This window comes from Mycobacterium decipiens (genome assembly GCF_963853665.1).
GTDB classification, from domain to species: domain Bacteria; phylum Actinomycetota; class Actinomycetes; order Mycobacteriales; family Mycobacteriaceae; genus Mycobacterium; species Mycobacterium decipiens.
On the sequence record NZ_OY970459.1, the window covers coordinates 3105399 to 3163069 of the forward strand.

Sequence of the window (57671 nt, forward strand, 5' to 3'; positions counted from 1 at the left end):
CGCAAGAAAACGGGGCCGCTGTGGCAATTACGCCTGCCCCGCAGCAGCTCAGCGGCATAGACATCAATACAACCGCGTGCAACCACAACGAGCGTCGCGAATGTCCTACGACCCCTGCCGCACGCAATATACGCGGTATAGCCGATGGGATTTGCCGCTCCAACTCGCACAGTTGAGCCCAGCGCTTGAGCCACGATCCTGGCCCAAGCCGGCGTGCGGGTCATGGGTGCTAGGCGGCACACGTAGCCGGGTCAAGGCCAAGATTCATCGCACGCGGTGGCCGAACGGGCCACAGACATCCTCAAGTTGTCCCGCCACGACGTTGTGGCTGCAGCTCCAGTGTCTGACCCGACTCCCCATACATCAGGAGAACGATGCCCTACATGACTGCCGAATCCGAAATGCTGATCTCGGCGGCAGGCAATATGGCGAGCCCGCAGCCAACCCGCGCCGTGCAAGAAAATGAGAATGGACAGGATTCGTCACGTGTCGCCAAACACACCTCCCGATCCAACCCCCGGTTTCAACCCCGGTTTCAATTAGGCCGGCACGTTCCGAAAGCCGTCGCCCAGGAAGGATTTCTGGTCCAGCCATTCACCCAACATTGCCACGTCATTCACACCGAGGGAGATCATGCTGTCATCGGGGTATCTCCGGGGAATAGTTACTTCTCCCGGGACCGCATACGGGATCTCGCAGTCTGGGGGCTCACGAATTTTGACCGAGTGGACTTCGTCTACACCGATGTCCACGTGGCCGAGAGCCACGAGGCGCTAGGCGATTCCCCGATCGAGGCCCGGCGCAAAGCGGTCAAAAACATCCGCGGCGTCCGCGCCAAAATCGTCGCCGCGGTGAGCGAGCTCGACCCAACCGGGACTCGGCTGCATGCCCGTCCGATGTCTGAATTCCAGTCCAACGACGCATACCGGCAGCTGCATGCGGACCTGCTCGCGCGCCTGAACCACGACGAGGACTTCCGCGCTGTCTGCCGGTACTTGGTGCGGCGCTTCCTGTCCACGAAACTGGCTGCGGGTCAGGAGCCCAAGGCCGCTCAGGAGCAGGTGTGCCTGGACTACATCTGCACCGAGGCCCCGTTATTCCTTGACACACCTGCGGTTCTCGGAGTGCCGTCGTCGTTGAATTGCTACCACCAATCGCTGCCCATGGCCGAGATGCTCTATGCCCGAGGGTCGGGACTGCGAGCATCGCGCAACCAAGGCCACGCCATTGTCACGCCGGATGGGAGCCCCACCGAATGACCGCGACCGCTCCGCTCGATGTCCCATTCGCTGCACGCGGGGATCGGATTCCCGACGAAGTCGCGAGATTGCGAACCTGTGAGCCCATCCGCAAGGTGCGGACCGTTGCCGGTGACGAAGCCTGGCTCGTCTCCTCGTATGCACTGTGCACGCAGGTGCTTCAGGATCGGCGCTTCTCGATGAAGGAAACCGCAGCCCCCGGTGCTCCCCGCCTGAACGCGCTCACCATTCCACCCGAAGTGGTCAACAACATGGGAAACATTGCCGACGCGGGTTTGCGCAAGGCGGTGATGAAGGCCATCACCCCGAAGGCCCCCGGGGTGGAGCAGTTTCTACGCGATACAGCGAACTCCTTGCTGGACAACCTGATTGCCGAGGGCCCGCCAGCCGATCTGCGAAATGACTTCGCCGATCCCCTGGCCTCCGCGCTGCACTCCAAGGTTCTAGGCATCCCGCAAGAAGACGGCCCGAAGCTGTTCCGCAGCCTGAGTATCGCTTTCATGAGTTCGGCCGATCCGATCCCCGCCGCGACGATCAACTGGGATCGAGACATCGCATACATGGCCGGAATTCTGGACAACCCGAACGTCACGACTGGACTCATGGGCGAACTCGGCCGGCTCCGGAAAGATCCCCAATACTCACACGTCTCCGACGAGCTGTTCGCCACAATCGGCGTGACTTTCTTCGGTGCGGGTGTCATCTCTACCGGCAGCTTCCTCACCATGGCGTTGATATCGCTGATACAGCATCCGCGACTGCGGAACTTGTTGCACGAAAAGCCGGAACTAATCCCGGCCGGTGTGGAGGAGCTGCTGCGGATCAACCTCTCCTTCGCTGACGGGTTACCACGCCTGGCCACCGCCGACATCGAGGTCGGCGACGTGCTGGTCCGCAAGGGGGAGCTGGTGCTGGTGCTACTCGAGGGCGCCAACTTCGATCCATCGCACTTCCCGAACCCGGAGACGATCGACCTCGACCGGCCCAATCCCACCTCTCACCTTGCGTTCGGCCGCGGCCAACATTTCTGTCCGGGATCCGCCCTTGGCCGCCGCCATGCACAGATCGGCGTCGAGACAGTGCTGCAAAATATTCCGGGCTTCGACCTGGCCGTGCCGATCGACCAATTGGTCTGGCGCACCCGGTTCCAACGACGCATCCCCGAACGCCTGCCGGTGCTCTGGTAGTCCTTCGTTCCCGACGGTGAAGCTACTGTCGTCCGGCTTGACCAAAAAGCGATGCATGTCACGGCACACGTGCGATCCGCTGTCGCCGCCTTCGTGCCCGCCGGACCCGCCCTTGACGCGGAAACATCTCGCTTATGTGCCACTGGTTGTGTTGAGTGCGGCGGCTGGGTTGGATGCCAGCGGCGTGTCCATGCTCAACAGCGCTTTGCCGTCGATGGGCAGGGAGTTCGGCACGTCGACGCAGACTCTGTCGTGGGCGATCACCGGGTACGCGCTCGCGTTCGCTGGTCTCGTGTTGTGCGGTGGTGCGATGACCGATCGGCTTCGTCGCCGGCAGGTGCTGGTCTGGGGTTTGGCCCTGGTCGGTCTGGGTGGTGTGCTCGCGATCGTGGCGCCCACATTTTGGATCGTCGTAGCGGGGCGGGTGTTGCAGGGCGTGGGCGCGGCGATAACCATGCCCGCGACCACGGCACTGCTGACGTCGGTCTATCACAGCGACCCGCTGCGCTCACGCGCGTTGGGCGTGTTCTCCTCGGCACAGGCATGCTGCTTCGCGGCCGGTCTTGTGCTCGGTGGAGTTATCACCAGCACCCTCGGTTGGCGCTGGGTGTTTGCCCTGCACGTCGCGGTGGCGGCAGTCACGGCCGCAGCGGCCGTCCGGTGGCTGCCCACCGGCATGCCGCGACACAATCACCCCCTAGACCTGGTCGGGGCGGGCGCTCTGATGACAGCGATCACCCTAGTAATCCTGGCGGCCGATGTGGCATCCAGACACGATGGCCTCCTGCTGGCCGCCGCCACGCTCACAGCCGCTGCGGCCATGAGCTCGCTGTGGTGGTGGCGTAGCCGAATACACAACAATGAGGCGCTTTTGCTGAATCGGGCGCTGATGCGCATGCATTCGGTGCGCCGCGCGGCTTTGGTGGCCATCATCTTCTTCTTTTGTGGTACCGGCTCATTGTTTTTGCTCCCGCTGTACCTACAACAGGTGCACGGCCTATCACCCGCCGCATCGGGTCTAGCGATTCTTCCGGTCAGCCTGGCCGTGACCACCGCGGCGCTGCTGTCCGGTCGGTTACTAAAAACCCGCGGGCCGCGCATGTTGCTGATGTTGGGACTTCCGCTGACATCTGCGGGTGTATTCCTGTGGTGCACCGTCGGGGCAAATAGCCCCTACGCGGGCGCCATCCTCGCCGGCTTAGTCGTCACCGGAATCGGGCAGGGCCTGGCATTTCCGGCCGTCACCGCGGTCAGTCTGCAGGACGTGCCGGCGCACGCCCACGGCACGGCGTCTGCCATCACGATCACAGCGCTACAGGCCGGCGGTGCAATCGGGCCCACGGTCCTGGCAGGGGTCGCCCAAGGCATTGCACCGGCCGGCGACGGCGGCTTGACCTTGGCCGGCTACCACCTGGGCTTCGCCGTCGCAGCGAGCACGTTGCTTTGCCTTGCAATTCCAGCGGTCGTTGGCCTTCGGATTGGCTCATCGGCGTAGCCGGCATGGCCCGCCGCGAACGCTACCCAACCCGGCAACCACGTCGCGTTTTGGAACGGGGTCGAGAGCGACCGCGAACGGAACCGCCAGGGTCCCTACCGATCTCTTCTCGATGCTCTAACCCTGGGTGTGTAAGACACCACCCCAGGTTGCCGGCAGCAGCGGAACCCACGGGCCATCACCAAACATGCCGCTCAACACTGTAATCAACCCTCGCGGCTGTGTAGCGATCTGTTTGGGGGCTGAATCGGCAAATCCCATAGCGCCAGCGTCCGGCTGCGGCGCCAGATCGTGATGTTCGCCAACGAAGACCAAACCTGCGACGTCGTCGGTGGGTTCGGGCCCCGCCCCCGCAGCATTATCCCGTCGCTGATCGTCACGATGATCCCAATCAGCAACTGAAGCAACAGAGGCCACCCCACTGACAGGCATCACCGACAGCAACGGACCAGTGGCAATCAAGGCGCCCCCGAGGAGCATCGGTGCATATACAGAACCGATCTCGGTGAATGCAAGCACGAACTCGGTGATAAATGACGCAACGAGTGAAATTGACGGCGCGAGAAGCATGAACGGAGCCGTCGCCGTCGTGAACGTGAAGTAGAAAATGCCACCAATAAGGTTGGCTATCCAGCTGATGCTGCCAACAACAGCTCCGAGCGTCCAAGAAATAAAGTCGACAACGAAGCCGCTGATCGCACCAACATAATCGACAACAAAGCCAAAAACGTCGCCAATTATACTCAACGTCTGGTCAATAAACTGGACAACCTGAGTGAGCCCGTCAAACGCAAATCCGGTGATTGGCTCGGTAATCGCAACGAGTGAATCCGCTGGAAGGACTGGAGGGCCATCGAGATCGATCAGCTCAAGTTGCACCGGGTTATACAGCCTATCGACATTGTCCAAAGGCAACCCGCCATCGTCGATCGGATCCGGCTCTATCTCATCGAGTTCATTACCGAACGGATCGTCATCGGTACCGAAATCAGTCTCGTCAAGATAGTCGTTTAACTCATCTTCGTTGCCGGGCAGATCTTCGTCGGCAACCAAGTCGTCGTCCTCGAGTTCGATGTCGCCGAGGTCGTCGCCGTTGGAATCGGGGAGTTGAACTTCGTCTCTTTGCGGTTCCGGCTTGGGGTCATCGCCACGGAAGGGGTCATCGTCGACTTCCGACTCGCTGCTACTGGAGATGTCCTCGCCATCGTCGCCGTGCAGATCCTCATCGGCAAACAAGTCATCTTCGTCGCCGCCATCGGAATCGGGGGGTCGAATTTCGTCTCTTTGCGGTTCCGGCTTGGTGTCATCGCCACGAAAGGGGTCATCGTCGACTTCCGACTCGCTGCTACTGGAGATGTCCTCGCCATCGTCGCCGTGCAGATCCTCATCGGCAAACAAGTCATCTTCGTCGCCGCCATCGGAATCGGGGGGTCGAATTTCGTCTCTTTGCGGTTCCGGCTTGGTGTCATCGCCACGAAAGGGGTCATCGTCGACTTCCGACTCGCTGCTGCTGGAGCTGTCCTCGCCATCGTCGCCGTGCAGATCCTCATCGGCAAACAAGTCATCGTTAGCGGCATCCGGTTCGAATTCGCCATCAGCCTCGTAGCCAGGATCTTCGTCATCGAATTCCGGGTACATCTGTTCGTAAGCTGGCCGGGGATTTTCTTTGGGTTCGGGTGCGGGCTCGTCGTCAGCTTCGTCGCCCGACGGGCCATCGTCGAGGGATTCCAGGTCGGTGTTGTCGGGCTCGTAGACCGGGTCCTGGTCTTCGACTGCTGGCTTGATCGACTCGTCGCTGTCATAGGTCGACTCGAGACTGCCATCGGGCACCTTGGCCGAGTCGTCGATCTCCTCGATGATCGGCTCGGAATAGTCATCGAGTTTGTTATCGATGCCGGGCTGCCGATCTAGATATCTAACCAACTGTAGCGGCGCATTGTTATCGCCATCCGCGTCGGCACCGTTGTTGATTCCCTGGACGGAATCAATACCGAAGTCGTCGATGTCGTCCGGTTCTTCAATTATCGGCTGGACAGTGTTGTCGACTTCCAGATCGGACAGATCGGTGGCATCGTCGATTTCATTAATGATGGGAGTTTGAACTAACCGTTTCTCTTCCTGATTGTCCTCGTTGGCGCCCGTGTAGAGCACCAGTGGCCCAGCCTGTTCGCCGGACCCCTGAAGGATCGGAGGCGCAAAATCGTTGCGCATGGGGTTTGATAGTGCCAACGCGGCTTGCGCCTGGTAGAGCTCCATCGTGGTCGCGGCCTGCAGCCACATCCGCCAATAGTCGGCTTCATTAAGCGTGATTGGGATCGTATTAATCCCAAAGAAGTTCATCGCTTGCAGCACCTGTTGGGTCGTCCGGTTAGCGATCACCTCCCCCAGCGGGGGCATCGTCGCCACAGCGGTCACATATGCTCCCGCGACCTCCCCATGCACGGCAGCTTGCCGCTCGGCTTCCTCGCCCTGCTCGATCAACCACTTCAAATACCGTGCATGCGCGTCGCGATAGGCGATCGAACCGCCACCCTGCCATGGCACCACGGCCATCTCGTTGGTGAGTTGTTGTGCCGCCGTGCCAAACTCACTGGCTTGCTGCTGCCACATCGCAGCTGCTTGCACCAGCGGGCCGGAGCCCGGACCGGAGTTCAGCATCGCCGAATGCCACTCTGGCGGCAAGCCCATGAAATAGGGCGGCGTCAGCATCGTCGAGTACGCAGGCGTTAGCATCCTGTTGTGCTGAGGCGCCAGCATTCTCGAGTAAGTGGGCCAGCGCGTCATCCCGGGCGCGTGCGGTCGATGCCAATGTGTGAGTTGAGGTGATCGCCAGGTAGTCAGGGGTTGCAGCCGTGCCCGGCGTGTCAGCGCCGAGAAACCCCCAAACAAGCCCTTTCCGAAGATCGTCATTTCGCGCCAGCTGAGGGCATCTGCGAAACCTCCGCCAGGACCTTACGGGCTGTAGAGCCAAGCAACACCGGCTCGGCCAGCGGTACCTTCGCCGCTGGTGCGGTCGCTACGGCAGCGTGCACGGCCGCTGGCAAAGTGGTGCTGCCCACCACCGCTAGGCTGGCGGCCGCGCAACTTCCAACAAGCGCAAACAACGTCACTTCAGTGAACTCCCGGGGATTGTCTAGAAAGCGATTTCAGCCATGGCCCATTTCGCTACTCAAACGAAAGCCGTGGCTTAAGAATATGTTCATCTGCCGTTAACCGGCTGTTAAACATGTGGTCGACAGACGATGGTAGTTGGCGAGCAAACGCTCGGCAACTTGCGCGGACCGGAATTTGTGTAACTTGCGCCACACTGCCGATGTCAGCCCCTCGGCTGGCGCCATCCGCGGTCCGCCATTTGGCCGTATCGGACGTCAGGGTTCCGCCCCGGCCCGGTGCCGCACCCGGTATGGCCGGTCGCTGACGCTAAACCGCCTGCAAGATCAGCGGCGGCCCCGGATCGGGCGACAACGGGATGTTCTCGCGTTGCATCAGCCAGCCCGCGATGTTGTGGAACAGCGGGGCTGCCGAGTGTCCGGGCGTACCGTCCGAGTTCCGCTCGGGGTTGTCTAACATGATGCCGATGACGTAGCGGGGATCGTCGGCGGTGGCCATTCCCGCGAATGTGATCCAGTACACGTCGTCGAAGTAGCAGCCGCAGCCGGGGTTGATCTGCTGTGCGGTTCCCGTCTTGCCGGCGATCTGGTAGCCGGGCACCCCGGCCGCCGACCCGGTGCCCTGCTGGTAACCCATCGGATCGCGTTGCACCACCGCACGCAGCATCTGGCGCACGGTTTGAGCGGTCTGTGGCGACACCACCCGGATGCCGTCGGGGCGCGGTTCTTCGGTCCGGGTGCCGTCAGGTGCGATAGTGGCCTTGATGATCCGCGGGGGTATCCGAAGTCCGTCGTTGGCGATGGCCTGGTACATGCCGGTCATCTGCAGCAGAGTCATCGAAAGACCTTGGCCGATAGGCAGATTCGAGAAGGTGCTGCCTGACCACTGGTCGATCGGCGGTACCAGTCCGGCGCTCTCACCGGGTAGGCCCACGCCGGTGCGCTGTCCCAACCCGAACTTGCGAACCATGTCGTAGAAGCGTTCCGGGCCAACGCGCTGCGACAACATCAACGTGCCCACGTTAGAAGACTTTCCGAACACACCGGTGGTGGTGTAGGGCATCACGCCGTGCGCCCAGGCGTCATGCACCGTGACACCGCCCATCTGGATCGAGCCGGGTACCTGGAGCACCTCGTCGGGGTTGCTCAGCCCGTACTCGATAACCGAGGACGCGGTGATGATCTTGTTCACCGAGCCCGGCTCGAACGGCGACGACACCACCAGGTTGCCCAACTGCTTGTTGCCCTGACGCCCGATATCTTGCGACGGGTCAAAGGTGTTGTCATTGGCCATGGCAAGGACCTCGCCGGTCTTGGCGTCGAGCACGACGGCCGATACGTTGTGGGCTCCCGACAGGTTCTTGGCCTGTTGCACCTGCTGCTGCACATAGAACTGGATGTCGTTGTCGAGGGTGAGCTGGACGGTGGAACCGTGCACCGCCTTGTGCCGATTGCGGTAGCTGCCGGGGATGATGACGCCGTCTGACCCACGGTCGTAGGTGACTGACCCGTCGGTCCCGGCGAGCGCGGCGTCCAGCGAGTCCTCCAGACCCAGCAGCCCGTGACCGTCCCAGTCGATGCCGCCGACGATGTTGGCGGCCAGCGACCCGCCCGGGTACTGGCGTAGATCCTGTCGCTCCGCACCTACCTCGGGATACTTCTCGCAGATCGCGCTGGCGATAGCGGGGTCGACGGCGCGCGCCAAATAGACGAAAGACTCGTCGCTTTGCAGCTTCTTCAGGACGGTCGCGGCGTCTGGCTTGTTGTTCAGCTTGCCCGCAACCTCTTTGGCGATATCGCGAAGGCGTTGTTGCGGGTCGGGTGCTGCCGAGGTCTTCTTCTTGGCCTCCTCCAATTGCTGGCGAATCCGCTTCGGCTGGAACGTCAACGCGCGTGCCTCGATGGTGAACGCAAGCCGGTCGTTGTTGCGGTCGACGATGCTGCCGCGAAGCGCTGGTTCGACGTCGGTGACCTTGAGTTGGCCGGCCGCCTGCGCGCGTAGGCCCGCAGCGTTGGACACCTGAAGAAAGAACAACTGTGTGGCCGCGACGACCATCAACACCAAGATGACCGCGTTTCCGGCCCGATGCCGGAAGACGAACGACGCACCACGCGTCCCGACGTCCACAACCTGCCGGGTGCGCCGCTCGCGAGTCGAGCGCCCCGCGGGTGCGGCCTCTGCCCGCACCGCGGTGCGGGATTTCGGGTGGGATTTCTTGGCTTCCTTGGCTTTCCGGAGGCCCTTGGGCTCCTTGACTTCCTTGGCTTGCCGGGCATTCTGTGGTTTGCGGGGCGGCTTTGGTTGGCGGACTCCCGCGGCTTCCGCCGACGGGCGCGGACCGCGCGCCGGTCGCGTCGACTGCGACCGGGTCCGCCTGGGGTCGCCGCGACTCATCTCGGGGCCCCCGGCGCCGTTGGGATTGGAGTCGTAACGGGGCCGAACTGTTCACCGCCGGTCGGCAATGGTGCGAGGGCCGGCGGAACCGCCGCCGGTTGCGGCACGTTTGCGAGTCCGGGCACCGTTGCGGCGGCCGGCGGTGGTCCCGGGAGCACTACCGAGGGTGCTGTCCCCACCTGGAAGGGCACCGGATTTTGGGCTGGTACCGGGCCGGGCAGTGTGCCAAGTGGAACCGGCAGCTGGCCTGGCGCCACCGGCGCCTGTCCCGCTACACCGGGAGCTGGCACTGGGCCGGGCGCCTGCGGCCCGACCTGGGTGGGCAGGTGTGTGCCGCCGCCTAGCGTCGCTGTACCGTCCGGAGTACGCACCAGCACCTCCGGGCCAGACCTGGCGGGCGGAGGGGGATCGCCGGGGCCCGGTGTCACCCGGACCGGGACTTCGAGGGGAATCACTGGGGGTTTCGGCGGCGGCGGCGGATCTTCGGGCAGCTTGGTATTCAGCGGCGGCGGCGGAACCCCGTCAGCCGGCTTGGGGGTGCCAACGACCACCCAGTTGCCGTCCGGGCCCTGAACCAGATGGGCGGTATCCCTCGTCGGGATCATTCCCTGCTTGCGGGCCGCCTCTGCCAACGCCGGCGCCGACTCGGCCTCGCGCACATCGCGTTCCAACGCTTCCTTTTGCTGCTGCAGCATCCGGGTCCGCTCCCGGGCGTGACTCAGCTGGTACGACCGCTCGGCAGCGTCAGTGGACAACCACAATGTAAGGCCCAGTCCGACGCCGAGCGAACTGATAACCAGCACGACAAACGGAACCTTGTTTGCCAATGTGCGTGGCCGCAGATCGATTGATGCCAGCCGGGCGGCCAAACGCTCCGTCAGCTTAGGCCGGACAACCTTGGGCGCCTTGGCTTTCCGGGCCTTAGCCCGCGCCTTGGCCTGGCTGGTGTTCTTGGGCCGCGCCGGCCGGTCGACCGGGCGGGGCATCGGGCCGGTTTGTGGTGCAGATCTGGGCGCTCGCGCCTCCCTGTTGGGTGCCGAAGTCTTGCCGGCGCGGATCCGGGTGCGACGCGATGGCGCCGAGTCCGCCGCCGCGCGCCGGGTCGCTCGGGCAGAGCCGTCGGGTCCGCTGCGACGATCGCTGCTGCGGCTGTTCGGCGCCTCGCGCTTCGCCCTCATGAATCGCCCTTCCCGGTTGCCTGTTGCCGCGGTTCCACTTCGTGCTCGACACGTTGCAGGGCTCGCAATCGCACTGGGGCGCTGCGGGAGTTGCGTTCGATCTCGGCCGCACCTGCTCGTTCGGCGCCGTGAGTCAGCGACCGGAATCGCGGCCCATGGCCCGGAAGTTCGACCGGGAGACCTGCCGGTGTGCGGGACGCGACCGCATCGGCGAACACCCGTTTGACGATTCGGTCCTCCAGCGACTGGTAGGCCAGCACCGCGATGCGCCCGCCGACCGTGAGTGCGTCCAGCGCGGCGGGAACCGCCTCACGCAGCGAGTCCAGCTCGTCGTTGACCGCGATGCGCAGCGCCTGGAACGTGCGCTTGGCCGGATGCCCGCCGGTACGCCGGGCCGGAGCCGGAATCGCCTGATACAGCACGGCGACCAGTTCGGCAGTCGTGGTGAACGGGGTTTCGACGCGCCGGCGGACGATGTGAGCGGCGATGCGGCGGGCGAACCGCTCCTCTCCGTATCGACGCAGGATGTCGGCCAGTGCGGCCTCGTCGTAGGTGTTGACAATGTCGGCTGCGGTCAACGACGCCTCCGGGTCCATCCGCATGTCCAAGGGCGCGTCCTTGGCGTATGCGAAGCCCCGCTCGGCACGGTCCAGCTGCATGGACGACACGCCGAGATCGAACAGCATTCCGTCGACTGATTCCACTGCGGCATAACCGGATTCGGCCAGCGCTGCGGCGAGGCCGTCATAGCGCATGTGCACCAACGTGAGTCGGTCAGCGAATCGCGCCAGCCGAGACCGCGCGATGTCCAGGGCGGTTGGGTCGCGGTCGAGCCCGATCAGCCGCAAACCCGGCAACCCCTCCAAAAACCGCTCCGCATGCCCGCCCGCGCCGATGGTCGCATCGACAAGGACCGCTTTGGATCCGTCCAAGTGGTAGCGCGTCAGCGCCGGGGTGAGTAGCTCGACGCAGCGTTGCGCCAAGACGGGGACATGACCGAAAACGCTTGGTCCCGAACCTGGATCGGCCACCGTGACACCTCCCCAGGTCTGGCAATCGGTGTTTCGGGACCCGCCTACCTCAAGCGCCGCCCCTGCACCGAGGTCCCTGTCCGAAGGCACGAACCTGGCGTTGGGGAAGTACGCCAGGGTCGGTTCGGGCAGAGACCACGGTGCACGGGTTCGCACCTCAGAAGATGTCGCCGAGTGCTTCATCGCTGGCGGCGGAGAAGTTCTCTTCATGGATTTGTTGGTAGTTCTGCCAGGCCTGCGCATCCCAGATCTCGAGATAGTCGACCGCTCCGATCACCACACAGTCCTTGGAAAGGCTCGCGTAGCGGCGGTGGTCTGCCGACAGCGTGATCCGGCCTTGACCGTCAGGATGCTGTTCGTCGGTCCCGGCGGCGAGGTTACGCAGGAACGCTCTCGCCTCGGGATTGCTTCGTGGTGCCTTGCTCGCCCGGCGCGCTAACTGCTCGAACTCCGCCCGCGGGTAGACGGCGAGGCTGTGATCTTGGCTCTTGGTGACCATCAACCCCCCTGCCAACGCGTCGCGAAACTTGGCCGGCAGCGTCAGCCGCCCCTTGTCGTCGAGTTTGGGCGTGTAGGTGCCCAGAAACACCGGGCACCTCCCACTCGGTCTCGCCACTCACCCAAACACTTCAGCCACCATACCCCACGATCCCCCACTTCGCCCCATTTCTTGAGCGTCGGAGTGCCGTATTGCCACCCATTCGCCACTCCGACTCGCTTGACGACCGCCCGCAGCCGCTCCCGCGACCTAGTGGCGACATCCGGAAACCGCATTTCAGGGACCCCAAAGCGGGTGTACGGGGCCTAGGTGGGGCCAAGTGGGGCACAACTGGGGCTCAAAGCGGACTCGGTGTGGCTTACCGCCGGTGACGACGAGGCCAGAGCTTCCCGAGCCTGCGCCCATTCCGCCGACCTGCGCCCATGGCGAGGATGTGTCGCGCAAGTGCGCCCGCACCGCAGAATCGGTTCCGATACGGTGCACGCGAAACAAAAAGCGGGACCGCCGGTGGCTGCCCCGCTGCGTCTGGTGGCGTTTCGCTTACTCGTCGAAGCGGCGCCGGAACCGATCTTCCATGCGGCTAGTGAATGAGCCCCCGGCTCCCTTGGTACGACGCTGGCGCGACGCTCCGGGTGCCGACCCGCCACGATCTACCCTGCCGGACAATCGCGGACCGGTGATGGCGTACACCACACCACCGAACATCACCACAAAGCCCAAAACGCTGAGTATCGGGAAGCTCCCGATCATCGTCGCTTTGAATGCCACGCCGGAAACCAGCATCCCCAAACCGATGACGAACAACGCCGCGCCCTGCAGACGCCGCCGAGCGGTGGGCGCGCGGAAGCCTCCGCCACGGACGCTCGACGCAAACTTGGGGTCCTCGGCGTAGAGAGCGCTCTCGATCTGATCGAGCATCCGCTGCTCATGATCGGAGAGTGGCATTCGTCCCTCCTTGCCGACAGACTGTCACGTAATACCGTTAACACGCGGATGCCCGTTGCGCGGGCAACTAACTCAGATGATACGAGGTCAATCTGCGCCGTACCACTGGTTCGCAGGCGATTCTATCCCGGCCGCGCCGCCGCGCCGAGCTAGGCCGAAAGGCTCGCGCGGTACAACCCGCGTCCGGCCCCGGCCGCATCGTCGGCTTGTCCGATACTAGTGCGGAAGCACGCACCGATACATCACCTGAGGAGGACACCGCGAGTTGGCGATATTCCTCATCGATCTGCCGCCGAGCGATATGGAGCGCCGCCTCGGCGACGCTCTGACAGTGTATGTCGACGCGATGCGTTATCCGAGGGGCACCGAGAATCAGCGCGCCGCAATGTGGCTGGAGCACATCCGGCGGCGCGGCTGGCAAGCGGTCGCGGCCGTAGAAGTAGCGGAAGCCGATCACGGCAGCAACGCTGCGCGTCCCTCGGCTGTCGAACTAAGTGACGCACCAATGCTCGGAGTGGCCTACGGCTATCCGGGGGCACCCGGTCAGTGGTGGCAACAGCAGGTAGTGGTGGGCTTGCTACGCAGCGGCTCTCCGCCGCTGGAAATCGCTCGGCTGATGACCAGCTACTTCGAGTTGACCGAATTGCACATCCTTCCCCGCGCCCAGGGCCGTGGCCTCGGCGAGGCATTGGCCCGCCGACTGCTCGCCAGCCGTGACGAGGACCACGTCCTGCTCTCCACCCCGGAGAGCAACGGCGAGGACAATCGGGCATGGCGGTTGTACCGAAGGTTGGGATTCACGGACATCATCCGCGGCTACCATTTCGCCGGTGACCCACGCGCATTCGCGATCTTGGGTCGCGCGCTACCGCTCTAGCCCGCACACCCGACGGCTTGCCCAAGCGGCACACCCGGTCTGGCACGATGACCTGGTGCGCGCCAGCTCTCCCCCACTGCCAGCCCATCGATCCCGAGCGGCAAGGACCCGACGTCGCCGCATGCTGGCCATGGCGATGCTATTGATGCTGGTGCCCTTGGCTACCGGATGCCTGCGGGTCAGAGCCTCGATCACCATTTCACCGGATGACCTGGTGTCCGGGGAGATCATCGCCGCGGCCAAACCGAAAAACAGCAAAGACAACGGTCCCCAGCTCGACGGCGATGTGCCGTTCAGCCAGAAGGTCGCGATCTCGAACTACGACAGCGACGGCTATGTGGGGTCGCAAGCGGTGTTTTCCGATTTGACGTTTGCCGAGCTGCCGCAGTTGGCCAACATGAACTCCGATGCGGCCGGGGTAAACCTGTCGCTACACCGAAACGGCAACATAGTGATCCTGGAAGGCCGGGCGGACCTAACGTCGGTAACTGATCCCGACGCCGATGTTGAGTTGACCGTCGCCTTCCCCGGAACGGTGACTTCCACCAATGGCGACCGCATCGAGCCCGAGGTGGTGCAGTGGAAGCTCAAACCCGGCGTCGTGAGCACCATGAGTGCGCAGGCCCGCTACACCGATCCCAACACCCGGTCGTTCACCGGGGCAGGCATTTGGTTGGGGATCGCCTCGTTCGCGGCCGCGGCCGTGGTGGCGGTGCTGGCGTGGACTAGCCGGGACCGCTCCCCGCGTTTCACCGCTTCAAGCGATCCGCCAGCCGGCTAGTTCGGCCTGGCCGGCTCGGCGGGCGACCAGTAGGCAAGCATTTCCGCGAAGGTCTCGAAAGCCGCCCCCGAAACGCCATACGTAGCCTCCAGATGGATGCTCAGCGGAAAGCCCAGATCGGCGACGCCGTCCAGCACGCGCTTGTACAGGTCGACCATGAGCCGGCGCTTGTGTGCAGGTTCGCTGCCGGCCAGCCTCTTCACGAACGCCTGCTCGTCGGCCACCGCAGCGTTGCCCGGGTCTTGGATCAGCCAGTTGATCAGGCCGATGCGGGTCTCGACCTTCGGGACAAATCCGAACGACAACAGAATCTCGGGCCGGTGTTCGGTGGTCTTGGCGAACTCGCGGAGGAAACCCACGATGGCGTCGGAATACAACAGCTGCGTCATGCCGTAGGTCGCGCCCTGCTTGCACTTGAAATTGAGCCGGCCCTGCTCGCCGTCTCGGGTCGGGATCACGATCACGCCGCGGTTAGCCACCAGCTGGCGATACAGCGACAGGGCATCCGTCGGCGCGACCCCGGAGCCCTCGCCGTCATTCATCGTGCGCGGTACGCCGACGAAAACGACGCCTTCCATGCCGGCATCGGACAGATCGACCAGCCGGCGGTGCAGGGATAACTCGTCCATGAACGCGGTCACCTGCGTACACAGGCCGGCGACCCCCGGCAACTCGGGTTTGATGATCGACCAGAAGTCGAGCACATCCAGCTTCGGCTCCATCGGAATGGGCCGATCTTCATCCTCGGCGATCATCCCCGGCATCATCACGTGGCGGATCCGGCCGGCGAGCCCGGAGGCAGCCGAGTACTGCACTACTTTGCGCGCATCTTCAATTGCCCGCTCCTTGCCACCGTCGATGTTCGGCGGCACCAGCTCAAGCGCGATCGTGTTGAGGGTCACACGGCTCCTCTTCGTCAGACGAGTATTTTCTTGGCCGCTTGTGGGCGCCACGCCGCGCAAACCGTTGTGTTGGGCCTGGCGGGCCAGCCAACCCAGGTCACTGCAGACAGCATAGGCGCGAAATAGTCAGTTAGTCGAAGCAACTTGTGCGGCTGCCGCGAGCCGCACCCGCCCGAATCATCGAAAGACGGCCACTCGCGGCGAGGCGGAATACACTGTCGGGCCATAGGTACGCCGAGTAAGAAAGGGGCGCCGCGCTGAGCCTGAATGCACCGGCAGCAGCGGCAACGGTCGAAGTGGCCGGCGCCATTACCGACCAACTGCGGCGGTATTTGCAGGACCGTCGCAGTGCGGCCGCCCATATCGGTAGCGACTACGACGGCCTGATCGCCGACCTCGAGGATTTTGTTCTCGGCGGCGGCAAGCGGCTGCGACCGGTATTCGCCTACTGGGGATGGCAGGCCGTGGCCACTCGGGAACCCGATCCTGATGTGCTGCTGCTGTTTTCCGCGCTGGAGCTGCTGCACGCCTGGGCGCTGGTGCACGACGACCTGATCGACTCTTCCGCCACCCGACGTGGCCGACCGACGGCCCACATGCGCTACGCCGCGCTGCACCGCGATCGGGATTGGCGGGGATCGGCGGACCAGTTCGGGATATCGGCGGCCATCCTGCTCGGCGACGTCGCGCAGGCCTGGGCCGACGACATAGTCTCCCAGGGCTGCCAGGCCGCCCTGTCACCCGACGCCCAGCGGCGGGTCCGCCGGGTGTGGGCCGATATCCGCACCGAGGTGCTGGGCGGGCAATACCTCGACATCGTCGCCGAAGCCAGTGCCACAGAGTCGATCGAGTCGGCGATGAACGTCGCGACCCTTAAGACCGCCTGCTATACGGTGGCGCGACCGCTTCAGCTCGGGACGGCCGCCGCCGCCGACAGACCCGACGTAGCGACCATCTTCGAGCAGTTCGGCACGGACCTCGGCGTGGCGTTCCAGCTGCGCGACGACGTGCTCGGCGTGTTTGGGGACCCGGTGGTGACGGGCAAACCGTCCGGGGACGACCTGAAGTCCGGCAAGCGCACCGTGCTGGTGGCCGAAGCAGTGGCATTAGCGGACAGGTCGGACCCCCCGGCGGCCAAACTACTACGGACCTCGATTGGCACCCAACTGACTGACGCCCAGGTAACCGAACTGCGTAACACCATCGAGGCGGTCGGTGCGCTGGCCGCCGCGGAAAGCCGCATCGCCGCGCTCACTCAACGGGCACTGGCCACGCTGGCGACCGCACCCATTAACGCAACAGCCAAGGCCAGGCTGTCCGAACTGGCCCGGATGGCCACCAACCGGTCCGCCTGACCAATGAGCATTCCGACCCACACCCCAGTACCCGACTCGGCAACAGCGAAAGGTTCTGTTATCCAACATCTTTCGCGGCTTTGGGCCTTCGCTACCGCCCCGCAGGGCGGACCGGCGCGGCAGGGTTTCGTCGGCGCGGTGCTGATCACCGCCGGCGGGCTGGGAGCCGGCAGCGTCCGGCAGCATGACCCGCTACTGGAGTCGATTCACATGTCCTGGCTGCGCTTCGGCCACGGACTAGTGCTGTCGTCCATTCTGTTGTGGGCGGGCGTGGGTGTGATGTTGATTGCGTGGCTGGGGTTGGGCCGGCGTGTCGTCGCCGGCGAAGCCACAGAGTTCACCATGAGGGCGACCACCGCTATCTGGTTGGCGCCGCTACTGCTGTCGGTGCCCGTGTTTAGCCGGGACACCTATTCATATCTCGCCCAGGGTGCACTTCTGCGCGACGGTCTGGATCCTTACGCGGTAGGCCCGGTTGGCAATCCCAATGCGCTCCTGGACGACGTAAGTCCGATCTGGACGATCACCACCGCACCCTACGGTCCGGCGTTCATCCTGGTCGCGAAGTTCGTGACGATAATCGTCGGCAATAACGTCGTCGCCGGAACCATGGTGTTGCGCCTGTGCATGCTGCCCGGTCTGGCGCTGCTGGTATGGGCCACTCCCCGCCTGGCCCACCATCTCCGCGCTGACGGCCCGACCGCGCTGTGGATCTGCGTGCTCAACCCACTGGTCCTCATCCACCTGATGGGCGGGGTGCACAACGAGATGCTGATGGTGGGCCTGATGACCGCGGGTATCGCGCTGACCTTCCGGGGCCGCAATGTTGCGGGGATCATCCTGATCACGGTTGCGATCGCGGTGAAAGCCACCGCGGGAATCTCGTTGCCCTTCTTGGTCTGGGTTTGGATGCGCCATTTGCGGGAGCGCCGTGGGTACCGACCCGCCCAGGCGTTCCTCGCGGCCACCGCGATATCGCTGCTGATCTTCGTCGCGGTGTTCGCGGTGTTGTCTGCGGTGGCCGGCGTCGGCCTGGGCTGGCTGACCGCGCTGGCCGGTTCGGTGAAGATCATCAACTGGCTGACCGTGCCGACAGGGGCGGCCAACTTGATGCACGCACTGGGCAGCGGGTTCTTCACGGTCGACTTCTACACGCTGCTGAGGATCACCCGGCTCATCGGAATCGTGATCATCGTGGTGTCACTGCCGCTGTTGTGGTGGCGGTTCCGGCGCGACGACCGGGCGGCGCTGACCGGCATCGCTTGGTCGATGCTAGTCGTGGTGTTGTTCGTACCCGCAGCCCTCCCCTGGTACTACTCCTGGCCACTGGCGATCGTTGCCCCATTGGCCCAGTCACGACGAGCGATCGCGGCCATCGCCGGGATCTCGACCTGGGTGATGGTGATCTTCAAACCCGATGGATCCCATGGGATGTATTCGTGGCTGCACTTCTGGATCGCCACCGCCTGCGCACTGACGGCCTGGTATGCGCTGTACCGGGCTCCGGACCAGCGTGCTGAGAAAGCCGCAACACCCGCGGTCAGTACGCCATAGCCTGCGCCCGGCGCACCACCTCGCGAGCCTGGTGGGCATGCAAGGCGTCGACGGGGCGGGCGTTGCTGACGGCATCACGCGAGCCGTCGCGGGTGATGGTCAGCGACGGGTCGGGGGTGAACAGCCAACGCACGATCTCTGTGTCGCGATAGCCGCCGTCGTGCAGGATGGTCAACAGTCCCGGCAGGCTTTTGACCACCTGACCGGAGGTGGTGAAGAAGACCTGAGGGATCACCACACCACCAGCGCGCCGCACCGCGACCAGATGGCCTTCCCGCAGCTGCTGAGCTACCTTGCTGACCGGAACACCGAGCAGTTCGGCGACCCGGGACAGGTCGTAGATTGGTTCGTCGGGATCCAGAACATCGTCCCCGGCGGGAATGCTGCCCACTCGCGCAAGTGTAGAGGCTGGTGCGCGCACAGGTGTGGGCGTTGGCCTACGTTCTCCCACCCAATCGCAGCGCCACCTACGATGGGCCCGTGGTCGAAGCTGGATTGCCCGGCTCTCCCCGGCAAGCGAGTGGGGGAACGTCCCGATCGCACCCATTGGACAGCGGGTTGCTGGATGGCCGCTATCTGGTCCAGGGCAAAATCGCCAGCGGCGGTACCTCGACGGTCTACCGGGGCCTGGACGTCCGGCTCGACCGCCCCGTCGCGCTGAAGGTGATGGATTCGCGCTACGCGGGTGACCAGCAGTTTCTGACCCGCTTCCGCTTGGAGGCCCGCACCGTCGCCCGGCTAAAAAATCCCGGGTTGGTCGCGGTCTACGACCAGGGCCTAGATTCCCGGCACCCGTTCCTGGTGATGGAGCTCATCGAGGGCGGCACACTGCGCGAGCTGCTGGTGGAACGTGGTCCGATGCCCCCACATGCCGTGGTGGCGGTGCTTCGCCCGGTGCTGGGCGGGCTGGCGGCCGCGCACCGAGCCGGTCTGGTGCATCGCGATGTCAAGCCCGAGAACATCCTGATCTCCGACGACGGCGACGTCAAAATCGCCGACTTCGGGTTGGTCCGCGCCGTAGCCACCGCTTCAATCACGTCCGCCAGCGTCATCCTGGGCACCGCGGCCTACCTGTCCCCTGAACAGGTCCGCGATGGAAACGCCGGTCCTCGAAGCGATGTCTACTCTGTCGGGATTCTCACCTACGAGCTGCTGACCGGGCGCACACCGTTCACCGGCGACTCGGCCTTGTCGATCGCGTATCAACGGCTTGATGCTGATGTGCCGAGCGCCAGTGCTGTGATCGACGGTGTTCCTCCACAATTCGACGAGCTGGTGGCGTGCGCAACCGCCCGCGACCCCGCCCACCGATACGCAGATGCGATCGAGATGGGCGCAGATCTGGACGCGATCGCCGAGGAGCTAGACCTGCCGGAATTCCTGGTGCCGGCGCCACGCAACTCCGCCCAACACCGGTCAGCGGCCTTGCACCACAGCCTGATGGCCCAGCAGCCGCGGCCGGGTACCAAACCAGTTCACCACCCCACTCGCCAATTGACTCTCGAACCCGGCGATTGGTCCGAGCGGGCGCGACCGGCCCAGCCAGAGCTCGAATCGGACGAGTATCACCACGAGCCGATCTCAGGCCAATTCGCTGGTATCTCGATGGACGAATTCATCTGGGCACGCCAGCACGCCCGCCGCATGGTGCTCATCTGGGTGGCGATCGTGCTGGCGGTCACGGGGCTGGTCGCGACCGCGGCCTGGACCGTCGGAAGCAATCTGAGTGGACTTCTTTGATCGCGCAACGGATTTCGAGCGCCCATGGCCGGGACCGGACGCGGTCTCACCCTGGCGCTACGCTCGACGCGCCAAAGGTTTAGTCGCGCAACATCTCCGCGACGAGGAACGCCAACTCCAGCGACTGCTGGGTATTCAGCCGCGGATCACACGCCGTCTCATACCGGCCGGCCAAGTCGTGGTCGGAGATATCTTGAGCGCCACCAAGACATTCGGTGACGTTCTCGCCGGTGATCTCGACGTGGATGCCGCCCGGATGGGTGCCCAGCGCACGGTGCACCTCGAAGAAACCCTGCACTTCATCGACAATGCGATCGAAGTGGCGAGTCTTGTACCCGGTGGACGACTCGTGGGTGTTGCCGTGCATCGGGTCGCACTGCCAGATCACCTGATGACCGGCGGCCTGAACCTTCTCGACAATGGGCGGCAGCAGGTCGCGGACCTTGTTGTTGCCCAACCTGCTCACAAACGTCAGCCGGCCCGGCTTGTTGTGCGGGTCGAGCCGCTCAACGTACTCCACGGCGAGTTCCGGAGTCATGCTGGGGCCCATCTTGATACCGATCGGGTTGGCGATCAGCTCGGCGAACGCAACGTGTGCGCCATCGAGTTGACGGGTTCGCTCGCCGATCCACACGGTGTGCGCCGACAGGTCAAACAGTTGCAGCTCGCCGTCCTCGACGTCAGACAACCTCAACATGGCCCGCTCGTAGTCGAGCACCAAAGCCTCATGACTGGCATAGATTTCGGCGGTCTGCAGGTTGCGGTCGGCCACCCCGCAGGCACTCATGAACCGCAGCCCCCGATCGATCTCGGTGGCCAGCGCCTCATAGCGGGCGCCCGCCGGCGAGGTCCGGACGAATTCCCGGTTCCAATCGTGGACCAGGTGCAGCGACGCCAAGCCCGACGAGGTCAGCGCGCGCACCAGGTTCATCGCCGCGCTGGCGTTGGCGTAGGCGCGGACCAGCCGTGACGCGTCGTGCTCGCGCGCTTCGGCGTCCGGGGGGAAGCCGTTGATCATGTCGCCCCGGTAGGACCGCAGGCCCAGCGCGTCGATGTCGGCCGACCGGGGCTTGGCGTACTGACCCGCGATGCGGGCCACCTTCACCACCGGCATGCTGGCGCCGTAGGTCAGCACCACAGCCATCTGCAACAAGGCGCGGACATTGCCCCGGATGTGGGGTTCGGTGTTGTCCATGAACGTCTCGGCGCAGTCGCCGCCCTGCAGCAGGAACGCCTCACCCTGTGCCACCTGGGCCAGCTGCTCCTGCAGCCGGAGAATCTCGGACGGCACCGTCACCGGCGGCACGCTCTCCAAGACCGTGCGCATCGCCAAGGCCTGGTCGGCGGGCCAGCTGGGTTGCTGGGCCGCCGGCTTGGCCAGCGCGGCATCCAGCCGGGCCCGTAGGTCAGCCGGCAGCGGCGGAAGCGATGGGAGCTTGTCGATCGGTATGTCGACGGTCCAGTTCATCGGTCCATCGTAACCGGGGATTCCCCGACAGCTGACCAGGACGAACGTCACCGGGGACCGTCCTTGCCGGCGGGATCTGATTGTGCCTCAGTGGGCGCCGCCGTCCGCATCGTCCACGGACGTGATGAGCCGGAATCGACGCAGCTGATCCCGGGCGTCGACCAGTGCGTCGTGGGCGTCGCGCGGCCGCGGCGGCATTCGGGGGGATCCCCGGTCCTCCCACAACTGCCGCAGTTCCCGGGTGAAACGGGGCACCGCGGGTGGCAAGGCAGTCATCGGGCCCCACAGCTGACACAACGCTACGTGGTCATAGGCCCCCACCCAGGCCCACAACTCGATCGGATCTTTGCCGTCGACCCTGAGGAACTCTTCCAGGCCAAGACGAATCTGCTGACGCGAGCGCCACAATTGCGAGGCGGGGGGCGGTAGCTTGGGCAGCACATGAGCGCGCACCCAGCTGCCAGCCCGCTCGGGATCGAATTCCGTGGACACCGCGTAATATTCGCGGCCGTCCTCGGCAACCACCCCGATCGAGATCAACTCGATGGTGCGCCCATCCTCGATGAATTCGGTGTCGTAGAAGTAGCGCACCGCCGCAGCCTAATGGGAATCGATCGGCGTGCCGTTGAGGGGCTGGTGTCCTAGGCAACCACCAGGCCGGGTCCGATCAGGCCGAGCCGCCGACGAGAATGGACTCGCTTCCCTCCGGCGGTGGTGCCGGGCGCACGTCCTGGTCGAGCTGTGCGTCGATCGCTCGCTCGTCGGGCATCCGCGGCGTACCGGCGATCGCGCACTGCAGCCACAGCTTGGCCCGCACCACCGGGCGGCGCCATCTCCGTTCCCGCTGAAGCGCACGGCGCATCCTGTCCGGTCGGCTGGTGTACCGCCAGCGGGCCCACGGAGCATGCGGACGCGATAGCCGGATGGCACCGACGACCAACAGCACGACGATGAACATACCGAGCAGACCGGTCCAGACCTTGCCCTTGAGCAACACCACCACCGCCAGCGGCAACGTCACTACCAATCCTGAGACCAGCGTGGTCTGTAACACCACCCAATCGGTGCCCAACCGGACCGGCAGGAAGAACATCAGCGGGTGTAGGCCCATTATCAACAGTCCCGCAACGGCCACCGCTGCAAAGACGGCGTCCACGGACGTGCGTCCGTCTTCCTCCCAATAAACGTCGGACAGGTGCAGGATCAGTGCGTACTCGTCGAGCACCAAGGCGGCCCCGATTCCGAATAGAATCGCCGCGATGGTGAACTCGGGTTCTTGGCCGTCGATCGACAAGGTGACCAAGGTCAGCCCGGAGATCATCACCAGCACCACTCCGAACGCCACATGGTGGATGTGCACCGACCCGATGTGGATATTTCGCGGCTGCCACCACCTGGGCGGCCGGCCGGCGGCGGCGCGACGGCGAATAATGCGCACAAAAGTACGCGTGACAAAAAAGGTCAGGATGAAGGCGACCAAGCAGCACAACAGCGGCAGTCGGCCACGGTCGACGATATCGTGCTGCAGCCAGTGGAACACCCCAAAAAACCTACGCCCACCTTGCCGCCGCGCCACGCGGCGCCGCGCTGCGCCACCATGCGGGCGTACGCCAAGCCATTAGGCTGTTCTGCGACATGAGTACATGGCGGGCGCCCGACGTGGGCAGTCGACTCGGGCGGATCTTGTTGTGGTGCCCGCTGTGGCTGCTGGCCGCCATGGCGCTGGGCTACGTTTCGTGGCGGTTGTTCGGGCACACGCCGTATCGCATCGATATCGACATCTATCAGATGGGCGCTCAGGCCTGGTTGGACGGGCGTCCGCTCTACAGTGGCCCACATAGCGGCGAGGTGTCGTTCCACACACCTATCGGGCTGAACCTCCCATTCACCTATCCCCCGCTGGCGGCGGTGCTGTTCAGCCCGTTCGCCTGGTTGCAGATGCCGGCCGCCAGCGTCGCGATCACGCTGCTGACCCTGGTATTACTCGTCATCTCGACGACGGTTGTGCTGACTCGCCTCGACGTGTGGACGTCCTCGACCGTGGTGGCTGGGCCGGCCTGGTTGCGCAGGTTGTGGTTGGCCGTGATCATCGTGGCTCCGGCAACAATTTGGCTGGAGCCGATCAGCTCGAACTTCGCTTTCGGTCAGATCAACGTCGTGCTCATGACCCTGGTGATCCTCGATTGCTTCCCGCGCCGAACGCCCTGGCCACGTGGGCTGATGTTGGGGTTGGGGATAGCCCTCAAACTCACCCCGGCGGTGTTTCTGCTCTACTTCCTGCTGCGTCGGGACGGCCGAGCCACAATGACGGCATTGGCGTCGTTCGTGGTCGCCACGCTGCTCGGCTTCGCCCTGGCCTGGCGCGATTCGTGGGAGTACTGGACGCATACCCTCCGCCACACGGATCGGATCGGCGCCGCCGCCTTGAACACCGACCAGAACATCGCGGGGGCACTCGCACGGTTGGCGCTCGGCGAAGACGAACGCTTTCTGCTGTGGGTAGCCGGGTCCTTGCTCGTATTGGCAGCGACCATATGGGCGATGCGGCGAGTGTTGCGGGCCGGCGAGCCGACCCTGGCCGTGATCTGCGTCGCCCTCTTCGGGTTAATGGTTTCGCCGGTTTCGTGGTCACACCACTGGGTGTGGATGCTGCCGGCCGTGCTGGTGATCGGGCTACTGGGTTGGCGGCGCCGCAACGTCGCGCTGGCCGTGGTCAGCCTCACCGGGGTGGCGCTGATGAGGTGGACGCCGATCGACCTGCTTCCCCAACACCGGGAGACGACCGCGGTCTGGTGGCGTCAACTCGCGGGGATGTCCTATGTGTGGTGGGCGATTGCAGTCATCGTCGTTTCCGGACTCACCGTCACCGCCAGGATGACGCCGCAGCGCGCACCCACGCGCGGACTGGCCCCGCTATCGGTGGCCAGCTGACTAGCCGGCGGCTGTCTCGGGGATTCGTGCGGCATCCTTAGAACCGGGATTTGCGGCGGCATCAGCAGCATTGCCGCCGTATTTGATGCTGGCGGCGTAGATGTCGACGTACTCCTGACCGGAGAGCCCCATCAGCTCGTAGATCACTTCGTCGGTAACGGCCCGCTCGATGAAATGGTTACCGGCCAACCCTTCGAACCGCGAGAAGTCCATCGGCTTGCCGAAGCGAACGGTGACTCTGCCGAACCGCAACATTTTCTTGCCTGGCGGGTTGACGACGTTGGTACCGATCATCGCCACCGGAATCACCGGAACCCCGGTGTGCAACGCCAGCCGGGCCAGGCCGGTCTTGCCCTTGTAGAGCCGACCGTCTGGCGAGCGAGTGCCTTCGGGGTACATGCCCAGCAGCTTGCCCTGACCCAGCAGCACCACTGCCGTTTCCAGTGCGCCCTGCGCGGAGTCGGCATTGGTGCGGTCGATGGGCACCTGGCCGGAGACGCTGTAGAACCAGCGGTTGAACCAGCCTTTCAGCCCGGTGCCGGTGAAGTACTCCGACTTCGCGAGGAACCAGATCCGGCGGCGCACCACCAACGGAAGGTAGAAGCTATCCGCCACCGCGAGATGATTGCTGGCGAGGATGGCCGGCCCCGAACTCGGGATATATTCCAGCCCTTCAACTTTCGGGCGAGCCAGCAGCGTAAAGAGCGGGCCCATGAAGATGTACTTGAACAGGTAGTACCACATGGCCCTCCCTCTCGCCCCACACCGGCCGGTGTCTGCGCCAACTGTACCCATCCGCAATGGCTCCGACCACCTGTGGGGGCGGCGGCTCACTCCTCGATGGTAACCGGGATGGCCTGGTAGCGGGATCGCACGCCAGTATCGCCGTCGGTGCTCCCGTTGCCTGACTCGGTGGTCTGGCCGCCGCCGGGCGGACCTTCGGGCGGCGGTTTCGCCGTCCGGTCGATGTCGGAGACGATGGCGCGGATCACCTCCAGCAGCGCGACACTGTGATCCGCGATGACCGTTAACAACGGGTGCTGCTCGCCGGTTACCAACGCGGCCAACGCACACACCGGACACCACACCTGCTGGCACTTGCCGGTCCCGGGACCTCCGCCCGAAGTCATCGCCGCAGCCGCCCGCACCGCGGGGTCGATCCCGTCCAGGATTGCCTGCGCGAGCCTGCGCAGCTCGGGACCAACGTCGGTATGAGCCCCACTCACCTCGGCCACACCTCCGGATTTGGTCGGAAACGAACTGTCAGCTCACCACCCCGCAGATGCGCGTCCAGCACCGTGCACCTCCGCAGTACGGACGCCAACCGAACTCGGCGCCGCATCCCGCCCGAACTGATGATCAAGTCGTCGTCGGCCCGCCCCAGCGTCAGCGTCCCGGGATCGAGCTGGGGCAACGCTAGTCGCAGTCGGTATATCGACGCCAATCCCGACCCGGATTCCAGGTCCACGATAGGCCGCAGCGGGCCGGGCGGCGCACCTCCCCGACGCCGACGGGCACTGTCGAGCAGCCCGCCCAGCGCCTTGGGACCGATCGGCTCGCCGGCCACGTGCGGAACCAGCACGAGCGCCACGTCACCGATGGTGGCGTCGAGCTCATCGAGGACAGCGCGTTGCTCACAGATGCGTTCGGCATACCAGTAGAACGCCGGATGGTCGGGCAGACTGCGGTACTCGTAGTTCTCGTCTTGAACTAGAACCTGATTGACGAGCAGCTCTTCGACGCGCACACCCATGAGCACCAACGAACCCAGCGTCCGAGCCGCCTCAGCCGCGACCACCCGCTCCGGAGTCAGCACCAGGTGCGCACTGACCAAGGCACCGTCGGTTAGCAATGCGCTTAGCCGCTCGACGCTGGCGCTGATGCGTTCCAGCAGCTCCACCACCGCCGCTGAGCGGCGATCGTCGGCGGCGATGCTAAGCCTGCGATGCCGCGGCCACGCACGCTCGACGTACAGCCCGAAGGTGGCGGGCAGAGTCAACATCCGCAGGGCATCGGCAGTCGAGGCGCAGTCGACAACGATCCGATCCCATCGTCCAGCCGCAGCGAGTTCGCCGACGGCGTGCAGCCCCAGGACTTCCTGGATCCCTGGCAGCGCTGAGAGTTCTTCGGGCGCAATGCTGCTCAATTCGGAGCCGGGAAATCGCCGGTCCAGTGTCTCGACCACGTGCTGCCACCGGTCCTCCGACAGGGCCAGGGTATCCAGCGCCAGCGCGTCGAGAAATCCACCTCCGGCCTCGGGGTCGTAGGCGAGCACACGAACGGGATCACCCTGGCCGGTCGGCCGCACAGCGATGCCCAGTACATCGCCCAGCGAGTGCGCCTGATCGGTGGACACCACAAGCACTCGCTGACCGGCGCCCGCATCGCAAACCGCGGTAGCGGACGCCAGGGTGGATTTCCCTACCCCGCCTTTGCCAACGAAGAGGCTGATCCTTGCCGGGGCAGTGGAAAAGGATTCACTCAGCCCTCGACTCGTTTCTTCAGATCTTTCAACGCCCCGTCGATCAACCTGCGCTCGGCCTTGCGTTTGAGCATCCCGATCATCGGGATGGCAAGGTCGACCGAGAGTTCGTAGGTGACCTCAGTCCCAGAACCCTTGGGCGCCAGTCGATATGTCCCTTCGAGGGACTTCAGCAGCGAGCTGGATTCGAGAGTCCAGCTGAGCCATTGGCGGTCCGCCGGCCACTCGTAGGCCATGATCAAGGTGTCCTTGAAGATGGCTGCATCCATCAACATCCGCGCTCGCAGGGGGTAACCTTCGTCGTCGGCCTCCAGGATTTCGACTTCCTTGTACTCCGAAATCCATTCCGGGTAGGCCTCGACGTCGGCGATCGCCTTCATCACCTCACCCGGATGCGCATCGATGTAGATCGTCTGCGTCGTCTTGTCCGCCACCTAGCTACTTCCCCTTCCCCGCAAGCGGGTCGACCCCGGTCAACTGCGGGAGCTCCCGATCTCCCGGCAGAAACGGTACTCCTCGTGCCAACCCTGACCCGGTTAAATTACCGGAGAAACTCCAATGGGGCGTGCCCGTTCCAGCACTGTCTTGACCTCAAAGGCCATATTCTTACCCGCGACGCGGCGCCGGTGCGTCATTCTGGCCAAGTTCATCCGGGCCAGCTGCCAGGCGGCCATGCCGGTCGGTTCGGCATGCAGGAAGTAGTGCAACACCACCCCATCCAACGCCGGTTGCAGCCAGACCTCCATGGTGCCGGTCAGGGCGCCGGTAACCGCCCACCTGATTCCCTTCTCGGCACGATCTTCGGTGACCTGTAGCCGCAGATCAGGCCACCATCGACGCCAACTCGACCGATCGGCGACGGCGGCTCCGACCCGTTCGCCATCGGCGGCGACATACGTCTCATCCGCGATCTGGATGCTGTTCATCGCCTCAGCTTCACATACCCGCATCAGCGAGCGCCGCGCTGCCCCGAAGACGAGAACTTTACGCCGGCGGCAATCCGGATAGCGCCCGACCGGCCACGTCCGTGCTGCGCGTATGCCCGGATTAGGCTGTGTGTCAGCAAGCCAGCCACCGGAAATATCACATCAGGTGAAGCGAGGTTAAAGAGTGCGTGAGTTGAGCGTCCCTGCGCAATTCTCGGTCGGCGAGCACGACAATGTCGCGGCCGTAGTCTTCGAGCACGAGCGTGATGATCCTGACCACGTCATCTACCAGCGCCTAGTAGATGGCGTCTGGACCGATGTCACGTGCGCCGAGGCGGCAAACCAGATTCGTTCCGCGGCACTAGGCTTGATCGCGCTGGGCGTGCAGGGCGGCGACCGGGTAGTCATCTTCTCGGCCACCCGCTACGAGTGGGCGATTCTCGATCTCGCAATCCTGTCGGCGGGTGCGGTCACCGTGCCGATCTACGAGACGTCGTCGGCCGAGCAGGTGCGCTGGGTACTACAGAATTCAGAAGCGGTGGTGGCGTTCGCGGAAACCGACGCGCACGCGGCGACGGTCAACGAGCTCGCCGGCGAATTGCCCGCTTTGCGCCGGGTATTGCAGATCAACGGTTCGGGTTCTGGCGCCCTCGATCAGCTCGCCGAAGCCGGCGCATCGGTTGACCGGGCCGAACTGACCGCCCGGCTCGAGGCACTGCGGTCCGAGGACCCAGCGACCCTCATCTACACCTCAGGCACCACCGGACGACCCAAGGGCTGCCAACTCACACATTCGAACCTGCTGCACGAGATTCGCGGCACCCAGGAGTGCCTGCCCACGCTGTTGCGCCCGGGTCAGCGACTGTTGATCTTCCTGCCGCTGGCCCACGTGCTAGCGCGCGCACTCACACTGTCCGCGCTTGCCAGCAGATTGACCGTCGGATTCACGAGTGACATCAAGAATCTGGTGCCGATGCTCGCAGTGTTCAAACCGACGGTAGTGGTGTCGGTACCGCGAGTGTTCGAGAAGGTTTACAACACCGCGGAGCAGAACGCCACAAACGATGGCAAGGGGCGGATCTTCGCGATCGCCGCGCAGACGGCGGTCGACTGGAGCCGTGCCCACGACAGCGGCAAGCCGGGCTTGCTGCTGCGCGCCAAGCACGCCGTGTTCGACCGCCTGGTTTACCAGAAGCTACGCACGGCGCTGGGCGGCGACTGCCACGCGGCGGTCTCGGGTGGCGCACCGCTGGGTGCGCGGTTGGGCCACTTCTACCGCGGTGTGGGCCTGACCATTTACGAGGGATACGGCCTGACCGAGACCAGCGCGGCGATCACGGTCAATCAGATCGGGGCCGTGAAGATCGGAACTGTCGGAAAGCCGGTGCCGGGCAACACTCTGCGCATCGCCGACGACGGCGAGCTGTTGGCGCGCGGGGGGGTGGTGTTCAGCGGCTACTGGCGCAATGAGCAGGCGACCGCCGAGGCATTCACCGACGGGTGGTTCAAGACCGGTGATCTCGGCGCGCTCGACGAGGACGGGTTCTTGACGATCACCGGTCGCAAGAAGGAGATCATCGTCACAGCGGGTGGCAAGAATGTCGCCCCCGCGGTGTTGGAGGATCAGCTGCGGGCGCATCCCCTGATCAGCCAGGCGGTGGTCGTTGGGGACGCCAAACCGTTCGTCGGGGCGTTGATCACCATCGACCCCGAGGCGATCGGCGGCTGGAAGGAGCGCACCGGCAAGGCCGCTGACACCTCGGTCGGTGATCTGGCCACCGACCCCGATCTGGTCGCCGAGGTGGACGCGGCCGTGAAAACGGCCAACCAGGCGGTCTCGCATGCCGAGTCGATTCGCAAGTTCCGCATTCTGCCGGTCGACTTCAGCGAGGACACCGGTGAATTGACACCGACGATGAAGGTCAAACGCAAAGTGGTGGCCGAGAAGTTCGCTCCCGATATCGAAGCGATCTACGCCAAGGACTGAGAGTCGCGGCAGCTCCTCCCGGGCCGCTCAGCGGCCCGCATCGTCGCCGCGCAGGAGATCCGCCAGCCGGGTGGCCAGCGTGTCCCAGCGCCACTGAGCCGTGACCCATTCTCGGCCGGCGGCGCCCATCGCGGCGGCCCGGTCACGATCGATCAGCAGCTCGGCGACAGCGTCGGCGACCTTGTCCACCGAGTTGCCATCGACCACCAGCCCAGTCTTGTTGTGCTGCACCGTTTCCGGCGCTCCGCCAGATTGGCCGGCGATTACCGGCACGCCAGCGGCCGAGGCCTCGAGGAACACGATGCCCAAGCCCTCGACGTCCATTCCGGCGCCGCGGGTGCGGCAGGGCATCGCGAACACATCGGCCAGTGCGTGGTGGGCAGGCAGTTCGTCGGTTGCCACGCTGCCGGTGAATGTCACATGATCGGCCACTCCACAGTCGTGAGCCAGTTTGCGCAGCCTCTCCAGATACGGACCGCCGCCAACAACCACCAGCGCAGCTCCGTCGACGCGACGCCGGATCGACGACAGCGCCTTGATCAGAATGTCCTGGCCCTTGCGCGGCACTAACCGGGACAGGCACACCACCGTGGGCCGCTCGCCCAGCCGGTAGCGCTCCCGCAACTCGACGCGGGCGGCCGGATCGGGGCGGAACCGGTCGGTGTCCACCCCGGGCGGCAGGTATTCCAGCGACGCCGCGGGCCCGAAGGCAGGCGCAAACCTGGACCGTGTGTAGCAGCTGACGAAGGTCACCATGTCGGTCGCGTCACCGATGCGGCGCAGCACCGATCGTGCCACCGGAAGCATCGACCAGCCCACTTCGTGGCCGTGCGTGCTGGCCAGCACCCGGTTCGCTCCAGCCTGCCGGGCACGCGGGGCCAGCAGGGCCAGTGGTGCGGCCGCACCGAACCAGACGGTTTCGATGTCGTACTCGGCGATCAGCCGGCGCATCCGGACATCAACGGTGGGACCCGGCAGCATCAGCGTGCTGGGATGGCGCACCACCCGGTAGCCGGCGTCGCGGGCTGAGGCGTCGAACGCGTCGGCGCCCTTCCACTGGGGTGCGTACACCGTCACAGCATGCGACCCGGCTTGGGCCAGCCGACCGACGAACTCCCCCAGGTAGGACTGGATGCCGCCGCGTCGGGGCGGAAAGTCGTTGGTTACCAGCAGGACCCGGCTCACCTGGGTCAGGCTAGTCGGCCAGCCACCGCTGCCAACGCGCGAGCAGGCCAGCCGCGTCGATACCGAGCACCTGGCGGGTGGCGGTAGCCAGGTCGGAGTGTCCTACACCGCAGGTGGCCAGATACAGCTCACGTAGCTTGGCCGTCCCGTAGGCGTCAGCGACGAACCGAGCGAACCACCACGCACGGTCATATGCCAGCGAACGCTGCGGCCCGGGAGTGTCCAGGTCGGTGTCCGAGGGCATAGATTGCACCACCGACACCGCGTCCGTCGGCAACGTGGTCTTCGGCCGGGCAACAAAATCGGCTACCCCTTCGGTCAGCCACCGAGGGGCATCCAGGGCCGTGTCGGTCCGGGCAGCATAGTGAAAAAGCTCGTGGGCCAACACTATTCGCAGTCCGGTTTCGCTCATGTGCGCCGCGCCCGGCGCGAACACGATCCGTTGGCCGACCGCCGCCCGGCGGGCCGGATCGATACGGTCGACCACCGTGACCGCCGCTATGTCCGTCCATTGCGATGCCAAGCCCCCGCCAGCGGCGGCACGAAACTGTTCGTCCGTACCCGTGGCAACCACCGAGATATCGTGCGACCAATCAGCGCCCCAGAAGGCCACCACTTCGTTGACCGCAGCGTCGACGCTCGCCGCAACACGGAACAGCAGGCGATCGGTGGCCGGACCGCCGAGGCTGAGCAGCCAGACGGTGCGGTCGCCGGCGACCAATGGTGTGGCAAGTGTTCGGTCGGCTGGTGCGACCAACTGTGCGGGTTCTGCGCACCTACCGCACACCGGGTAGCCGGACAGTGCCGCCGCCGCAATCAGCTCAGCGACAAATATGGCGGCCAGCAGGATCCGAGCGGGGAGCCGCCTCGCGACGAGGCGGTCAGTAACGGCGGGCGTCGTAGATCGGACCCGACGAGTTCATCGGCACCACCCGCACCGGCACACCGTAGGTGGAGGAATGGACCATGAGTCCGTCACCGATGTAGATGCCGGCATGCGATGCATCCGAATAGAAGGTCAGCACATCGCCGGGCTGCAGATCCGACAGTGCCACCGGCTGACCGCCGTGGGCCAGCGCCTGGCTGGAGTGCGGCAACGCGATGCCGGCTTGCTGGAACGCCCACATCACCAATCCCGAGCAGTCGAACCCGCCGGGTGCGGCACCGCCCCATGCGTAGGGCTCTCCGACCTGAGTCAGCGCGGCCTGCACAACGGCCGCACGGTCGTCACCACCGCCACCAGGCGGCATGAATGGCATGGGCAACCCAGGCGCTCCACCGGGTTGTGGCGCCCCACCGGGTTGTGGCGCCCCACCGGGCGGTGGCGCCCCATCGGGTGCCGGAGGGCCCGCTGGCGGCGCACCGGGCGGTAATGCCCCAGGTGGGGCCCCGGGGGCGAGCACGGCAACCGCCGGGACCGGTCCGGGATCAGCGAGGGCCGTGCGCTGGTCCGGCGACAATGCGAGGTATTGCGACTTGACGACGGCCATCTGCACCTGCAGCTGACTCTGTTTGTGCTGCAGGTTCGCCCGCACCGCGGCAGCATGTTCGGCGGCGGACTTGGCCTCGGCCGCCGACTTGACCGCGGCCTGCTCAGCCTCGGCGGCCTGCTCTCCAGCGGCTTTGAAGCTGGCCATCTGCGTGGCCATTTGATGCGCCACTACCCGCTGCACCGATAGCCGGTCGATCAACAGTTGCGGCGACTCCGCCGTCAGGATCGCGTCCATACCGTCGGTGCGACCACCCATGTAGGTGGCGGCCGCGACCTTGTTAACCGCCGTCTGGAAAGTGGCCACGCGTGCTCTCGCCGCATCCAAGGCCGCCCTGTGGTCCGCGAGCTTCTCGTCGGCGGCCCGCTGGGCAGCGAGCTTATCGTTGAGATCCAGCTGTGCACTGTGCAGCGCCTCGGTGGTCTGCTCGGCCTGCCGAGACAGCTCGTTGAGCTTCGCCATTGCGTCGTCGGCCGGATCGGCCAGCACGTTCGCGGCCAAGACGCCGGACAGGACGGTGAAGCTCGCTAGGAAACCGATGGCCGACCGCATGATGACGCGCGCGATCGAACACCCACAGTCGAGCCTCAAAATTTGCTTCCTTAAACGGGCCATCGACGGATGCCGTCGAGCTGGTTTAGGTCTCAAACAGGTTACGAAACGATCTCGGAATTGTCCAAAGGGGGAAGTTAAGAAAATGGATAGATTTTTGTCATTCCGTTGTGAACGGCCGCACTTCTGCTATAGCGCTCCAGGTGTATAGGGACGCAATGACATTACGCGACACCGGATCCGCGATTGCGACGGATAGGGACAAGGCGCAACCTCGGAACCAACCCAACGTCGGCGAGCACTTCCAACGCAGCACGTTCGTCGGTCGACAGGGTCTCCGGTATCCCGAGCAGCACGCTGACGACACAGTCGCGGCATCGGAGTCCGCGCACCGCGCAATCATCGCAGTCGATAACCACCGGTGCCCCCGGCCCGGGCGTTGCGCCGCCATTGCTGTCGGGTCCACTGCTTGATGCCATTCGGGTCGTTCCTCTCGGTCTGGCTCATCGGGTTGTCCGAACGCTAACCGTGAGCACCGACACCTGCCGTTGGTCAAGCCAGTTGGCCAGCGACGCGAGTGACCGCCCGGCGTGGCAACGGCTCGGTGTCGGTGCAGATGCCTAGCGTCGCGGCCATGGGTACAACCGGTGGAACTCAGCTGAGTTTCACCGACCTGGCAGAAGCCCAGGGATCAGCCTGGGTCGCGGCCGAGGAAGTGTCGCTGCGCGAAACCACCTTCGTCGTGGTCGACCTGGAGACAACTGGTGGGCGTACCACGGGTACCGAAACGGCACCACCCGACGCCATCACCGAAATCGGGGCCGTCAAGGTACGCGGCGGCGCCGTGCTCGGTGAATTCGCCACCCTGGTAGACCCGCAACGCAGCATCCCGCCCCAGATCGTGCAACTCACCGGCATCACCACGGCCATGGTGTGTAACGCCCCGACGATCGACGCCGTCCTCCCGATGTTCCTCGAGTTCGCCGGTGACTCGGTGCTGGTCGCCCACAACGCCGGGTTCGACATCGGATTCCTGCGCGCCGCCGCGCGGCGGTGCGATATCACCTGGCCCCGACCGCAGGTGTTGTGTACGGTGCGGCTGGCCCGGCGGGTGCTGAGCCGAGAGGAAGCCCCCAGCGTGCGCCTGGCCGCGCTGGCGCGGCTATTCGCTGTCGCCAGCCAACCCACTCACCGCGCCCTCGACGATGCCCGCGCCACCGTCGACGTGTTGCACGCACTCATCGAACGGGTGGGCAGCCAGGGCGTCCACACCTATTCCGACCTGCGCTCATATCTGCCCGGCGTGACCCCGGCGCAACGCCGCAAACGGGTGCTCGCCGACGGACTGCCGCACCGGCCCGGGGTCTACCTGTTCCGCGGACCGTCGGGCGAGGTGCTCTACGTCGGCACCGCGGTCGACTTGCGGCGCCGGGTGAGCCAGTATTTCAACGGCACCGACCCCCGCGGGCGGATGAAAGAGATGGTCACGCTGGCCAACACAATCGACCATGTCGAGTGCGCGCACCCGCTGGAGGCCGGTGTCCGTGAGCTTCGGATGCTGGCGGCGCATGCCCCGCCCTACAACCGCCGGTCGAGGTTCCCCCACCGATGGTGGTGGGTGGCGCTCACCGATGAAGCGTTTCCGCGAATGTCAGTGGTCCGTGCCCCGCGACACGACCGCGTCGCCGGCCCATTCCGATCCCGCGCCGACGCCGCCCAGACCGCCGCCTTGCTGGCGCGGTTCACCCAGGTCCGAACCTGCACCACGCGGCTAGCGCGTTCGGCCCGGCACGGACCCGCTTGCCCCGAGCTCGAAGTGTTACCCTGCCCCGCCGCCCGCGACGTGGCAGCCGCGCAATACGCGGCGGCACCGCAGCGGGCAGCGGCGATGATCGACGGGCTGGACAACACGGCGCTGGCCGCGGCCGTTCATCGGGTCAGTGCGCTCGCCGAATGCCGTCGCTATGAGAGCGCCGCCCGACTGCGCGACCACGTCGCCACCGCCATCGAAGCACTATGGCGGGGCCAGCGATTGCGCGCGCTGGCCGCGCTGCCCGAACTGGTGGCCGCCGCACCTGACGGCAGTGGCGGATACCAGCTCGCCGTCGTCCGGCACGGCCAGCTTGCAGCAGCCGGCACCGCACCGCGCGGAGTGCCGCCGATGCCCGTGGTCGAGGCCATCCACGGCGGCGCCCAGGCAATCCTGCCCGCTCCGGCGCCGCTGGGCGGGGCGCTGGTCGAAGAGATCGCACTCATCGCCCGCTGGCTGGCCGGGCCGGGGGTGCGCATCGTCCGGGTCGCGGACGGGGCTGCGGGATGGACCTCACCGCTTGGCTCCGCCGGCCCGTGGGCGGCCTGGGCGGAAACGGCGCGCTCGGCCCGGTTGGCCGGTGAGCAGATCATCAGGGGCCGGCAGTCAGACCCGCTGGCTGAATCGCGCCCATCGCGCGAGCAACTGTTCGGCCGCACCGGTGTCGATCGCCGTGCTGGCCCGTCGCAGCCCATCCTCCCAGGCCGGCACCCATTCAGCGCGGCTGGATAGTCCGGCGTGGGCGACGATCGCACCGGCTGCATTGAGCACAACGGCGTCCCGGACCGGGCCCCGGGCACCGCCCAGCACGGCGCGCACCTCCGCCGCGTTGGCGTGCGCGTCGCCTCCCCGCAGCTGGTCAACCTGGGCGCGGGCAAACCCGAATCCGGCCGGATCAAAGGTCAGCTTGTCCACGGTGCCCGCCTGAACGCGCCAAATGGTGCTCGTCGTGGTGGTGGTCAACTCGTCGAGCCCGTCGTCCCCGTGCACCACCAGCACACTGGACCGGCGCGCAGCGAACACCCCGGCCATCACCTCGGCGAGGTCGGCAAACGCGCAACCAATCAAGCCCGCCCGGGGCCGGGCCGGATTGGTCAGCGGCCCAAGGAGATTGAACACGGTGGGCACCCCGATCTCGCGGCGCACCGCGGCTGCGTGCCGGTAGGACGGATGAAACTTCGGCGCGAAGCAGAACCCGATTCCGACTTCGGCGAGGCTACGTGCAACCTGGTCGGGTCCCAGGTCGATGCGCACCCCCAGCGCCTCCAACGTGTCCGCGCCGCCGGACAACGAGGACGCCGCCCGGTTGCCGTGTTTGACCACTGGCACGCCCGCAGCCGCCACCACCATCGCGGCCATGGTGGACAGGTTGACCGTGTTGACCCCATCGCCGCCGGTCCCGACGACGTCGACGGTGTCGTCAGGGATCGCGTCGGTGGGCATCGGACGCGCGTGATTGAGCATGACGCCGGCCAGCTCACCGACTTCGTCGGCGGTCGGAGCCTTCATCATCATCGCGACTGCGAAGGCGGCGATGAGCGCCGGCCGCACATTGCCGGTCATGATTTGGTCCATGGCCCAGGCAGCCTGGCCCTGCACCAGGTCCCGTCTGTCGGTCAACCGACCGAGAATCTGCGGCCAGGACGGCGCAGACACGGCTTCAGCCCCTGAAGAAGCCTCAGATGACAGAGCCACGCGCTGATGGTCCCATGTGGATCGATCTACCCCAACCCCGCCCAGAACACGTCGCGACCGCGCCGACCACGACGCCGGTGAGACGCGCGGAACTGAACTACTGAAATTCCTGACCCGGGTAGAGTTCGACAACTACAAAGCGTCATACTTGCGGATGTGACGAGTGCTGTAGGGACCTCGGGTACTGCCATCACGTCGCGCGTGCATTCGCTGAATCGGCCAAACATGGTCAGTGTCGGCACCATCGTGTGGCTATCCAGCGAGTTGATGTTCTTTGCTGGGCTGTTCGCGTTCTATTTCTCGGCGCGAGCTCAAGCCGGCGGGAACTGGCCGCCGCCACCGACGGAGTTGAATCTCTACCAGGCCGTCCCGGTCACGCTCGTCTTGATCGCCTCGTCGTTCACCTGCCAGATGGGCGTGTTCGCGGCCGAGCGCGGCGACGTCTTCGGGCTGCGCCGCTGGTATGTGATTACGTTCCTGATGGGCCTGTTCTTCGTTCTGGGCCAGGCCTACGAGTATCGCAACTTGGTGTCGCACGGGACGAGCATCCCCAGCAGTGCATATGGCAGCGTGTTCTATCTGGCTACCGGCTTCCACGGACTGCACGTCACCGGCGGCCTAATCGCCTTCATCTTCCTGCTGGTACGCACCGGGATGAGCAAGTTCACCCCGGCGCAGGCCACGGCCAGCATCGTCGTCTCTTACTACTGGCATTTCGTCGACATCGTGTGGATCGCGCTGTTCACCGTGATCTATTTCATCCGATGAGCCGGCGTCCGACGAACATCCCACGAACAGGAGTGCTCGGTTGAAGAAACTGAGGTTCACCCGATCCGGTGGCGGCAAGAGTGGTCGCGCGAGACGGCGCCTTCGCCGCCGATTGTCGGGCGGACTGCTGCTGCTGATAGCGCTGACCATCGCCGGTGGGCTGGCGGCTGTCCTGACCCCTACCCCACAGGTGGCCGTCGCCGACGAGTCCACCTCGGCGTTGCTGCGCACGGGCAAACAACTTTTCGACACCTCATGCATCTCCTGCCACGGCGCCAACCTGCAGGGTGTACCCGACCACGGGCCGAGTCTGATCGGCGTCGGCGAGGCGGCCGTCTACTTCCAGGTGTCGACCGGACGGATGCCGGCCATGCGCGGTGAGGCTCAGGCGCCGCGCAAAGATCCGATCTTCGACGAAGCACAGATCGACGCGGTCGGCGCCTACGTGCAAGCCAATGGCGGCGGTCCGACCGTGGTGCGCAACCCCGATGGCAGCCTCGCAATGCAGTCCCTACGTGGAAACGACCTCGGCCGCGGCGGCGACTTGTTCCGGCTCAATTGCGCCTCATGCCACAACTTCACCGGCAAGGGCGGAGCGTTGTCCTCCGGCAAGTACGCGCCCGATCTGGCGCCCGCCAATGAACAGCAAATCCTCACCGCGATGCTGACCGGCCCGCAGAACATGCCGAAGTTCGCCAATCGCCAGCTCTCCTTCGAGGCGAAGAAGGACATCATCGCCTATGTGAAAGTGGCCACCGAAGCACGGCAACCGGGCGGTTACCTGCTTGGTGGATTCGGACCCGCACCCGAGGGCATGGCGATGTGGATCATTGGGATGGTCGCCGCCATCGGGCTGGCACTGTGGATTGGGGCGCGATCATGAGCGACGGATCCAACCCGAAAGACGGCGCTAAAGACGCCGCGGCACAACGTGAACCGGACGAATCCGCGCTGGCCGCGATGTCGAACCAGGAACTGCTCGCACTGGGCGGCAAGCTTGATGGTGTCGGAATCGCCTACAAGGAGCCTCGCTGGCCGATCGAGGGCACCAAAGCCGAGAAGCGCGCCGAGCGTTCGGTGGCGCTGTGGTTTTTGCTGGGTGGTGCGTTCGGGGTAGCGCTGCTGCTGATCTTCCTGTTCTGGCCGTGGGAGTTCAAGCCGGCGGATGGGCAAGGCGACTTCCTGTACTCGCTGACCACCCCGCTGTACGGCCTGACTTTCGGTCTGTCCATCCTGTCGATCGCCATCGGCGCGGTGCTGTTCCAGAAAAGATTCATCCCCGAAGAGATTTCAATCCAGGAACGACATGACGGCGCGTCTCGCGAGATCGACCGCAGGACGGTCGTGGCGAACCTGACCGACGCCTTCGAGGGTTCGACGATCCGACGACGCAAATTGATTGGACTGTCTGTCGGCATGGGCCTGGGCGCGTTCGGGCTCGGCACCCTGGTCGCGTTTGCCGGTGGCCTGATCAAGAACCCGTGGAAGCCGGTCGTCCCCACCGCCGAGGGCAAAAAGGCGGTGCTCTGGACGTCTGGTTGGACCCCCCGCTACAAGGGCGAGACGATCTATTTGGCGCGCGCCACCGGCACGGATGCCGGACCACCGTTCATCAAAATGCGCCCGGAAGACATGGACGCCGGCGGAATGGAGACCGTCTTCCCATGGCGGGAGTCCGACGGCGACGGCACCGACGTCGAATCACACCACAAGCTGCAGGAAATCGCGATGGGTATACGCAATCCGGTGATGCTCATCCGGATCAAACCCAGCGACCTGGGCCGCGTGGTCAAACGCAAGGGCCAGGAGAGCTTCAACTTCGGCGAACTCTTCGCGTTCACCAAGGTCTGCTCACACTTGGGTTGCCCCTCATCGCTGTACGAGCAGCAAAGCTACCGAATCCTGTGCCCTTGTCACCAGTCGCAGTTCGACGCATTGCATTTCGCCAAGCCGATCTTCGGTCCGGCGGCCCGCGCGTTGGCGCAACTGCCCATCACGATCGACAGCAACGGGTATCTGGTCGCCAACGGTGACTTTGTCGAGCCCGTCGGGCCAGCATTTTGGGAGCGCACAACAACATGAGTCCAAAACTGAGTCCCCCGAAAATCGGTGATGTCCTGGCGCGTCAAGCCGAAGACATCGATACCCGGTATCACCCCTCGGCGGCGCTGCGCCGTCAGCTCAACAAGGTATTTCCGACCCACTGGTCGTTCCTGCTCGGCGAGATCGCGCTGTACAGCTTCATCGTGCTGCTGATCACCGGCGTGTACCTGACGCTGTTCTTCGACCCGTCCATGGTCGACGTCACCTACAACGGCGTTTACCAACCCCTGCGTGGGGTGGAGATGTCACGGGCCTACCAAACGGCGCTGGACATCTCCTTCGAGGTTCGCGGTGGCCTGTTCGTTCGCCAGATCCACCACTGGGCCGCACTAATGTTCGCCGCGGCGATCATGGTGCACCTGGCGCGCATCTTTTTCACCGGAGCATTCCGGCGGCCGCGCGAGACCAACTGGGTGATCGGTTCGCTGTTGTTGATCCTGGCTATGTTCGAAGGCTATTTCGGCTACTCGCTGCCTGACGACCTGCTGTCGGGACTCGGTCTGCGCGCGGCACTCTCGTCGATCACGCTGGGTATGCCGGTGATCGGGACCTGGCTGCACTGGGCGCTGTTCGGCGGTGACTTCCCCGGCACCATTTTGATCCCCCGGCTCTACGCGCTGCACATTTTGCTGCTACCGGGGATCATCCTGGCTCTGATCGGGCTGCACCTGGCGTTGGTGTGGTTCCAGAAGCACACCCAGTTCCCCGGCCCGGGCCGCACCGAGCACAATGTCGTCGGCGTGCGGGTGATGCCGGTGTTCGCGTTCAAGTCCGGCGCATTTTTCGCGGCTATCGTCGGTGTTCTGGGGCTAATGGGTGGCCTGCTGCAGATCAACCCGATCTGGAACCTGGGCCCCTACAAGCCGTCCCAGGTGTCAGCGGGCTCGCAGCCGGACTTCTACATGATGTGGACCGAGGGTCTTGCCCGTATCTGGCCGCCGTGGGAGTTCTACTTCTGGCATCACACCATCCCCGCTCCGGTGTGGGTCGCAGTGATCATGGGCCTGGTTTTTGCCCTGCTACCCGCCTACCCATTCCTAGAGAAGCGGTTTACCGGCGACTACGCGCACCACAACCTGCTGCAGCGGCCGCGCGATGTTCCGGTGCGCACCGCGATCGGCGCCATGGCGATCGCCTTCTATATGGTGCTCACCCTCGCTGCGATGAACGACATCATCGCATTGAAGTTCCATATCTCGCTTAATGCGACGACGTGGATCGGGCGGATCGGAATGGTGGTGTTGCCGCCGTTGGTCTACTTCATCACGTATCGCTGGTGCATCGGGCTGCAGCGCAGCGACCGGGCGGTACTCGAACATGGCGTTGAGACCGGCATCATCAAGCGGCTGCCCCATGGCGCCTACATCGAGCTGCACCAGCCACTCGGCCCGGTCGACGACCACGGCCATCCGATCCCGCTGGAGTATCAGGGCGCACCACTGCCCAAGCGAATGAACAAGCTGGGTTCGGCCGGATCGCCGGGTAGCGGCAGCTTCCTGTTCGCCGATGCGGCGGCAGAGGATGCGGCGCTGCGTGAGGCGGGCCACGCTGCCGAACAACGTGCCCTGACCGCGCTGCGCGAACATCAGGACAGCATCACGGGTTCGCCAGACGGCGAGCACTAGCTCGGCGACGACCCGGGTCGGCACGACCCGGGAAGGAGCCGGGCAATCAGACCCAGCTCGGCGACGACCCGGATCGGCACGACCCGGCAACAAACCAGGCAATCAAACCCAGCTCGGCGACGACCCGGATCGGCACGACCCGGCAACAAACCAGGCAATCAAACCCAGCTCGGCTACTGCCCGGCGACCCGGCGCAGCTGCCGAACGTATAGCCACTCGATCACCGGCATTCCCGCGGTGACGGCCCCGCCCAGCCCGTAGCTGACCCAAGACGGGCCGTCATGACCGACCGCCATCAGATAGGTCGCTGCCGCCACGGCAATCAGCGCGACGCCGATCGCGCCCGTCAGCGCGACCGTCCCGCGCAACCAGATCCGGTCCACCGCCGCGCCGGACCACTCGGCGGCTGGCTCGACCCCTTTGGCCCGCTGTGCGTGCGCCAACTCGGCCTCGGTGCGTTTAGCCAGATGCCCGGACCGGATCGGCTGCCTGCCCCGCACGGATGCGCCCAGCGGCCGGGCAGTGGGCTCGGCCTCGGCCATCCGGCGAGCTCGCAACAGCGCCGGTATCGCGCCCGCGATGACCAATGCGGAAACCACGATGACGGCGTAGAGCACCCACGTCGTATGCGGGCTCCCCGCCATCTTGTGGAAGCCTCGGCCCAGATCCACCAGTGCGACAGCGGCGGCCACCGACACGCCGATCAACACGAGCCAGACCGCGGCGCATGCTCCGACCAGGATGCGGTCGATGACGTCCGGCGCGACCGAGTCCGGCCCGCGCCGGTATGCGGAATATCTGCTCACCATCAGCAGCTCGTCTGCGGTCCGTCGTTGGAATTCGATGACAATACCGCTCCGTCGCTTGTGGTGATCGAGCAGTTGAGCCGACTAACCCGGAAGAGGCTGGAGGCCTCGACCGAGCCTACGTCGGATTGCGAGATCGGTGTGACCGTCATCGACCACGGGATGTACACGTTGTGCTGCGTACGTCGCCGCCCGGCGGCATCGACATAGGTGACCGAAATGATGTCGCCCGGCGCCTTGGTGCCGGTCACCGAATAGGTGACTTGCCGCGGACCAGCCGGCGTGGTCGTGGCCGGCGGTGGCGCCGCCGCCGTTGTGGTGGTCGCCGGCGGCGGGGCCGTGGCCGGCGGCGGCGGGGGTGGTGGTGGAGGAGGAGGCGTCACAGTCACTGTCTCGGTCTCGGTCGCCGTCGGGATCTCGGTGGCGGGCGGCGGCGGTGGGGGCGGCGGGGGCGGCGGTGGCGGTGTGGTGGTCGTGATCTCGTCCTGTATAGGCGGTGCGGAAGTGGTAGTGGCGGGGGTGGCGAGTTTGTTGGTATGCGGGCGAATGACGAGCAGCGACACCGAAACCACCAGCGCAATGGCGGCCAAAATGGCGGCGACGCCAACCACCCATGGCCAACGCGGAGCAGCCGGTTCGTCGTCCGGGTCGGACGACTCGTCGTAGCTGTCGTAGTCATAGAGCCTGAGATCGGCTGGCACAAAGGGGCCGCCGGTGAAGTGCTCGGACTCCGGAGCCGAGTACGCCCGGGAATATGCCTCGGTCTGGCCCGTCTGATCGTGCGGCGCTTTGTCGCCCCCCTCGGCGGGGGGTGCCAATTGGTCGCCGGAAGGCAGCTCGTCGCCGATGTCGCCGACGGGTTCCGATTCGGCGCTGGGCCCGCCCGCGGAGTCGGGTTCGTCAGGTTCCTGTCCCGGGGGAATCGGCCCGCTCATTTTCGCCTACCCTGTCCAACTGCCTCACCAGCACGCGCGGCTCCGCGGCTGCGGCCTTGCCCGCGCGCTCGGTGCATCCTCATTGGTGCCACGGAAACCCTACCCAACCGGGCAGGACCGAAACGTCGGGGCAACCTGGCCACTCGTCAACTGATGCCCTGATTGTGACCTTCCCGGCGCCGATCAGTGCTTCTCGGGACCGACGTAATACTCGAAGACCAATCCGGCCGCCGAGGTGAGGACGAATACTACGCCGGCAGCTATCAGCCACGGCAGCCATAGCGCGATGCCGACTGCCGCCACCGAGCCCGACAACGCGATCATGATCGGCCACCAGCTATGCGGGCTGAAGAATCCCAATTCACCCGCACCGTCACTGATTTCAGCGCCTTCGTAGTCCTCGGGCCGGGCATCTAGCCGACGAGCCACAAACCGGAAGAAGGTGGCCACGATCAACGCCATGCCACCCGTGAGCGCCAGCGCGGTGGTGCCGGCCCACTCGACGCCACCGGTGGCGAACAGCGAGGTCAGCACACCGTACAGTACCGCTGTCACGACGAAGAACGCGGCGACGAACTCGAACAGCCTGGCTTCGATATGCATTGAGTGTCCTAACCTACGGGCACCGGGGCCAATTCACCGCGGCGGGTATCAAACGGGTGAGTGGTCACCGCAAGAGGTGGCTGGTTGATCGCCCGCAGTGCCTCGGCGTTTGTCTTCCCATCGATGCGTTGCTGCAAGTAGGCCTTGAAGTCGTTGGGGGTCACCACGCGAACCTCGAAGTTCATCATCGAGTGATACGTGCCACACATTTCGGCGCAGTGGCCCACGAATGCTCCGGTCTTGGTGATCTCTTCGATCTGAAAGACATTGACGGAGTTGTTTGCTACCGGGTTGGGCATCACGTCGCGCTTGAACAAGAACTCTGGCACCCAAAATGCGTGTACCACATCGGCCGAGGCCATTTGAAACTCGATGCGCTTGCCGGACGGAAGTACCAGCACCGGAATTTCGGTGCTGGTTCCCAGCGTCTCGACCTTGTCGAAGTTCAGGTAGGACCGGTCCTCGGTGTTGAGCCCGCGCACCGGCCCGACGAGCTCTTCACCGTGCTTGTCCTTGCCCTCCGGCTTGGAAACCATGGCGCGCTTGCGCTCTGGATCGGCGCCATCGTAGGTCAGGGTGCCGTCTTTGAAGTTGACCCTCTGGTAGCCGAACTTCCAGTTCCACTGGAAGGACGTGATGTCGATCACCACCTCGGGGTCCTTGGCGATGTGCAGCATCTTCTCCTGCACCACGACGGTGAAATAGAACAGCACCGAGATGATGAGAAACGGTATGACCGTGAGCACCAGCTCTAGCGGCATGTTGTAGCCGAACTGACGGGGCAACTCAACGTCGGTCTTCTTCTTCCGGTGGAACGCCGCGGACCAGAAGATGAGACCCCACACTATGAACCCGACCGCCAGGGAGGCGATCACCGCCCCGATCCACAGTTCTCGGTTGAGGTGTGCCTCCGGGGTAATGCCCTCAGGCCAGCCCAAGCCCAAAGCTTCCGACCAACTGCATCCACTCAGGGTGACGGCCAAAGCCCCCAGCGTCGCGGCAAGCCCCACCCGCCGAAGACCACGGCGAGAGCCTCCGGAGCCGCGCTGAGACCTGCACTGCGACAAGCATTGCGCACGATCTGGCCCGCGAGGTGTCACGTTTGGCGCCTCCTGTATCACAAGCTGGGCCGACTGGGACAGCACCGGCTGTGGCGGGAACCGTCGGCTAACTCGGATGTCGAATACTACGCAGCGTAGACCACGTCGCGTACGCGGGCGACGACGCGGGCCGAATCTGGCCCGGGGCTCCCCCGGCCGCGCGCTCGTCGCGACCCGCCGGGCGTGGGATCCACAAGCGGCGCCAAGTGCGGCATACTGAGGCGCCGTGTGTGGATTGCTGGCCTTCGTCGCGGCCCCGGCCAGCGCTGCCGAGACCCAATGTCCCGATGCCGGGGCGCGCACTGCCATTGCGGCGGATAGCGCAATCGCCCGCGCCTCGCATTTGATGCGCCACCGTGGACCTGACGAGCCGGGTACCTGGTATGACCCCCACACCGACGGCGCCTCGGGACGCGCTGTGTTCGGTTTCAACCGGCTATCGATCATCGACATTGCGCATTCGCATCAGCCGCTGCGGTGGGGGCCGCCGGACGAGCCGGATCGCTACGTGCTGGTGTTCAACGGCGAGATCTACAACTACCTGGAGCTGCGCGACGAGCTGCGCACCAGTCACGGCGCAGTTTTCGGCACCGACGGCGACGGTGAGGCAATCGTCGCCGGCTACCACTACTGGGGTACCGACGTGCTGCAGCGGTTGCGCGGCATGTTCGCGTTCGCGCTGTGGGACACCAAAGCCTGCGAATTGTTCTGCGCCCGCGATCCGTTCGGCATCAAGCCGCTGTTCATGGCGACCGGGACCGGCGGCACCGCGGTGGCAAGCGAAAAGAAATGCCTGCTGGACCTCGCCGATTTGGTGGGATTCGACGCTCGCATCGACCATCGTGCGGTGCAGCACTACACCGTCCTGCAGTACGTGCCGGAGCCTGAGACGCTGCACCGCGGGGTGCGCCGGCTGGAATCGGGTTGCTACGCCCGGATCCGTCCCGATCAGCTCGCGCCGGTGATTACCCGCTATTTCGCGCCGCGGTTTGCGGCCCGTCCGATCACCGGCGACACCGAACAGAACCGCTACGACGAGATCACGGCGGTGCTGCAGGACTCGGTGGCCAAGCACATGCGCGCCGACGTGACCGTTGGCGCGTTTCTGTCCGGGGGTATCGACTCCACGGCCATCGCAGCGCTGGCCATCCGGCACAACCCACGACTGATCACGTTCACCACCGGTTTCGAGCGCGAGGGCTTCTCCGAGATCGACGTCGCGGTGGCCTCGGCAGAGGCGATAGGTGCCCGCCACATCGCCAAGGTGGTCAGCGCCGACGAGTTCGTCGCCGCTCTGCCCGAGATCGTCTGGTACCTCGACGAGCCGGTCGCCGACCCGGCGTTGGTGCCGTTGTTCTTCGTCGCCCGCGAAGCCCGAAAGCACGTCAAAGTGGTGTTGTCGGGTGAAGGCGCAGACGAGCTGTTCGGCGGCTACACGATCTACCGGGAACCGCTGTCGTTGAAGCCCTTCGACTACCTGCCCAGGCCACTGCGCCGGTCGATGGGAAAGGTGTCCAAACCGCTGCCGGAGGGCATGCGCGGCAAGAGTCTGCTGCACCGCGGATCGCTGACACTCGAGGAGCGCTACTACGGCAATGCCCGCAGTTTCTCCGACGCACAGCTGCGCGAAGTACTGCCCGGGTTCCGGCCGGACTGGACGCACACGGATGTGACGGCGCCGGTGTACGCCGAGTCGGCCGGCTGGGATCCGGTCGCCCGAATGCAGCACATCGATCTGTTCACCTGGCTACGCGGCGACATTCTGGTCAAGGCGGACAAGATGACGATGGCCAATTCGCTGGAACTGCGGGTGCCGTTCCTGGATCCCGAGGTTTTCGCCGTGGCCGCCCGGTTGCCGCTACCGGCCAAGATCACCCGCACCACCACCAAGTACGCGCTCCGGCGCGCGCTGGAACCTATCGTGCCGGCGCATGTGCTGCACCGGCCCAAGCTCGGTTTTCCGGTCCCGATTCGGCACTGGCTGCGCGCCGGCGAACTGCTGGAGTGGGCATATTCGATGGCGGGCTCGTCGCAGGCCGGTCACCTGGTTGATGTTGCCGCCGTGCATCGCATGCTCGACGAGCACCGGTGCGGCACCAGCGACCACAGCCGCCGGCTGTGGACCTTGCTGATCTTCATGCTGTGGCACGCGATCTTCGTCGAGCACAGCGTGGTGCCGCAGATCAGCGAGCCGCAGTACCCGGTCCAGTTGTAACCGCGTCTGGTTGGCGGTGCAGGTACTAGGTCAGCACCGCGACGATCTCGCCGGCCGCGTCCTCGCCGTAGGCACCGGCCAACCGGGTGGCCGCGACCTCGTGGTCCCACGCCCACTCCTGAGTTCCGGTCGACTCCAGCACCAGAACGGCGACCAGCGAGCCGAGCTGCGCCGAACGCTCCAGGCTAAGTCCCGCGCTGCGGCCAGTCAGGAAACCGGCCCGGAATGCGTCGCCGACGCCGGTGGGGTCGGTCTGGCTGGTTTCGGGGACGACGCCAACGTGGGTGGTGGTGCCGTCGGGTTCCACCAGATCCACGCCCTTGGGACCCAGTGTGGTCACCCGTAGGTCGATCTGCGCCATGACGTCGGCCTCGGACCAGCCGGTCTTGGACAGCAGCAGGTCCCATTCGTAGTCGTTGGTGAACAAGTAGGCAGCACCGTTGATGAGCTTGCGGATTTCCTCGCCCGACAGCCGCGCCAGTTGCTGAGACGGATCGGCGGCGAACGCCAGCCCGAGTTTGCGACACTCCTCGGTGTGCAAGAACATCGCCTCGGGGTCGTTGGCACCGATGATCACCAACTCGGGAGTGCCGACGGCTGACACCAGGTCGGCGAGCTTGATGTTGCGGGCCTCGGACATGGCGCCCGGGTAGAACGATGCGATCTGGGCCATTTCGACGTCGGTGGTACAGGTGAAACGTGCCGTGTGCGCGGTCTCGGAGATCAGGACGTGGTCGCAGTTGACACCGCGGGCTTTCAGCCAGTCCCGGTAATCGGCGAAGTCGGCGCCTGCCGCGCCAACCAGCGCGACATCACCGCCGAGCACGCCGATGGCGAAAGCCATGTTCCCGGCTACGCCGCCGCGGTGCACAACCAGGTCGTCGACTAAGAAGCTAAGCGACACCTTGTGCAGGTGTTCGGGCAGCAGCTGCTCGGAAAATCGCCCGGGAAACCGCATCAAATGGTCGGTCGCAATGGAACCGGTTACCGCGATCGTCACAAAATCTCCGTCCTTCGTTCGTAAGGTCGTCTAGCCTCTAACCATTATCAGCGCTGCGGCCCGCCCCGTCGCGTCGACAGCTAACGGCTGCCGTTGCGCTAGCCTGCCCTAGGGCACTCACCCGATTGCCGAAGCTCCCGGCCGGAGCGGCAACGCCCATCGTCCCGTCCACCACGCGGAGGAGAACCACGATGCCCGGTCCCCACTCGCCGAACCCCGGTGTCGGCACCGACGGACCGGCGCCGTACCCCGAGCCCTCGCCCCACGAGCCCCGCGCCCTGGACTACCCCCACGACCTCAGCGCCACCGAGCCGGCCTTTGTCCGAGCGCCGGGGGACGACGCGGCGCTGCCACCCGCCACCTATCCCGGCGCGCCGCCGCAGGTCTCCTACCCGAAGCGACGATCCAAGCGGCTGCTGATCGGCATCCTGATAGCCCTGGCGCTGGTGTGCGCCATGACCGCCGCGATCGTATACGGGGTGCGCACCAACGGGGCCAACACCGGAGGTCCATTCTCCGAAGCGTCGGCCAAAGCGGCGATTCAGGGATATCTCAACGCCCTAGAGACCCGCGACGTGGACATCATCGTCCGCAACGCGCTCTGCGGAATCTATGACGGCGTGCGCGACAAGCGCTCCGATCAGGCCCTGGCCAAGCTGAGTAGCGACGCGTTCCGCAAGCAGTTCTCCCAGGTCGAAGTGACCTCGATCGACAAGATCGTGTACTGGTCGCAGTATCAGGCCCAGGTGCTCTTCACCATGCAGGTGATACCTGCCACCGGCGGCCCGCCGCGGGGTCAGGTACAAGGCATCGCTCAGTTGCTCTTCCAGCGCGGCCAGATCTTGGTGTGCTCGTACGTATTGCGCACCGCAGGGTCCTACTAGCGGGCTACTGGATCAGTTGAACGAATCCCCACACGCGCAGGAACCGGTGGCGTTGGGGTTGTCGATGGTGAAGCCCTGCTTCTCGATGGTGTCCACGAAATCGATCGACGCGCCTTCCACATACGGCGCGCTCATGCGGTCCACGGTCAGGATCACACCACCGAATTCCGCGGTGAGGTCACCATCCAGCGTCCGGTCGTCGAAAAAGAGGTTATAGCGCAACCCAGCGCACCCCCCCGGCTGAACCGCGATCCGCAGCGCAAGATCGTCACGTCCCTCTTGGTCCAATAGCGACTTCGCCTTGGCGGAGGCGGCCTCGGTCAGGATCACACCGTGGGTCTTGGCGCTCGGCTCGTTCTGCACCGTCATCTACTTCTCCTACATGCCTATCGTTGGGTGGGCCCGCCCAGTGGGGTTTCAGTCTGGGGGGAATCCAGTCTGGGGTCTGTGTCGGGGAAAACCCACTTCCTCAACGGTACCCTGCGGGGCCGCTATTCCCGAGTCTCGCGGCTACCTCAGACGCCAAACCCATGAGCTGATTCGCGGCATCGGCCAGTGCCAGCCGCACCGAGCCGGCGTACTCGGCGATGGACAACGCGGACATGATACCCGCTGATCGCGACGCGGACTTGTCCAGCGATACCTGCCCCGCCAGCACTATCACCGGAATTCCCAGCGGGCGGGCCGCGGCCGCTACCGCACCAACTACCTTGCCGTGCAGGGACTGCTCGTCGAAGCGGCCCTCGCCGGTGACGATCAGCTCCGCGTCGGCGAGGTCGTCGGCAAAGTGCGTGTGCTCCGCGATGATTGCCGCGCCGGACTCGCACCGGCCACCAAGCGCAAACAGCCCGGCCCCGACACCACCGGCGGCGCCCGCGCCCGGCTCGGCGCTCACCGCCCGACCGGCGGCCGCGTCCAGTTCAGTCGCCCACGCCGCGAGGCGGCCTTCCAGCACCGCGACGGTGGCCATGTCCGCGCCCTTCTGCGGCGCGAACACCCTGGCGGTGCCCCATGGCCCCAACAATGGGTATTCGACGTCTGAGGCGGCGATCACCTCGACGTTGGCCAGCTGTCGGCGGGCGGCGTCCAGGCCGCCAAGCTCGGCAATCATCCCTTTCCCGCCGTCGGTACATGCACTGCCTCCCAACCCGACCACGATCCGAGCCGCACCGGCCCGCAGCGCCGCCGCGATGAGCTGGCCGACTCCCTTGCTGTGGGCCGCCAGCGCGGTCTCGGGCGTCGGCGGGCCGGCAAGCAACGCCAAACCGCACGCCTGCGCACACTCCAAGTACGCGGTTGCCGAACCCGGATCGAACACCCACGCGGCATCCACGAGGGTGTCCAGCGGCCCGGACACCCGCAGTCGCCGGGTCTCCCCCAGCCGGCTGCCCAGTACCTCGACAAAACCCGGGCCACCGTCGGACTGCGGGGCAACGATGAACGAATCACCTGGTCGCGAGCGCGTCCAACCGGTTGCGATGGCGGCGGCGGCCTCCACCGCAGACAGGCTGTCGCCGTAGCAATCCGGGGCCACCAACACCCGCATGGCGGGCAGCTGGAGCCGGCCGGGCCCGACGCTACCGGCACCATCTTCGGAGGCCTGCGAGCCGTTCATCAAAGGCCAGCGTAGGTGTTAATTGGCGCGTGCCTAATACATACGCAGATTCCGGGGCGGCCTATCCGCAAAGTAACCTGGCGACTGTGAAGCTGTTGGGCCGCAAGAAGGGCCATGGACAAGAGGGGGCCGACGCACCAGCCGATGCGAGTTCCGGAGACGGTCGCGGGCCTGGTTCAGAGGGCGCGCCTGGGGCCCTAGCGTCGCGTGGGTCACGGACCACCGGTCCCAAGGGCCGGCCCACGCCCAAGCGCAGCCAGGCCCGGCGTCACACCAAGAAGGGCCCGATCGCACCCGCACCGATGACTGCCGCCGAGGCGCGGGCCCGGCGCAAGTCGCTGGCCGGCCCCAAACGCAGCCGCGCGGAACGCAGAGCCGACAAAGCCGCGAGCCGGGCCCGGATGACGGAACGGCGGGAACGCATGATGGCCGGCGAAGAGGCCTACTTGCTGCCGCGCGACCAGGGGCCGGTACGCCACTATGTGCGCGACGTGGTGGACTCCCGGCGCAACCTGCTCGGGCTGTTCATGCCGTCGGCGCTGGCCCTGCTGTTCGTCATGTTTGCCGTGCCGCAGGTGCAGTTCTATCTGTCTCCCGCCATGCTGGCGCTGATGGCCTTGATGGCGATCGACGGGATCATTTTGGGCCGCAAAGTTGGCCGGCTGGTTGACGCGAAGTTTCCGTCCCACACCGAAAGCCGTTGGAAGCTAGGTCTTTACGCCGCCGGCCGGGCCTCCCAGCTGCGCCGGATGCGGGCGCCCCGACCCCAAGTCGAGCGCGGCAGCAATGTTGGCTAGCAGTCGCCGGAAAGCCGTCTGAACCCGGTGCGTAACCAGCGAATCGCAGCGCTACGCGATCAGGTGGCGCTGGTGGTGGCCGGGTGGACCCTACCGATCGAGCCGCCGGAAGCATGATCGGATTCGCGCCCGTATCGCCGCCCGACGCGGCTGCCGAAGCGGCCGCCCGCGCCCGACAAGACAGCCTGACTAAGCCGCGGGGTGCGCTGGGCCGGCTTGAGGATCTGTCGGTGTGGGTCGCGTCGTGCCAGGAGCGCTGTCCCCCGCGGCAGTTCGAGCGCGCCCGGGTGGTGGTGTTCGCCGGTGACCATGGTGTGGCCCGGTACGGGGTGTCGGCGTACCCGCCGGAAGTGACCGCCCAGATGGTCGCCAACATCGACGGCGGCGGCGCGGCAGTCAACGCCCTGGCCGGTGTCGCCGGCGCGACCGTGCGGGTGGTGGACCTGGCGGTAGACGCGGATGCTCAGTCGAAGCGGATCGGCGCACACAAGGTGCGGCGCGGCAGCGGCGATATCACCATCGAAGACGCGTTGACCGACGATGAGACCGCCGCCGCGATCGCGGCCGGCCAGCAGATCGCCGACGAGGAGGTCGATGCCGGCGCCGACCTGCTCATCGCGGGCGATATGGGAATCGGAAACACCACCGCGGCCGCGGTTCTCGTGGCGGCGCTCACCGACACCGAGCCGGTCGCGGTGGTCGGGTTCGGGACCGGTATCGATGACATCGGCTGGGCGCGCAAGACGGCCGCGGTGCGCGATGCCCTGTTCCGGGTGCGACCGCTGTTGCCCGACCCAGTCGGGTTGCTGCGCTGCGCCAGCGGCGCTGACCTGGCCGCGATGGCAGGCTTCTGCGCGCAGGCCGCGGTCCGGCGCACCCCGGTGCTGCTCGACGGCATGGCGGTGACGGCCGCGGCGCTGGTCGCCGAGCGTCTAGCGCCCGGCGCCCATCGGTGGTGGCAGGCGGGTCATCGCTCCACCGAACCGGGCCATGGCCTGGCGCTGACGGCTCTCGGGCTGGACCCGATCGTTGACCTGCGCATGCGGCTGGGCGAGGGAACCGGCGCGGCGGTGGCGCTGACGGTGCTGCGCGCCGCCGTCGCGGCGATGTCTTCGATGGCGACCTTCTCAGAGGCCGGAGTCGCTGGTATGGCCGGTGCGGCCACTCGGTCGGACAGCGTCGGCGGTATCGACGGAACCGCGCCCCCGACTGTTTCATCGTGATACGTTCGCTGGCAACAGCTTTCGCGTTTGGAACGATTATGCCCGTCCCGGGATCAGCGACCACCCCGATGGGCCGCGGCGCGATGACGGCGCTGCCGGTGGTCGGCGCCGCGCTGGGCGCACTGACCGCGGCCGTCGCATGGGCCGGCGCGCTGGCATTCGGCCCATCCAGCCAGCTGTCCGGTTTGCTCGCAGTGGCGGTGCTGCTGGTCGTTACCCGCGGCCTGCACATCGATGCCGTCGCCGATACCGCCGACGGGCTGGGCTGCTACGGACCCCCGCAGCGTGCGCTTGCGGTGATGCGCGACGGGTCAACCGGACCGTTCGGGGTGGCCGCCGTCGTCTTGGTCATCACCTCGCAGGGGCTGGCGTTCTCGACCCTTGGCGCGGCCGGGAGCGCGGGCATCGCGGGGATCGCCCTGGCAGTCTTTGCCGGCCGGGTCACCGCCGTACTGGTCTGTCGCCGGTCGGTGCCGGCAGCCGAGGGCAGCGCCTTGGGTACGCGCGTCGCCGGTACTCAGCCCGCGCCGGTGGTGGCGGCCTGGCTCGCCATCCTGCTGGTTGGTTCGGTGCTGGTGGGTCGGTGGCCCTGGCAAGGACCGGTGGCGGTGCTGGTGGCGGTGTCGGCCGGAGCGGCGTTGGCGGCGCATTGCGTGCGCCGGTTCGGGGGTGTCACCGGTGACGTGCTGGGCGGCGTGATCGAGCTGACCACGACGGTCAGCGCGGTGGTGCTGGCCGGCTTGGTCCGGTTTTAGCGGCGCCGAGAGTGCAACAAATGCAGATTCCGGTCCGCGGCGCAAAATTTGCTTCCCGTACGGAGTAGGAATTCCGCTCTTGTCCCCTGATTGGTGGACAAGAATTCAGCCGAATACGTCCGATTGGCGGATCGCTTTTGGCCGCACCGCACATATAACATTTTCAGCTATGCCCGTATCACGGCTGTTCAAGGACGCGTCCACGCCACGGAACCCATTCGGGCGGCTGGTGGCCCAGGGCAGTCTCTACACGGCCGGGATGCAGCTGGGCAGCGGTGCCGTGGTGCTACCCGTCATCTGCGCACATCAGGGCCTTATGTGGGTTGCTGGGCTCTTGTTTCCGGCGTTTTGCATCGGCGCCATTCTGGGGAACTCGGCATCGCCACTGATACTGCAGCGCGCGGGCCGGCAACGGCACCTGCTGATGGCGGCGATATCGGTGACATCGGCAGCGCTGGTGGTTTGCAACACCGCGTTCCCCTGGACGCCAGCGGTCATCGCGGGTGTTTTCTTCGTGACGGCAACGGCCCTTGGTGTCGTCACCGGGGTCTCCAGCGTCGCCTACACCGACATGATCTCCAACAAGTTGTCTGTGCTGCGGCGGGGTGAGCTGCTGCTCACCCAAGGCGCGGTTGGGTCGGTGCTGGCCACCGCCGGCACGCTGGTGATTGTGCCGATGCTGGCCCGTGGCAATGAGATGGCGCGGTATCACGGTCTGCTGTGGCTGGGCGCCGCGGGTCTGGTTTGCGCCGGCATTGCGGCGCTGTTCGTCGGCCCGATGCAGGGCGTGTCCGCCACCGCCACCACCCGAATGCCACTGCGGGAGATCTACCGGCAGGGCTTCGCGGTCGCCCGCTCCCAGCCGTGGTTTCGCCGGTATGCGATGACTTACCTGTTGTTCGTTCCGATCAGTCTGGGCACCACGTTCTTCAGCCTGCGCGCCGCCCAGTCCAGCGACAGTCTGCACGTGCTGGTGATCCTTTCCAGCATCGGATTGGTGGTCGGTTCGCTGCTGTGGCGGCAGGTAAACCGCCTGTTCGGCGTGCGCGGCATGTTGCTGGGCAGTGCATTGTTGAGCGCCACCTCCGCGCTGCTGTGCATCGTGGCCGAGTCGTGCGGGCAGTGGGTCCACATGTGGGCGTACGGCACGGCGTTCCTCCTGGCTACGATCGCCGCTCAGACGGTGGTTGCCGCGTCGATATCGTGGATCAGCTTATTTGCCAACGAGCGGCATCGCGCGACTCTGATCTGCTTTGGATCGACGTTGGCGGCCGTCGAATCTACGGTGCTCGGAGGTGTGCTCGGCGGAATTGCGCAGAAGCACGCCACGGTCTGGCCGGTTGTCGTCGTGCTGATGCTGGCCGTCGTCGCCGCGGTCGCGAGTCTGCGCGCACCGACCCGAGTCCGGGTGCCGGCGCGCACCGCTGGGCACACCGCCACGTTGCAACCGCAGCAACCAGTCCCGCCGCCGGTTGGCGGGGACCGCGCGGTTGTGCTCAACCCCATCCCCAGCGATGGCCGTCCGACGCTGTCCGACTATCTCGCCGGCGGCCATCGGGTTCATGGCCGACAGTTCCGACGGGTATGGGACAGCCGCCGGCCCGCGCTACCCCCCAACAGGCCAGGCTGCCGCTCTACGGCGCGCCGTCCAGAGCCCGGCAAACCCGCTATCGCGCTATCCCAGCCGCGCCATCCAGCCGTGGGTGTCCGCGAAGGTGCCCCGCTGGATTCCGGTCAGGGTATCGCGTAACGCCATCGTCACCTCACCCGGCTGACCGTCGGCGACGGTGAACTCACTGGCACCGTGCTTCACCCGCGCGATCGGGGTGATGACGGCGGCGGTGCCACACGCAAACACCTCGGTGAGTTCGCCAGCGGCGGCCTTCTTCTGCCACTCGGCGATGTCGATCTTACGTTCCTCGACCGCGAATCCAGCATCAATAGCCAGCTGCAGCAACGAGTCCCGGGTGATGCCGGGTAGCAGTGAGCCGGACAACTCCGGGGTGACCAACCGCGCCGATCCGCCACTGCCGAGCACGAAGAAGATGTTCATCCCACCCATCTCTTCGACGTAGCGGCGTTCCACGGCGTCCAGCCACACCACCTGGTCGCATCCGTTCTCGGCGGCTTCGGCCTGAGCCAGCAATGAGGCTGCGTAGTTGCCGCCGAACTTGGCCGCACCGGTGCCCCCTGGGCACGCCCGGACATACTCCGTCGACACCCAGACGCTGACCGGGGCGATGCCGCCCTTGAAGTACGCACCCGCCGGCGAGGCGATCAACAGGTAGCGGTACCGGGTGGCCGGCCGCACGCCAAGTCCCGGCTCGGTGGCGAAGATGAATGGCCGCAGATACAGCGCCTCCTCGCCGCCGGCGCTGGGCACCCACGCGTTGTCGACAGCGATCAGCTGGCGCAGGGATTCGATGAACACCGCGTCGGGCAATTCGGGAATCGCTAGCCGCCGCGCCGACGAGCGCAACCTGGCCGCGTTGGCGTCGGCGCGAAACGACACGATGGATCCGTCCGCCCAGCGGTAGGCCTTGAGCCCTTCGAACACCTCCTGTGCGTAGTGCAGCACGATCGCCGAGGGATCCAGCTCGATCGGGCCGTAAGGGATGAGCCGAGCGTTGTGCCAACCCTGGCCCTCGGCGTAGTCGATCGACACCATATGGTCGGTGTGGTATTTGCCGAAGCCCGGCTCGCGCAGGATCGACTCACGCTGCGCATCGGTAGCCGGATTATCCGCGCGTGACACCGTGAACTCAAGCGAGCCGCTGGTCATGGGGCCGATTCTATATCGACGTGCGAACGGGTTTTGCAGTCACGGATGCCACCGAGCGCTCGGTCACCGCGTTTTCACGGCGACAAATGGCGGCCGCACCACTTCGCATTCGACAGCGCGGCCGCGGACGTCGACACTGATTTGCTGGCCGTCTTCGACGCCCGCGTCGCTATCGATCAGTGCCAGCCCGATGCCGGCCTGCAACGTCGGAGAAAACGTTCCCGACGTGGTGACCCCGACCGTCGTGTCCCCGGCAAGCACTGACAGGCCGGGGCGCAATACACCGCGGCCGACCATGCGCAGCCCCCGCAGCAGTCGCCGCGGCCCGGCAGCCTTCTCGGCCAATAATGCGTCGCGGCCAAAGAAGGCGTCCTTCTTCCAGCCGACCGCCCAACCGCATCGGGCCTGCAGCGGCGAGATGTCCAGCGAAAGTTCGTGCCCGTGCAGCGGATAACCCATTTCGGTGCGCAGCGTGTCGCGTGCGCCTAGGCCGGCGGGTTCGCCGCCGGCCGCTGATACCGCGGCCACCAGTGCGTCGAACACCACGCCGGCGGACTCCCACGGCGGCAGCAGTTCGTAGCCGTGCTCACCGGTGTACCCCGTGCGGCAGACGCGCACCGACACACCAGAGCACGAGGCATCGGCATAGCCCATGTAGTCCATGTCGGTGGGCAGCCCCAATGAGGTGAGCACCTCGGTCGAACGTGGCCCCTGCACCGCCAGCACCGCATAGGAGCGATGCAAGTTGGTGATCGTCAGACCGCTCGGCGCGGCTGCCTGCAGCGCGGCGACCACCGCGGCGGTGTTGGTGGCGTTGGGCACCAGAAAGATCTCGTCCTCGCCGACGTAGTAGGCGATCAGGTCATCGATGACCCCACCGGACTCGGTGCAGCACAACGTGTATTGCGCCTTGCCCGGCCCGATGCGGTTCAGGTCGTTGGTCAGTGCGGAGTTGACGAACTGGGCAGCACCCGGTCCGCGAACCAATGCTTTGCCCAGGTGGCTGACATCGAACAGACCGACTGCGTTGCGGGTGGCATTGTGCTCGCTGACGGTCCCGGCATACGAAACGGGCATCAGCCAGCCACCGAACTCGGCGAAACTTGCGCCCAACTCGCGATGGCGGTCTTGTAGCGGTCCCTGAATTAGCTCTTGCACATCGCTCACGGCGTCCCACCCTAACCGGCGTCTCTGCTGGCACACTTAGGCAGGTGGGCGATTCCCTGGACTTCGAAGCGCTCGAGGCCGCCGGAATCGCTAACGCGCGCGAGCGGGCCGGTTTGCTCAAATACCTCGACGAGCTTGGCTTCACGGTCGACGAGATGGTTGAAGCCGAACGTCGCGGCCGGCTGTTCGGGCTTGCTGGTGATGTCCTGCAATGGTCCGGGCCCCCGATCTACACCTTGCAGACCGCGGCCGAGGAGCTTGGCTTGTCAGCCGAGGAGGTCGCCCACGCGTGGGCGTTGCTCGGGCTGACCGTCGCCGGTCCCGACATTCCTGCACTGAGCCGGGCCGACGTCGACGCCCTGACGACATGGGTCGCGCTGAAGACGCTGGTGGGTGAGGATGGCGCATTCGGCCTGCTGCGAGTGCTCGGCGCCGCCATGGCCCGACTCGCCGAGGCCG

The 57671-nt window shown here is 65.6% G+C and carries 50 protein-coding genes and 2 pseudogenes (1 of these 52 only partly in view); 22 read left to right on the forward strand and 30 right to left on the reverse strand.

Annotated features, from left to right (window positions below; genetic code table 11):
* Window positions 1–527 precede the first annotated feature (527 nt).
* The 3 genes and pseudogenes from AADZ55_RS13605 to AADZ55_RS13615 all read left to right on the forward strand — a co-directional run.
* Window positions 528–1259, forward strand: a pseudogene (locus AADZ55_RS13605) (tRNA-dependent cyclodipeptide synthase); the annotation flags it as partial.
* A complete protein-coding gene (locus AADZ55_RS13610; protein WP_085324229.1) occupies window positions 1256–2446 on the forward strand; it encodes a cytochrome P450 in 1191 nt (396 codons plus the stop codon). The pseudogene AADZ55_RS13605 and the gene AADZ55_RS13610, both read left to right, overlap by 4 nt.
* 136 nt (window positions 2447–2582) lie before the next feature.
* Entirely contained in the window at window positions 2583–3941 is a 1359-nt protein-coding gene (locus tag AADZ55_RS13615; protein ID WP_165759349.1) for an MFS transporter, read from the forward strand.
* Window positions 3942–4058: 117 nt separating this feature from the next.
* Here AADZ55_RS13615 and AADZ55_RS13620 read toward each other — a convergent pair whose 3' ends face one another.
* The 6 genes from AADZ55_RS13620 to AADZ55_RS13645 form a co-directional block, all read right to left on the reverse strand.
* Complete coding sequence (locus AADZ55_RS13620; RefSeq protein WP_341286199.1) at window positions 4059–6650, reverse strand: PPE domain-containing protein; 2592 nt, start codon at window positions 6648–6650, stop codon at window positions 4059–4061.
* A 711-nt stretch (window positions 6651–7361) separates the two neighbouring features.
* Window positions 7362–9446: a peptidoglycan D,D-transpeptidase FtsI family protein gene (locus AADZ55_RS13625; protein ID WP_085324232.1), complete on the reverse strand. Its 2085-nt coding sequence runs from the start codon at window positions 9444–9446 to the stop codon at window positions 7362–7364.
* The gene (locus AADZ55_RS13630; RefSeq protein WP_085324233.1) at window positions 9443–10624 is read right to left on the reverse strand and encodes a hypothetical protein; all 1182 of its coding nucleotides are present in this window, start codon (window positions 10622–10624) and stop codon (window positions 9443–9445) included. The genes AADZ55_RS13625 and AADZ55_RS13630 overlap by 4 nt, the downstream gene beginning before the upstream one ends.
* Entirely contained in the window at window positions 10621–11811 is a 1191-nt protein-coding gene (rsmH, locus tag AADZ55_RS13635; protein ID WP_085324234.1) for a 16S rRNA (cytosine(1402)-N(4))-methyltransferase RsmH, read from the reverse strand. The genes AADZ55_RS13630 and rsmH overlap by 4 nt, the downstream gene beginning before the upstream one ends.
* Window position 11812: 1 nt before the next feature.
* Window positions 11813–12244: a division/cell wall cluster transcriptional repressor MraZ gene (mraZ, locus tag AADZ55_RS13640; protein WP_085324235.1), complete on the reverse strand. Its 432-nt coding sequence runs from the start codon at window positions 12242–12244 to the stop codon at window positions 11813–11815.
* 450 nt (window positions 12245–12694) lie between these two features.
* The gene (locus AADZ55_RS13645) at window positions 12695–13099 is read right to left on the reverse strand and encodes a DUF3040 domain-containing protein (RefSeq protein WP_085324236.1); all 405 of its coding nucleotides are present in this window, start codon (window positions 13097–13099) and stop codon (window positions 12695–12697) included.
* Between the two features lie 265 nt (window positions 13100–13364).
* On the opposite strand from AADZ55_RS13645, the gene AADZ55_RS13650 reads away from it, so the two are divergent.
* A complete protein-coding gene (locus AADZ55_RS13650; RefSeq protein ID WP_085324237.1) occupies window positions 13365–13976 on the forward strand; it encodes a GNAT family N-acetyltransferase in 612 nt (203 codons plus the stop codon).
* Between the two features lie 121 nt (window positions 13977–14097).
* Window positions 14098–14757: an LppM family (lipo)protein gene (locus tag AADZ55_RS13655; RefSeq protein WP_119184915.1), complete on the forward strand. Its 660-nt coding sequence runs from the start codon at window positions 14098–14100 to the stop codon at window positions 14755–14757.
* Here the strand turns inward: AADZ55_RS13655 and AADZ55_RS13660 are convergent.
* Window positions 14754–15659, reverse strand: coding sequence for a mycobacterial-type methylenetetrahydrofolate reductase (locus AADZ55_RS13660; RefSeq protein ID WP_085324238.1), 906 nt, complete (start codon window positions 15657–15659; stop codon window positions 14754–14756). The two genes, AADZ55_RS13655 and AADZ55_RS13660, sit on opposite strands and share 4 nt — an antisense overlap.
* Window positions 15660–15955: 296 nt before the next feature.
* Between AADZ55_RS13660 and idsA2 the strand changes: the two genes are divergently transcribed.
* Both idsA2 and AADZ55_RS13670 read left to right on the forward strand, forming a co-directional pair.
* Entirely contained in the window at window positions 15956–17014 is a 1059-nt protein-coding gene (gene idsA2, locus AADZ55_RS13665; RefSeq protein WP_085324239.1) for a bifunctional (2E,6E)-farnesyl/geranyl diphosphate synthase, read from the forward strand.
* Window positions 17015–17017: 3 nt separating this feature from the next.
* Entirely contained in the window at window positions 17018–18568 is a 1551-nt protein-coding gene (locus AADZ55_RS13670) for an alpha-(1->6)-mannopyranosyltransferase A (protein ID WP_085324240.1), read from the forward strand.
* On the opposite strand, the gene AADZ55_RS13675 is transcribed toward AADZ55_RS13670, so the two are convergent.
* Entirely contained in the window at window positions 18555–18959 is a 405-nt protein-coding gene (locus tag AADZ55_RS13675) for an Rv2175c family DNA-binding protein (protein ID WP_085324241.1), read from the reverse strand. The two genes, AADZ55_RS13670 and AADZ55_RS13675, sit on opposite strands and share 14 nt — an antisense overlap.
* Before the next feature lie 104 nt (window positions 18960–19063).
* On the opposite strand from AADZ55_RS13675, the gene AADZ55_RS13680 reads away from it, so the two are divergent.
* Window positions 19064–20308, forward strand: a complete 1245-nt coding sequence (locus AADZ55_RS13680; protein ID WP_207569048.1) for a protein kinase domain-containing protein — start codon at window positions 19064–19066, stop codon at window positions 20306–20308.
* Window positions 20309–20387: 79 nt separating this feature from the next.
* On the opposite strand, the gene AADZ55_RS13685 is transcribed toward AADZ55_RS13680, so the two are convergent.
* The 3 genes from AADZ55_RS13685 to AADZ55_RS13695 all read right to left on the reverse strand — a co-directional run bounded on the left by AADZ55_RS13685 (window position 20388) and on the right by AADZ55_RS13695 (window position 23316).
* Window positions 20388–21776, reverse strand: a complete 1389-nt coding sequence (locus AADZ55_RS13685; protein WP_085324363.1) for a class II 3-deoxy-7-phosphoheptulonate synthase — start codon at window positions 21774–21776, stop codon at window positions 20388–20390.
* An 87-nt stretch (window positions 21777–21863) separates the two neighbouring features.
* Complete coding sequence (locus tag AADZ55_RS13690) at window positions 21864–22367, reverse strand: polyadenylate-specific 3'-exoribonuclease AS (protein ID WP_085324243.1); 504 nt, start codon at window positions 22365–22367, stop codon at window positions 21864–21866.
* A 76-nt stretch (window positions 22368–22443) separates the two neighbouring features.
* Window positions 22444–23316, reverse strand: coding sequence for a hypothetical protein (locus AADZ55_RS13695; RefSeq protein WP_085324244.1), 873 nt, complete (start codon window positions 23314–23316; stop codon window positions 22444–22446).
* 95 nt (window positions 23317–23411) lie between these two features.
* Here AADZ55_RS13695 and AADZ55_RS13700 point away from each other — a divergent pair, with 95 nt between their 5' ends.
* The gene (locus AADZ55_RS13700) at window positions 23412–24707 is read left to right on the forward strand and encodes a glycosyltransferase 87 family protein (RefSeq protein WP_085324245.1); all 1296 of its coding nucleotides are present in this window, start codon (window positions 23412–23414) and stop codon (window positions 24705–24707) included.
* On the opposite strand, the gene AADZ55_RS13705 is transcribed toward AADZ55_RS13700, so the two are convergent.
* From AADZ55_RS13705 to AADZ55_RS13725, 5 genes are all read right to left on the reverse strand, one after another.
* A complete protein-coding gene (locus tag AADZ55_RS13705; RefSeq protein WP_085324246.1) occupies window positions 24708–25451 on the reverse strand; it encodes a lysophospholipid acyltransferase family protein in 744 nt (247 codons plus the stop codon).
* An 86-nt stretch (window positions 25452–25537) separates the two neighbouring features.
* Window positions 25538–25933 (reverse strand): hypothetical protein, encoded by a 396-nt coding sequence (locus AADZ55_RS13710; protein WP_085324364.1) that lies wholly within the window; start codon window positions 25931–25933, stop codon window positions 25538–25540.
* On the reverse strand, window positions 25930–27192 hold the full coding sequence (locus AADZ55_RS13715; RefSeq protein WP_207569049.1) for an ArsA family ATPase: 1263 nt from the start codon (window positions 27190–27192) through the stop codon (window positions 25930–25932). The genes AADZ55_RS13710 and AADZ55_RS13715 overlap by 4 nt, the downstream gene beginning before the upstream one ends.
* Window positions 27189–27623 carry an SRPBCC family protein gene (locus tag AADZ55_RS13720; RefSeq protein ID WP_085324248.1) on the reverse strand — a complete coding sequence of 145 codons (435 nt, stop codon included), beginning with the start codon at window positions 27621–27623 and terminating at the stop codon, window positions 27189–27191. The genes AADZ55_RS13715 and AADZ55_RS13720 overlap by 4 nt, the downstream gene beginning before the upstream one ends.
* 102 nt (window positions 27624–27725) lie before the next feature.
* On the reverse strand, window positions 27726–28115 hold the full coding sequence (locus AADZ55_RS13725) for a polyketide cyclase / dehydrase and lipid transport (protein ID WP_085324249.1): 390 nt from the start codon (window positions 28113–28115) through the stop codon (window positions 27726–27728).
* Window positions 28116–28299: 184 nt separating this feature from the next.
* Here AADZ55_RS13725 and AADZ55_RS13730 point away from each other — a divergent pair, with 184 nt between their 5' ends.
* Window positions 28300–30102 carry an AMP-dependent synthetase/ligase gene (locus AADZ55_RS13730; protein WP_085324250.1) on the forward strand — a complete coding sequence of 601 codons (1803 nt, stop codon included), beginning with the start codon at window positions 28300–28302 and terminating at the stop codon, window positions 30100–30102.
* Window positions 30103–30129: 27 nt separating this feature from the next.
* On the opposite strand, the gene pimB is transcribed toward AADZ55_RS13730, so the two are convergent.
* From pimB to AADZ55_RS13750, 4 genes are all read right to left on the reverse strand, one after another.
* Window positions 30130–31287, reverse strand: a complete 1158-nt coding sequence (gene pimB, locus AADZ55_RS13735; protein WP_085324251.1) for a GDP-mannose-dependent alpha-(1-6)-phosphatidylinositol monomannoside mannosyltransferase — start codon at window positions 31285–31287, stop codon at window positions 30130–30132.
* Window positions 31288–31297: 10 nt separating this feature from the next.
* Window positions 31298–32074: a hypothetical protein gene (locus AADZ55_RS13740; protein ID WP_085324252.1), complete on the reverse strand. Its 777-nt coding sequence runs from the start codon at window positions 32072–32074 to the stop codon at window positions 31298–31300.
* 94 nt (window positions 32075–32168) lie between these two features.
* Window positions 32169–33368: a peptidoglycan hydrolase RipC gene (gene ripC, locus AADZ55_RS13745; protein ID WP_085324253.1), complete on the reverse strand. Its 1200-nt coding sequence runs from the start codon at window positions 33366–33368 to the stop codon at window positions 32169–32171.
* A 185-nt stretch (window positions 33369–33553) separates the two neighbouring features.
* Window positions 33554–33808, reverse strand: coding sequence for a hypothetical protein (locus AADZ55_RS13750; protein WP_085324254.1), 255 nt, complete (start codon window positions 33806–33808; stop codon window positions 33554–33556).
* A gap of 155 nt (window positions 33809–33963) precedes the next feature.
* Here AADZ55_RS13750 and AADZ55_RS13755 point away from each other — a divergent pair.
* A pseudogene (locus AADZ55_RS13755) lies at window positions 33964–35808 on the forward strand (DEDD exonuclease domain-containing protein); the annotation flags it as partial.
* Here AADZ55_RS13755 and trpD read toward each other — a convergent pair.
* Window positions 35746–36834, reverse strand: coding sequence for an anthranilate phosphoribosyltransferase (trpD, locus tag AADZ55_RS13760; RefSeq protein WP_242670020.1), 1089 nt, complete (start codon window positions 36832–36834; stop codon window positions 35746–35748). The pseudogene AADZ55_RS13755 and the gene trpD overlap by 63 nt on opposite strands.
* A gap of 156 nt (window positions 36835–36990) precedes the next feature.
* Between trpD and AADZ55_RS13765 the strand changes: the two genes are divergently transcribed.
* The 4 genes from AADZ55_RS13765 to AADZ55_RS13780 are packed head-to-tail and all read left to right on the forward strand — an operon-like array spanning window position 36991 to window position 41330.
* Window positions 36991–37602 carry a cytochrome c oxidase subunit 3 gene (locus AADZ55_RS13765; RefSeq protein ID WP_085324256.1) on the forward strand — a complete coding sequence of 204 codons (612 nt, stop codon included), beginning with the start codon at window positions 36991–36993 and terminating at the stop codon, window positions 37600–37602.
* A gap of 40 nt (window positions 37603–37642) precedes the next feature.
* Window positions 37643–38485 (forward strand): cytochrome c, encoded by an 843-nt coding sequence (locus tag AADZ55_RS13770; protein WP_085324257.1) that lies wholly within the window; start codon window positions 37643–37645, stop codon window positions 38483–38485.
* Window positions 38482–39684, forward strand: coding sequence for a ubiquinol-cytochrome c reductase iron-sulfur subunit (locus AADZ55_RS13775; protein WP_119184921.1), 1203 nt, complete (start codon window positions 38482–38484; stop codon window positions 39682–39684). The genes AADZ55_RS13770 and AADZ55_RS13775 overlap by 4 nt, the downstream gene beginning before the upstream one ends.
* The gene (locus AADZ55_RS13780) at window positions 39681–41330 is read left to right on the forward strand and encodes a cytochrome b (RefSeq protein ID WP_085324259.1); all 1650 of its coding nucleotides are present in this window, start codon (window positions 39681–39683) and stop codon (window positions 41328–41330) included. Before AADZ55_RS13775 ends, AADZ55_RS13780 begins: the two co-directional genes overlap by 4 nt.
* A gap of 173 nt (window positions 41331–41503) precedes the next feature.
* Here the strand turns inward: AADZ55_RS13780 and AADZ55_RS13785 are convergent, their stop codons facing one another.
* The 4 genes from AADZ55_RS13785 to AADZ55_RS13800 all read right to left on the reverse strand — a co-directional run bounded on the left by AADZ55_RS13785 (window position 41504) and on the right by AADZ55_RS13800 (window position 44774).
* Window positions 41504–42139, reverse strand: a complete 636-nt coding sequence (locus AADZ55_RS13785; RefSeq protein ID WP_085324260.1) for a DUF2561 family protein — start codon at window positions 42137–42139, stop codon at window positions 41504–41506.
* A complete protein-coding gene (locus tag AADZ55_RS13790; RefSeq protein ID WP_341286200.1) occupies window positions 42139–43071 on the reverse strand; it encodes an MmpS family transport accessory protein in 933 nt (310 codons plus the stop codon). Before AADZ55_RS13790 ends, AADZ55_RS13785 begins: the two co-directional genes overlap by 1 nt.
* 183 nt (window positions 43072–43254) lie before the next feature.
* Window positions 43255–43674: a cytochrome c oxidase subunit 4 gene (locus AADZ55_RS13795; RefSeq protein ID WP_085324262.1), complete on the reverse strand. Its 420-nt coding sequence runs from the start codon at window positions 43672–43674 to the stop codon at window positions 43255–43257.
* Between the two features lie 8 nt (window positions 43675–43682).
* Complete coding sequence (locus AADZ55_RS13800; RefSeq protein WP_085324366.1) at window positions 43683–44774, reverse strand: cytochrome c oxidase subunit II; 1092 nt, start codon at window positions 44772–44774, stop codon at window positions 43683–43685.
* Between the two features lie 226 nt (window positions 44775–45000).
* On the opposite strand from AADZ55_RS13800, the gene asnB reads away from it, so the two are divergent.
* Window positions 45001–46989: an asparagine synthase (glutamine-hydrolyzing) gene (asnB, locus tag AADZ55_RS13805; protein ID WP_085324263.1), complete on the forward strand. Its 1989-nt coding sequence runs from the start codon at window positions 45001–45003 to the stop codon at window positions 46987–46989.
* A 25-nt stretch (window positions 46990–47014) separates the two neighbouring features.
* Here asnB and AADZ55_RS13810 read toward each other — a convergent pair whose 3' ends face one another.
* Window positions 47015–47989 (reverse strand): carbohydrate kinase family protein, encoded by a 975-nt coding sequence (locus AADZ55_RS13810; RefSeq protein ID WP_085324264.1) that lies wholly within the window; start codon window positions 47987–47989, stop codon window positions 47015–47017.
* Window positions 47990–48180: 191 nt separating this feature from the next.
* On the opposite strand from AADZ55_RS13810, the gene AADZ55_RS13815 reads away from it, so the two are divergent.
* Window positions 48181–48873, forward strand: a complete 693-nt coding sequence (locus tag AADZ55_RS13815) for a hypothetical protein (protein ID WP_085324265.1) — start codon at window positions 48181–48183, stop codon at window positions 48871–48873.
* A gap of 12 nt (window positions 48874–48885) precedes the next feature.
* On the opposite strand, the gene AADZ55_RS13820 is transcribed toward AADZ55_RS13815, so the two are convergent.
* Window positions 48886–49242, reverse strand: a complete 357-nt coding sequence (locus AADZ55_RS13820; RefSeq protein WP_085324266.1) for a HesB/IscA family protein — start codon at window positions 49240–49242, stop codon at window positions 48886–48888.
* 100 nt (window positions 49243–49342) lie between these two features.
* Window positions 49343–50419 (reverse strand): glycerate kinase, encoded by a 1077-nt coding sequence (locus AADZ55_RS13825; protein ID WP_085324367.1) that lies wholly within the window; start codon window positions 50417–50419, stop codon window positions 49343–49345.
* Between the two features lie 155 nt (window positions 50420–50574).
* On the opposite strand from AADZ55_RS13825, the gene AADZ55_RS13830 reads away from it, so the two are divergent.
* The 4 genes from AADZ55_RS13830 to AADZ55_RS13845 all read left to right on the forward strand — a co-directional run bounded on the left by AADZ55_RS13830 (window position 50575) and on the right by AADZ55_RS13845 (window position 55013).
* Window positions 50575–51285, forward strand: a complete 711-nt coding sequence (locus AADZ55_RS13830) for a DUF3043 domain-containing protein (protein WP_085324267.1) — start codon at window positions 50575–50577, stop codon at window positions 51283–51285.
* Window positions 51286–51398: 113 nt separating this feature from the next.
* Window positions 51399–52508, forward strand: coding sequence for a nicotinate-nucleotide--dimethylbenzimidazole phosphoribosyltransferase (gene cobT / locus AADZ55_RS13835; RefSeq protein WP_085324268.1), 1110 nt, complete (start codon window positions 51399–51401; stop codon window positions 52506–52508).
* Window positions 52505–53263, forward strand: coding sequence for an adenosylcobinamide-GDP ribazoletransferase (locus tag AADZ55_RS13840; RefSeq protein ID WP_085324269.1), 759 nt, complete (start codon window positions 52505–52507; stop codon window positions 53261–53263). Before cobT ends, AADZ55_RS13840 begins: the two co-directional genes overlap by 4 nt.
* 169 nt (window positions 53264–53432) lie before the next feature.
* A complete protein-coding gene (locus AADZ55_RS13845; RefSeq protein ID WP_085324270.1) occupies window positions 53433–55013 on the forward strand; it encodes an MFS transporter in 1581 nt (526 codons plus the stop codon).
* Here AADZ55_RS13845 and AADZ55_RS13850 read toward each other — a convergent pair.
* Both AADZ55_RS13850 and gcvT read right to left on the reverse strand, forming a co-directional pair.
* Window positions 54939–56045: a branched-chain amino acid aminotransferase gene (locus AADZ55_RS13850; RefSeq protein WP_085324271.1), complete on the reverse strand. Its 1107-nt coding sequence runs from the start codon at window positions 56043–56045 to the stop codon at window positions 54939–54941. The genes AADZ55_RS13845 and AADZ55_RS13850 overlap by 75 nt on opposite strands.
* A 63-nt stretch (window positions 56046–56108) precedes the next feature.
* Window positions 56109–57212 carry a glycine cleavage system aminomethyltransferase GcvT gene (gene gcvT / locus AADZ55_RS13855; protein ID WP_207569042.1) on the reverse strand — a complete coding sequence of 368 codons (1104 nt, stop codon included), beginning with the start codon at window positions 57210–57212 and terminating at the stop codon, window positions 56109–56111.
* Window positions 57213–57256: 44 nt separating this feature from the next.
* On the opposite strand from gcvT, the gene AADZ55_RS13860 reads away from it, so the two are divergent.
* Window positions 57257–57671, forward strand: the start of a protein-coding gene (locus AADZ55_RS13860) for an adenylate/guanylate cyclase domain-containing protein (RefSeq protein ID WP_085324273.1). 722 nt of this gene lie beyond the right edge of the window; 415 of the gene's 1137 nt are visible here — the first part of the coding sequence; it begins with the start codon at window positions 57257–57259; the stop codon falls past the right edge of the window.

Coding starts and splice junctions, on each gene's coding strand:
- AADZ55_RS13700 (WP_085324245.1), top strand. CDS start 23,412: ATGAGTACATGGCGGGCGCCCGACGTGGGCAGTCGACTCGGGCGGATC.
- AADZ55_RS13820 (WP_085324266.1), bottom strand. CDS start 49,242: ATGACGGTGCAGAACGAGCCGAGCGCCAAGACCCACGGTGTGATCCTG.
- AADZ55_RS13625 (WP_085324232.1), bottom strand. CDS start 9,446: ATGAGTCGCGGCGACCCCAGGCGGACCCGGTCGCAGTCGACGCGACCG.
- AADZ55_RS13845 (WP_085324270.1), top strand. CDS start 53,433: ATGCCCGTATCACGGCTGTTCAAGGACGCGTCCACGCCACGGAACCCA.
- AADZ55_RS13685 (WP_085324363.1), bottom strand. CDS start 21,776: ATGAACTGGACCGTCGACATACCGATCGACAAGCTCCCATCGCTTCCG.
- AADZ55_RS13670 (WP_085324240.1), top strand. CDS start 17,018: ATGAGCATTCCGACCCACACCCCAGTACCCGACTCGGCAACAGCGAAA.
- AADZ55_RS13610 (WP_085324229.1), top strand. CDS start 1,256: ATGACCGCGACCGCTCCGCTCGATGTCCCATTCGCTGCACGCGGGGAT.
- AADZ55_RS13620 (WP_341286199.1), bottom strand. CDS start 6,650: ATGCTGACGCCGCCCTATTTCATGGGCTTGCCGCCAGAGTGGCATTCG.
- AADZ55_RS13795 (WP_085324262.1), bottom strand. CDS start 43,674: ATGCATATCGAAGCCAGGCTGTTCGAGTTCGTCGCCGCGTTCTTCGTC.
- AADZ55_RS13790 (WP_341286200.1), bottom strand. CDS start 43,071: ATGAGCGGGCCGATTCCCCCGGGACAGGAACCTGACGAACCCGACTCC.
- AADZ55_RS13725 (WP_085324249.1), bottom strand. CDS start 28,115: ATGAACAGCATCCAGATCGCGGATGAGACGTATGTCGCCGCCGATGGC.
- AADZ55_RS13645 (WP_085324236.1), bottom strand. CDS start 13,099: ATGCCACTCTCCGATCATGAGCAGCGGATGCTCGATCAGATCGAGAGC.
- AADZ55_RS13655 (WP_119184915.1), top strand. CDS start 14,098: ATGCTGGCCATGGCGATGCTATTGATGCTGGTGCCCTTGGCTACCGGA.
- AADZ55_RS13630 (WP_085324233.1), bottom strand. CDS start 10,624: ATGAGGGCGAAGCGCGAGGCGCCGAACAGCCGCAGCAGCGATCGTCGC.
- AADZ55_RS13825 (WP_085324367.1), bottom strand. CDS start 50,419: ATGCGGGTGTTGGTGGCCCCGGATTGCTACGGCGACAGCCTGTCTGCG.
- AADZ55_RS13705 (WP_085324246.1), bottom strand. CDS start 25,451: ATGTGGTACTACCTGTTCAAGTACATCTTCATGGGCCCGCTCTTTACG.
- AADZ55_RS13780 (WP_085324259.1), top strand. CDS start 39,681: ATGAGTCCAAAACTGAGTCCCCCGAAAATCGGTGATGTCCTGGCGCGT.
- cobT (WP_085324268.1), top strand. CDS start 51,399: ATGATCGGATTCGCGCCCGTATCGCCGCCCGACGCGGCTGCCGAAGCG.
- AADZ55_RS13850 (WP_085324271.1), bottom strand. CDS start 56,045: ATGACCAGCGGCTCGCTTGAGTTCACGGTGTCACGCGCGGATAATCCG.
- AADZ55_RS13775 (WP_119184921.1), top strand. CDS start 38,482: ATGAGCGACGGATCCAACCCGAAAGACGGCGCTAAAGACGCCGCGGCA.
- AADZ55_RS13815 (WP_085324265.1), top strand. CDS start 48,181: ATGCCCGGTCCCCACTCGCCGAACCCCGGTGTCGGCACCGACGGACCG.
- AADZ55_RS13785 (WP_085324260.1), bottom strand. CDS start 42,139: ATGGTGAGCAGATATTCCGCATACCGGCGCGGGCCGGACTCGGTCGCG.
- AADZ55_RS13750 (WP_085324254.1), bottom strand. CDS start 33,808: ATGGCATCAAGCAGTGGACCCGACAGCAATGGCGGCGCAACGCCCGGG.